We start from the raw sequence: 55,565 nt of genomic DNA on the forward strand, positions 1-55,565 counted from the left end.
CGCCTATTCGCCCTCCTCGTCCTGTTCACCGCGCTCTTCCACAGCGTGGCGCGCGGTGCGCCGGAGGATGCCAGGGCGCTGTTCGAGCGCGACTGGGAATGGCAGCTGCAGCACAACCCCGAATACGCCACCACGCTCGGCGACGCGCGCTTCAACGCGCGCCTGTCCGACACCACCCTGGCCGCCAGCAAGGCCGCCCTCGACCACGCCCGCAGCGCCCTGGGCGAAGCACGCGCCATCGACCGTAACGGCCTGGGCCCGCAGGACCGCCTCTCGCTCGACCTCTTCATCGCCGACAAGGAGCGCCAGCTCGCCCTGTTCGCCTTCCACCCCTTCGACCCGCAGCCGATCAGCGCCTGGGACGGCCTGCACGTGCGCCTGCCGCGCCTGGTCGCCCAGATGCCCTTCGCCACCGAGGAAGACTACCGCAACTACATCGCCCGCCTGGAAGCATTGCCGGCCCACGTCGACGGCCTGGTCGAGCAGCTGCGCGAAGGCATGCGCACAGGATGGACCGCGCCGAAGGCCAGCGTGCGCGCCCTGCCCGACATGCTGCGCAACATGCGCGATGGCTTGATGGACGGCGCCCTGGCTGCGCCGTTCAAACGCATCCCCGCCACCATCGACCCCGAAGTCCGGGAACAGCTGCTCGCGGCCGGCAATGCCGCCCTGAAGAACAGCGCCGCTCCCTCCCTGCGCAAGCTGGAAGACTTCGTCCGCAACGATTATTTGCCGGCCGCGCGCGAATCGCTGGGCGCCGCCAGCCTGCCGGGCGGTCCTGGCTACTATGCCTTCCTGGTGCGCCAGGCGGGCGGCACCGAGCTCACGCCCGCCGAGGTCCACGCGCTGGGCTTGAAGGAAGTCGCGCGCATCCGCGTCGCCATGCTCGAGGCCATCAAGCGCACCGGGTTCCAGGGCACGCTGCCGCAATTCCTGGCCTTTGCACGCAGCGACAAGCGCCTGTTCCCGGCCAGTGCCGACAGCCTGCTGGCGCGCTACCGGCGCACCATCGCCCGCGCCGAGGCGCGCCTGCCCGCGCTGTTCGGCGCCGTCCCGCAAGAGGGCATCGGCGTCAAGCCGCTGGGCCAGGCAGGCGCCGCCGGCCAGGTGGCGGCCTACTACGAGGCCGGCACGCCAGGCCGCAGCGCCGCGCTGGTAGTGAACACGGCGCGCCTGGACCGCCAGCCGCTGTGGGAAGTCGAGACGCTGGCCCTGCACGAAGCCCTGCCCGGCCACCACCTGCAGGTGGCGCGCGCCCAGGCGCTGGGCGGCTTGCCGGCGTTTCGCCGCCACCGCTGGGACGAAGCCTTCGGCGAAGGCTGGGCCACCTATGCCGAAAGCCTGGGACCGGAACTCGGCTTCTTCAAGGACGCCTTTTCCTGGTTCGGCTACCTGAACGACGACATGTTCCGCGCCGCGCGCCTGGTGGTCGACACCGGCATCCACGCCCAGGGCTGGACGCGCCAGCAGGCCATCGACTACCTGAACGCGAACACCGCGAACGCCGCCGCCGACAACGCCGTCGAGGTCGACCGCTACATCGCCCAGCCGGCCCAGGCCCTGGCCTACAAGATCGGCCAGCTGCGCATCAAGGCGCTGCGCGAGAAGGCGCAAACGGCGCTCGGGCCGCGCTTCGACCTGCGCCGCTTCCACGATGCGCTGCTCGGCCAGGGTTCGCTGCCGCTGCCGCTGCTGGAACACGAGATGGGGCAATGGCTGGCCGCCCAGCTGGCGCCGCCCGCCCCGGCGGCCGGACCGGGACCGATCCTGCTGCCGCCGCCGTCCACGCCGGGTCCGGCTGCCGCGCCGCCCGGACCCGGCCCCTTCCCGTTGACGCCGCCGGCCAGGGCCGCAGAAAAGCCGACCGAAAAGCCGACCGAAAAGCCGGCCGAAAAGCCGGCTGAAAAGCCTGCGGACAAGCCGGCCGACAAACCCGCCGACAAACCCGCCGACAAACCTGCTGGAAAACCGGCATCCGCGCCGGCCTCTCCCACCCCTGCCACGCCTCCCGTGCCTGTGGACAAGACTGTGAGCAAGACTGTGGGCAAGGGGTAGACAAGGCTGTGAACAGCCTGTAGACAGGCTGTCGATATGCTGTAGATACGCTGTATACAAGCTGTGCACAAGTCGTCGCCTGGCGGTTCGGAAATGCAGCGTCCGCCGACGCGCAGTCCGATTTTCGGTTACTCTCTGCACCAATTGATTAGGCAGTATTAGAAAGGAAACACTGTGTCGAACCAACTGACCCGCCGCCTGGCCCTGCTCGACGACGACGCGCACCGTGGCCTGCTCGGCCAGGGCCTGCGCGGCATCGAACGCGAAACCCTGCGCATCGATCGCCAGGGCCAGCTCGCGCGCACGCCTCATCCGGTCCAGCTCGGCTCGGCCCTGACCCATTCGCAGATCACGACCGACTACGCTGAGGCCCTGCTCGAGTTCATTACCCCGGCCGAGCACGACATCGGCCTGGCCCTGCACCGCCTCGACGCCATCCACCGCTTCGCCTACTCGAAACTGGGCGACGAGATGCTGTGGAGCGAATCGATGCCGGGCGAACTGCCCTCCGAAGAAGAGATCGAGATCGCCTGGTACGGCAAGTCGAACATCGGCATGCTCAAGCACGTGTACCGCCGCGGCCTGGCCCTGCGCTACGGCAAGGCCATGCAATGCATCGCCGGCATCCACTACAACTACTCGCTGCCCGAGGAATTGTGGGAACTGCTGCGCACGCACGAGGGCGTCGCGGAAGAACGCCGCAATGCCCTGCGCGACTTCCAATCGGAAAGCTACATCGCCACCATCCGCAACTTCCGCCGCTACAGCTGGCTGCTGATGTATCTGTTCGGCGCCTCGCCGACGCTGACCAAGAGCTTCCTGCGCGGGCGCGAGCACGGCCTCGAGGAACTGTCGCCGGACACCCTCTACCTGCCGCATGCCACCAGCCTGCGCATGAGCGACCTGGGTTACCAGAACGATGCCCAGTCCGGCCTGCGCCCGCACGAGAACAGCCTGGAAAGCTACGTCACCAGCCTGATGGACGCGGTGAACCGCCCGTATGCGCCTTACGAGGCGATCGGCACCAAGAAGGATGGCGAGTGGGTGCAGCTGTCGACCAACGTGCTGCAGATCGAGAACGAGTACTACTCGACCATCCGTCCGAAGCGCGTGATCCGTACCGGCGAGCGTCCGGTGCAGGCCCTGTGCAACCGCGGCGTGCAGTACATCGAGGTGCGCTGTCTCGACGTCGACCCGTTCGAACCGGTGGGCGTGAGCCTGGAGACCGGCCGCTTCCTCGACGCCTTTTTGCTGTTCTGCGCGCTCGACGAAAGCCCCCTGATCAGCGCCGCCGAAGGCCAGGTCCACGCGCGCAACTTCGCACGCACCGTGAAGGAAGGCCGCAAGCCGGGCCTGACGCTGACCCGCGACGGCGAGGAAGTGCCGCTGCTGGAATGGGCCGACGAACTGGTCGAGCGCATCCGCCCGCTGGCGCGCCTGCTGGACGCCGAGCACAACGAGCCGGGCGTGCACGAAGCCTCGCTCGAGCAGCAAAAGGCCAAGATCGCCGACCCGGGCAAGACGCCGTCGGCGCGCGTGCTGGAAGAAGTGCGCGCCCTCGGTTCGGCCGCCGCTTTCGGGCTGCGCCAGAGCCAGCTGCACGCGGCATACTTCCGCGAAAGCCCGCTGATGCCGGCCGAGGAAGCCGCTTTCCTCGAACAGGCCGCCGCTTCGCTGGCCGAGCAGGCCATCATCGAGCAGAGCGACACCGGCAGCTTCGACGACTTCGTGGCGGCGTACAACAGCAGTACACTGTGCGGTAACCATAGCTGACCGTCGATACCGGGGATGCCTTGCTCACCTTTTACAACGAACACCATGCGCAGCACCGCGGGTCGGATACCCGGCGCGGCGACATGGCGCTTCGTCGTGACACGCTCGAACGGGCCGGCCTGGTGCTGGCGGAACTGCAGCGGCGCGGGCTAGGCGAGATCGTCACGCCGCACCGGGTGCCGCTGGTGTCGCTGGAGCGGGTGCACAGCCCGCGCTACCTGCATTTCCTGCGCAGCGCCTGGAGCGAGTGGACCGCCCTCGACCCGGGCAATGCCGGCAAGGACGCCCTGCCTGCCAGCTGGCCGATCCGCACCATGCGCAGCGACATCGAGCCGGACAGCTTTGCCGGCCGCCTCGGCCTGTACTCGATGGACAGCGCCACGCCCCTGATGGGCGGCACCTGGAACGCGGTGAAGACCGGCGCCGACTGCGCCATCAATGCGGCGCATGCGCTGCGCCTGGGCGAGCGCGGCAGCTTTGCCCTGACCCGCCCGCCGGGCCACCATGCCGGCTTCGATTTCTTCGGCGGCGGCTGCTACCTGAACAACGCGGCCCTGGCCGCCCAGCACCTGCTCGACGATGGTCTCAAGAGGGTCGCGATCCTCGACCTCGACTACCACCACGGCAACGGCACCCAGGGCATCTTCTACAACCGCGGCGAGGTGCTGTGCGTATCGCTCCATGCCGACCCGCGCGCCGCCTATCCCTATTTCGTTGGCCATGCCGACGAAACCGGCGACGGCGGCGGGCATGGCCACAACATCAACCTGCCGCTGGCGCCAGGCAGCGATGCCCAGGAATGGATGGCGGCGCTGGAAACGGCCTGCATCAGGCTCGGCATGTTCGCGCCGGAAGCGCTGGTCGTCGCGCTTGGCGTGAATACCGCCGCGGCGGAACCGGGCGGCGGCTTCGGCCTGCAGGGCGCAGACTTCCTGCGCATCGGCGAGCGCATCGCCTGGCTCGGCCTGCCGGCCGTCTTCGTGCTCGAAGGCGGCCAGGCGGGCGACGTCGGCATCAACACGGTCAACGTGCTCGAAGGTTTCGAGACGGCCGCCTGAATTTTTTACTCTTGAATCGGAAGACACATGATCGAATGGCAGTGGTGTAGCTTCGCCGACCTGACTAACGCGCAGCTGTACGAAGTGCTGGCCCAGCGCCAGCAGGTATTCGTGCTGGAACAGACTTGCCTGTATCCGGACATCGACGGCTACGACCTCGACGCCCATCACCTGCTCGGCTGGCGCGACATCGGCGGCCGGCGCGTGCTGGTGGCCTACCTGCGCTGCCTGGCGCCGGGCGCGAAATACGACGAGATGTCGCTCGGACGCATCCTGACCACGAACGACGTGCGCGGCTCGGGCGTCGGCCGCGAGCTGGTGGCGCACGGCATCCAGTATGCGGAAACCCTGCATCCGGGCCACCGCATCCGCATCGGGGCCCAGCAGCGCCTGGAAAAGTTTTATCAGGACTTCGGCTTCGAGACCATCTCCGACGCTTACGACGAAGACGGGATCATGCACATCGACATGCTGCGCTGAAGCGCAGCATGTACCCCGGGCCTGCCTGCTTCGGCAGGCCGGCTTCAGCAGCTTACTTCAGCAGCCCCGACTTCTGCGGGTCCGGCATGCGCAGGGCGACGATGAAGGCCACGGCGCACATCGCGCTCACGTACCAGTAGAAGTTCGACTCCATCCCGGCCTGCTTGAACCACAGCGCCACGTATTCGGCCGAGCCGCCGAAGATCGCGTTCGCCACCGCGTACGAGAGGCCGACGCCGAGCGCGCGCACCTCGACCGGGAACATCTCGGCCTTGATCAGGCCGCCGATCGAGGTGTACAGGCTGACGATGGTCAGCGCGCAGACGATCAGCACGCCGGCCATCAGCGGGCTGTCGACGCTGCGCAGCGCCATCATGATCGGCACCGTGGCAATCGCCGCCAGGGCGCCGAACCAGATCATCGAGGTCTTGCGGCCGATGCGGTCGGACAGCGCGCCGAAAATCGGCTGCAGGCACATGTAGATGACGAGCACCCCGGTCATGACGGCGCTGGCGGTCTTGGCGTCCATGCCGGCCGTGTTGACCAGGTATTTCTGCATGTAGGTGGTGAAGGTGTAGAAGATCAGCGAGCCGCCGGCGGTGAAGCCGAGCACGGTGATGAAGGCCTTGCGGTGGTCGCGCAGCAGCGTGGCGACGCTGCCGGCTTCCTTGCGCTTGCGCTCGGAGGCATTCGTCGTCTCCGTGAGCGAACGGCGCAGGTAGAGCGAGACCAGGGCCGCGCAGGCGCCCAGCACGAAGGGAATGCGCCAGCCCCAGGCGCGCAGTTCGGCGTCGCTGAGCAGCTGTTGCAGGATCACCAGCACCAGCAGCGCCAGCAGCTGGCCGCCGATCAGGGTCACGTACTGGAAGGAAGCGAAGAAGCCGCGCTTGCCCGGTTCGGCCACCTCGCTCATGTAGGTGGCGCTGGTGCCGTACTCGCCGCCCACCGACAGGCCCTGGAACAGGCGCGCCAGCAGCAGCAGGACCGGCGCTGCGGTGCCGATCTGGGCATAGGTCGGCAGCACCGCGATCATCAGCGAGCCGCCGCACATCATCAGCACCGAGATCATCATCGCGTTCTTGCGGCCGTAGCGGTCGGCGATGCGGCCGAACATCCAGCCGCCCACCGGACGCATCAGGAAGCCGGCGGCAAAGATGCCGGCCGTGTTCAAGAGCTGGGTGGTCGGGTTACCGGACGGGAAAAAGGCGGCCGAAAAATACAGCGCGCAAAACGAGTAGATGTAGAAGTCGAACCATTCGACCAGGTTGCCGGACGAGGCGCCGACAATGGCGAAGATGCGTTGACGCGGGGTGAGTTCTTCGATTTCGTGAGGGGTAATGTGTTGCGACATGCGGCTGTGCTCCTGTTATTCGACATACGCGGGTTTCGTCTGGCGAAACCTTGCATATATCGTACACAAGGCAGGAGCGCGCACGGGACCGCGTAGGACGACGCGCCATGGCGCCCTGGCAGTCATCGATGGCGGCGCATGCGGCGCCGCAGGCCGCTCCAGGCGCCGCCGAGCACCAGCCCGGCCAGCATCAGGGCGCCCGGCCGAGGCTCGGGCACCGGCGGGATCGGATCGAGCCGCACCGCGCGGCAGTCGCCGAATTCGGTGCAGGCGGTGGCGGCGATCTGGCCGGCATCGTTGATGCCGTAGGCGTCGAGGATGGACCATACCCCCGGACGCTCGACAATCAGGTTCAGGTCGAACATGGCGCCGTCGCGGTAGACGAAGGCGCTGGAAAAATCGATGCCGGGGATATCGTCGGCATACGTGGAATAGCCGACCACCCAGCCGGCATCGTTCAGGCCGCGCGCCTCGGTAAAGGCGCCGCCAAAGGAACCGATATCCTGCAGCACGCCCCCGGTGTAGAGAAAGGCGTGCTGCGTTTCCTCGTCGATGAAGCTGGTGCCGGCGACTTGCCCGTTGTCGTTGATGCCGGCCGCCCAGCTCGACGGCCCGCCCAGCGTGCCGAGGCTGCGGATGACACCGTCGCGGTAGAGAAAGGCCTGGAAGGCGGTGAAATCGGCGAGGAAGGACGAGCCGACCACGTCGCCCGCTTCGTTGATGCCGGTGGCGCGTGCCGAATCGGCGCCGAGGTTGCCGATGTCGACCGCCACGCCTGCGCTGTAGAGGAAGGCGTGGTTTTCGCCTGCTGCGTCGACCCAGGTGCCGGCCACCTGGCCGGCGCTGTTGACAGCGGCGCCGCTGCTGGCCACGCCGAGCTGGCCGATGTCGCGGATGCCGCCATCGTAGAGGAAGCTGTGGCTGCTGCCGTCGGGACGGTCGGCGCCGCCGGTGATCAGGCCGTTATCGCTGATCCCGAACGCCGCGCTACTGCCGCCACCCAGCGTGCCGAGGTCGATGACGGCGCCGCCGTCCCACAAGAAGGCGCGTCCATCGACTTGCCCGACGATGCGCCCGGCATTGTCGATGGCGCCCGGACTGGAATTTTCGGGTCCGAAGACCAGCGCATATGCCGGCTGCGCAAGGGCGCCGGGCATCCAGGCGCAGGCAAGCAATGGCAGGAGTAGCCGCAGGCAGTAATGAAGCATCGTTTCCTCGTCGGTCGGGATGGGCCGTGTACAAACGGCCGGGCAGCCCGAGGATGGAGGAAAGCGCGTGCATGTCATCTGCGCCAGCGCAGGAGTGCGCGCTGGCGCGCAAGCCCGGATGCGCTTACTCGACCTTCAGCAGCTCGACGTCGAACACCAGGCCGGTATTCGGCGGAATCGGGCCGCGGCCGTTCTTGCCGTAGGCGAGGCTCGCCGGAATGTGCAGGGTGCGCTTGCCGCCGACCTTCATGCCGGGGATGCCCTGGGTCCAGCCGGCGATCACCGAATCGACGCCCAGCGTGAAGGTGAAGGTGCTGGTTTCGAACTGGTTGCCCTTGTTCTCGGCCGCCGTGGTGCTGTACAGCCAGCCGGTGTACTTGACGGTCAGCTTCTTGCCGTTCGCCGCTTCGGCGCCGGTGCCGACCACGGAGTCGATGGTCTTCAGGGCGGTGGGGGCGCTGACGGCTTCCGGCGCGGCATTGCTGCCGCTGCTACCGCCGCCGCCGCAGGCGGTAAGGCTGAAGACGGCTGCGCAGGCAGCGGCCATCAGCGGGAACTTGAATGTCATGGGTCTCTCCCGGATAAGTGTGCAGATGTTTAAAACAGGAAACGCTGCACCTTAACCGAGGGCGGACCGTCAGAGTGTCCGCTTTTTGTATCGCTTTTGTATGCGTTGGTCAGATCTCCACTTGCGTGCCGAGTTCGATCACCCGGTTGGCCGGGATCTGGTAATAGTCGGCGGCGGCGCGGGCATTGCGCGACATCGCCACGTACAGGTGTTCGCGCCACGGCGCCATGCCGCCGCCCGGCGCCGAGATCACGGTCTGGCGCGCGATGAAGTACGAGGTTTCCATGTTCTCGAACACCAGGCCAAGCGTGCCGCAATGGGCCATGATGGCCGGGATGTCCGGCTCGTCCTTGAAGCCGTAATGCACGTTCAGCTGGAAACAGTTGTGGCCCAGCTCGACGATCTGCACCTGCTCCAGCAGCGGCACGAAAGGTTCCTCGCGGATGTGCACGGTCAGGAACACCACGCGCTCGTGCAGCACCTTGTTGTGGGACAGGTTATGCAGCAGCGCATGCGGCACGCCGTCGCTTTCGCCGCGCAGGAAAATCGCCGTGCCCGGCACCCGGGTCGGCGGCGCCACGAACAGCGAATCGAGGAAGGCGTCGAGCGGAATCGCGTGCCGTTCCAGGTTCTCGAACACCAGCTCGCGCCCGCGCTTCCAGGTGAGCATCGCCGTCAGCAGCACCGCGCCCAGCAGCAGCGGGAACCAGCCGCCGTGCAGCAGTTTCAGGGTGCTGGCCGAGAACAGGGCGATGTCCATCAGCATAAAGAAGCCGGTCGCACCCAGGCATACCCACAGCGGCAGGTGCCAGCGGTAACGGGTAACGAAGAAGGTCAGCAGGGTCGTGGCCAGCATGGTGGCGGTGACTGCGATGCCGTAGGCGCCGGCCAGGCGGTCCGAGGAACCGAAACCGATCACGGCGATCAGCACGATGATCAGTTGCAGCCAGTTCACCGCCGGAATATAGATTTGGCCGATCTCGCTCTCCGAGGTGTGCAGGATGCGCATGCGCGGCAGCAGGCCGAGCATGATGGCCTGCTTGGTCATCGAATAGGTGCCGGAAATCGTGGCCTGCGAGGCGATCACGGCCGCCATGGTCGACAGGATCACCAGCGGATACACGCTCCAGGTGCCGAGCTGGTGGAAGAAGGGGTTTTCCACGGCGGTCGGATCGGTGATGAGCAGGCCGCCCTGGCCCAGATAATTCAGGACCAGCGCCGGGAACACGATCATGAACCAGGCCACGCGGATCGGCTTCTTGCCGAAGTGGCCCATGTCGGCGTACAGGGCTTCGGCGCCGGTGAGCGCCAGCACCACCGCGCCCAGGGCGACAAAGGCGATGAACTGGTTTTCCATGACGAAGCGCGCCGCATGCAGCGGGTTCAGCGCTTCCAGGATCACCGGGGCCTTGGCAATGTTGATCACGCCCATGATGGCCAGCGCGGCGAACCAGACGATCATCACCGGGCCGAACCAGCGCCCGATGCCGGCGGTGCCGTGGCGCTGCAGGCTGTACAGGCCGACCAGCACCACCACCGCCATCGGCACCACATAGTGCGACAGCGCCGGCGTGGCCACTTCCAGGCCCTCGATGGCGCCGAGCACGGAAATCGCGGGCGTGATCACGCTGTCGCCATAGAACATGGTAGCGCCGAACACGCCGATCACCATCAGCGGATAGTGCCAGCGCGAGGTGCGCGTGACGGAATTCAGGGCCAGGGCCATCAGCGCCATGATCCCACCCTCGCCGCGGTTGTCGGCGCGCAGCACGAGCGTAACGTATTTCAGCGAGACGATCAGAGTCAGCCCCCAGAAGATCAGGGAAATGATGCCGAGCAGGTTGGGGGTGTTCAGCGCGAGGCCGTGGGTGGGGTCGAAGATGGTCTTGAGGGTGTACAGCGGGCTGGTACCGATATCGCCGTAGACGATGCCAATGGCAGCCAGCGTCGTTGCCGCCAGGCTGCTTTTGTTATTTTGCGACGTCAAGATTGCACCATATTGTTGTTCTGGTGCGGCGCACCATAAAATAACGACAAGGAAATTGCAAGCAGAATCAAGCGGCTCGGCCTACCCTGGCGCGGAGTGTTGCAAGTTTGCCTGAAGCGACAGGGAATGGTCGCGCGTTAGCCTCGTATGGTGGCCAGTATGGTGGCCAAAACGGGGCGCCTCCGGCAAGCGTTCCGGACTTCGCCGATAATGCTGGACTGGCAACTCTTCTCCCCTATTCCATGCGTACCGGCGTCCTTTCTGCTGCCCTGGCCTTCCTGTGCTGGGGCCTGTTCCCTTTGTATTTCCATGCCGTGCGCGAAGTGCCGTCCATGCAGATCCTGGCGCACCGCATGCTGTGGTCGCTTGCCTTTTTGCTGGTGGTGCTGGCCCTGCGCCGGCAATGGGCCTGGCTGAACCAGGTGCGCCAGCCGCGCGTGTTCGGCAGTTTCGTTGCCTCGGCATTCTTGCTGAGCGCGAACTGGCTGCTGTATATCTGGGCCGTGAACAATGGCCACGTGATCGAAGCCAGCCTCGGCTACTTCATCAATCCGCTGGTGAACATCATGTTCGGCTACCTGCTCCTGAAGGAACGCCTGCGCCGCGTGCAGTGGATCGCGATCGGCATCGCCGCCCTGGGCGTGGCCTGGCTGACCTGGCAATCGGGTTCGGTGCCCTGGATCGCCCTGTGCCTGGCGGCCTCGTTCGGCGCCTACGGCCTGCTGCGCAAGACGGCGGCGCTCGGCGCGCTGGAAGGCTTGTCGTTCGAGACCATGGTGCTGTTCCCGATCGCGGCGATCTACGTCGGCTGGCTGACGCTGCATGGCGAGAATGCCTTCCTGACGACCACGTCCGACACCACGCGCTGGCTGCTGATCGCCTCGGGTCCGATCACGGCGATCCCGCTGCTGCTGTTCGCCAGCGGCGCGCGCCAGATTCCGCTGTCCATCCTCGGCCTGCTGCAATACCTGGCGCCGACCATCCAGTTCCTGCTCGGCGTGCTGCTGTTCAAGGAAGCGTTCACGGCCGACCGCCTGGTGGGCTTTGCCCTGATCTGGGCGGCGCTGGGGCTGTTCGCCGGCGAGGGATTGCTGCAACGTGGGCGAAGCGCGGCCCAGCCTGTGTCCGGCCCGGCAGCGGCGAAAGAATCGCGATAAAGGCTGTCTGTCGGACCGCTTCTATCGTATCCTGTGCACCTTGATTTCATAACAGTTACTAAAGATGGCAAATTACGTCTACACCATGAACCGCGTGGGCAAAATCGTCCCGCCGAAACGCCAAATCCTGAAAGACATTTCGCTGTCGTTCTTCCCAGGTGCGAAGATCGGCGTGCTGGGCCTGAACGGCTCCGGTAAATCGACCCTGCTGAAGATCATGGCCGGCATCGACACCGACATCCAGGGCGAAGCACGCCCGATGCCGGGCCTGAACATCGGCTACCTGCCGCAGGAACCCCAGCTCGATCCGGAAAAAACCGTGCGCCAGGAAGTCGAATCCGGCCTGGGTGAAGCCTTCGAGGCGCAAGCCAAGCTGGAAGCCGTGTACGCCGCCTATGCCGAGGAAGACGCCGACTTCGACGCCCTCGCCAAGGAACAGGAGCGCCTGGAGTCGATCATCGCCGCGGCCGACGGCGGCAACCTGAACCTGCAAATGGAAATGGCCGCCGACGCACTGCGCCTGCCGCCGTGGGACGCGAAGATCGGCGTGCTGTCGGGTGGCGAGAAGCGCCGCGTGGCGCTGTGCAAGCTGCTGCTGAGTAAGCCGGACATGCTGCTGCTCGACGAACCGACCAACCACCTGGACGCCGAATCGGTCGAGTGGCTGGAACAATTCCTGCTGCGCTTCCCGGGCACCGTGGTCGGCATCACCCACGACCGCTACTTCCTCGACAACGCCGCCGAATGGATCCTGGAACTGGACCGCGGTTCGGGCATTCCATGGAAGGGCAACTACTCGTCCTGGCTGGACCAGAAACAGGCGCGCCTGAAGCAGGAAGAAGCGACCGAATCGGCACGCCAGAAAGCCCTGCAGAAGGAACTCGAATGGTCGCGCCAGAATCCGAAGGCGCGCCAGGCCAAGTCGAAAGCCCGCCTGGCCCGCTTCAACGAGCTGAGCGAATACGAATACCAGAAGCGCAACGAGACCCAGGAGATCTTCATTCCTGTGGCCGAGCGCCTGGGCAACGAAGTCATCGAATTCAAGAACGTCTCGAAGGCCTTCGGCGACCGCCTGCTGCTCGACAACGTGTCGTTCACCGTGCCGCCGGGCGCGATCGTGGGCATCATCGGCCCGAACGGCGCCGGTAAGTCGACCCTGTTCAAGATGATCGCCGGCCGCGAACAGCCGGACAGCGGCGAAGTCGTGATCGGCAAGACCGCCAAGGTCTCGCTGGTCGACCAGCACCGCGACGACCTGGCCAACAACAAGACCGTGTTCGAAGACGTCACCGGCGGCGCCGACATGCTGAGCGTCGGCCGCTTCGAGATGCCGTCGCGCGCTTATCTCGGCCGCTTCAACTTCAAGGGTTCGGACCAGCAGAAAGTGGTCGGCAACCTGTCGGGTGGCGAACGCGGCCGCCTGCACCTGGCCAAGACCCTGCTGCAAGGCGGCAACGTCCTGCTGCTGGACGAACCGTCGAACGACCTGGACGTGGAAACCCTGCGCGCGCTGGAAGACGCCCTGCTGGAATTCGCCGGCAGCGTGATGGTCATTTCCCACGATCGCTGGTTCCTCGACCGTATCGCAACCCACATCCTGGCCTTCGAAGGCAATTCCCAGGTTACCTTCTTCGACGGTAACTACCAGGAATACGAAGCCGACAAGAAGAAACGCCTGGGTGAAGAAGGCGCCAAGCCGAAGCGGATTCGCTACAAGCCGCTGACGACCTGATCGTTCGTCGACATCGCCAGGAACCCCAGCCGCCGCGAGGCCGCTGGGGTTTTTTCATGTTCGCGCGTGCTTTTCTTTTACGCGCGGAAATGGATCGCGGTCGAAAAAATTCCGTGTGTAGAATCGCCCATTGATGAGGATTCTGGCCCCGCGCCATTTTGCGCCGATCGACCTGGCGACCACCTGCGATTGGCCTGCTTATTGGCTCCCTTATTGGCCCCCCTTATTGGCCCCCTATCCATGACAGACTACCGCGACAACCGGGTCCCCGGCGGGACCTTCTTCTTCACGGTTCGCCTGCTGGACCGTGGCAGCTCCCTGCTGACGGACCATATCTCGGCTTTCGGCGACGCCATCCGCCAGGCACGCGTGCGCAAACCCTTCCACGTCGACGCCTGGGTCGTGCTACCCGACCATGCGCATGCCATGTGGACCTTGCCGCCGGGCGACCACGACTGTTCGAGCCGCTGGCGAGCGGTGAAGATCGCGTTTTCGAAGGCGCTGCGCAAGTCGCTGGTAACAAACTCTCCCGATGGCGCGATCTGGGAACGCCAGTACCAGCAGTTCCGGGTGCAGGACGAGACCCAGTATGCGGCGCTGATCGACTACATGCACACCAATCCGATGCGCCATGGCCTGTGCGAAAAGGTAGCCGACTGGCCGTGGTCATCCCTGCACCGCTTCATGTCGTCCGGCTTCGCGGAGCCGGACCCGGCCGTGCTGCCGCCCTGGACGCGCAGTTTCGTGCATCCCGGCGCCGGTCCCTTGCAGTTCGGAGCGCCGGTTTAACAGACATGCGTAGGGTGGGCCGGGCCGCGCAAGGCACGCCTTACGGTTGAGACAACTGACCGGGTTCAACGCTCGGCATCAATAGAAAAGGGCCCCGCAGGGCCCTTTTACACACACTCTCGGAACAAGCAATCGTCAGCGATCGCTTAGAAGGTGTACTTCGCGCCGATGGTCACGACGTCCGGCTTCGGACCGAAGTCCTGTTTCTTGCCGAAGCGTTCGTATTCGGCGATCAGCGCGACCTGCTGGTTCACGTTGTACTGCATGCCCAGTGCACCGTAGGCGCCGTTGTCGCTGACTTTGCGGTTCAGGCCGGCGGTAGCCGATTCCATTTCAGCCTTGGTGTGGGTCACGCCCAGCTTGCCATAGACTGCGAACTTGTCGTTCAGGGCCTTGGTCGCCTTGCCGGCGATGTAGGCGTTGTAGCCATCGGCTTCCGTGCGGGCGTTCACGCCGTTGAACGTGTAGTTGGCGCCGGCCTTGCGGAAGTCGGTGTAGCCGGCTTCGACGCCGAAGTTCTCGGTCAGCTCGGCGCCGCCGAAGATCTTGCCCGAGAAGCGGTAGCCGTCGGTGTCGTTGATGGTGGCGCCTGGAACATAGTATTCACGGTCAGCACCCGACACGCCGACGCCGACGTAAGGGCGTGGGGTGATGGTGGTCTGGGCCTGGGCGGCGGTGATGGTAGCAGCGCCTGCGATCAGTGCAAAAATCAGCTTTTTCATTGCGAATCCTTTTCACATATTAGTCTGGTTCGCCATTCATCTTGAATCGCGATGAGTCCAAGATAGCACTGGTCAAAAGGATAAGGCAGTGTGAATCCCGTAAGAACTGTAATCAAATGTAACATAACTGACCAATGGTTCAGTTATTTTTGACGACAAAATGACGCCTGAAGCCGTCAAATTAAACGACGTACCTGAAGGTTAAATTCAGGCGCGCTCCTATGGTGCGTGCCGATTTATTGATGCCGTGGAGCCAGTTGCTCTGCAGCTTTCCACTCATCAATAACAGGCTGCCATCATGCAGGTCGAGCTTGACTGTCCGTTTGTTGCGTTTATGCCGCAAAACGAAGCTGCGTGTGGCGCCATAGCTGAGCGAAGCGATGGCCGGTTCCGGACCCAGTTCCGGTTCGTCGTCGCTGTGCATGCCCATGCTGTCGCGTTCGTTGCGGTAATAGTTCAGCAACACGCTGTTGAAGCGCACACCGCAGGCCGTTTCGACGGCTGCGCGGATTTCGGCCAGCAAAGGCGTCCAGGGCAGCGGGTCGAGGCGCAGGCCGGAATAGGTATAGCTGGCGTCGCCATACCAGGCAGTGAGGCGTGGTTGCAGGTGGCGCTTGCCGAACAGGACGATGCTGTCCTGGCGCCACGGGGTCTCGGCCAGCAGGCGCGACAGTATCTCGTCGTTGGAATACGGCAGCGGCAGGCGCGCCATCAGGGCCAGCGCGCCATCTTCGATGGGAATGGATGTGAGCGTACCGGGCGAGTCGAATAAATCCATGCAGCACTGTATCCGATCCTGACGCAGCTTGGTGGGTTCGAGCCGCACGCGGACCGACCCACCCTACATCAGCCGACCATACGTAGGGTGGGTTCTTGAACCCACCACAAAACAAGCTCAGGAATACGCCTCTGCCATCGTCATTACCCTGGGCGTGACGGCAATGCCGACATTCCCGAACAGGACATCGATGGCGGCCAGGTTGGCGCTGCACTCCTCGGCCTTCCAGCCCTTGAAGATGTCGGTGCCGTCTTTTTCGAAGTGCAGGTCGAGCACGTGCCCGCTGTCGCGGTGCGTATAGCGCTTCTGGTAGGTGCCCTTGAAGCCGAGCTCGGTCAATGCGGCCAGCACCGAATGTGGCGGATTGTCCGGATCGGTGGCCAGGAAGACGCCATAGGTCTTTCCCGGCGGCTTGGCGGCGATGTCGACTTCGTAGATCCCCGGTGCCCTGGTCGTTGCGGTACTCTTCAAGAACAACATGCTGCCTCCTGCGTCGAAGCCGGCCCGGGCGCGACGCGCACCAGTCACCGTGTATTGACGGAATCAGGCAGCAAGCTTATTGTCGTTTGACCGCTTTGTCGATGCATTGAAGCAATAAACTTGCCCTACTGCATCAATAACCCAACACTTGCACCGGCCACCAGGGCGCCGCAGGCGAGCATGCCGAGGATGAAGCCAAGTTCGCGCTTGGCCGGGTCGCGGTAGTAGCCGAGCGCATACAGCACGCGTGCGCAGCACCACAGCATGCCGCCTGCCGCCGCCCAGGTATCGCCCAGGTACCAGGCGCACAGCCACATCGGCACCAGCACCAGCGGCAACTGCTCGAGGGTATTCATTTGCACGCGCTGGCGGCTCTGGAAGGCTTCCGGCCCGTCCATCGAGGGCGCCGGCACCTTGTAGCGCACGCGCGCCGCGCCGGCCACCACGCCGGTCCAGAAATACACGCCCAACGCGGCCAGCGTGGCCCAGGCACTCAAATACATTCGTTTTCCTTGTGTTGATTCAGGGTTGGCCGCGCCGCTTGCGTTCGGCCAATGCGGTCGTGGCCTCGACCAGGGCGTCGTACAGGTGTCCGGTCGGGGCATCCCAGTTCGATACCGCCGCCTGCTGGCGCGCCACGGTGGCCAGGTCGCCGCGCGCCACCGGGCCGCTCAGGGCCACGGCCGGGCCGAGCCTGAAGACGTTGGCCAGGCTCTCGCTTGCCAGCGGCTGCGCCAGTTCGCGCGCCACCTGCTCCGGCACGCCGGCCGCCACGTAGGCACGCAGGGCGGCATCGAGCACCGTCACCAGGTAGTTCGAGGCGAACACGGAGGCGGCATGGTAGACGGTCTTGGCGGCGGCGTCGATCGGGACGAGGCGCGCGCCGATGGTTTCGAAAGCAGGCGTGAGCAGGGCCAGCGCCCCGGCATCGCCCTCGACGCCGCACCAGGTGCCGGCAAACGCACCCGCCACGCTTTCCGGATCGGCGAAGCTGCGCACCGGATGCACGCTGGCGACGAGTGCGCCGGCGTCGATGGCGGCCTGCAGTTCACCGGATGACTTGGCGCCGCTGCAGTGGAAGACCACGGCATCATTCAGCAGGCCGGCTTCGGCCAGCGCGGCGCAAGTGGGTGCGATCGCATCGTCGCCCACGGCCAGCATCCAGGCTCTGGCCGGACGCAGGTCAGCGAGGTCGGCCAGTGCACGGCCGGCGCCGATGAAGGCCACGGCTTCCTGCGCACTGTCCAGCGAGCGGGTCAGCACGTCCTGCACGTCAAAAGCGCCGCGCGCGGCGAACAGGCGGCCGAGCGTGCGCCCGACGTGGCCGGCGCCGACGATGTTCAGCGTTGCGGACATCAAAAACCGGCGCCGGGCTGGCCCAGGTACTGCAGTTCGTCGGGCGTGGAAGCGCGGCCGAGGATGGGATTGCGGTGCGGGAAGCGGCCGAAGCGCGCGATCACGCCGCGGTGGCGGTGCGCATAGTCGAGCATCTCGCCGAAGCCTTCGTGCTCGCCCGCCAGCTGGGTGAACAGATCGACCGCGCACTGCTGCATGCGCGCGTCCTCGGCATGCTCGAAGGGCATGTAGACGAAGGAACGTCCTTGCGGATCCAGCGTGCGGTCGGCGCCACTGTCGACCAGCTGGCGGGCGGCGGCCAGCGCCAGCGCATCGCCGGCAAAGGCGCCGGGGGTGTCGCGGTGGGCGTTGCGGGTGAACTGGTCGAGCACCAGGATGCGCGCCAGCGTGCCTTCGGCGCCGTGGTCGATGTCCCACTCGCGCAGGCCGCCGGCCACCGCCTGGGCGATCAGGGCGCCGAAGCGCTCGCGGATCTGGGTGTCGAAAGCGGCATCCTTGCGGAACCATTCCGGGCGCGCCTTGCCGTAGCCGGCGTCGCTGCGCGGCAGGAACCAGAAATCGAGTACGTCTTGATGGGTCATGTCGTGTATCCCGTGTGTTTTTATTATCAGTTACGTGCGTGCGAGAGCTGGAAGCCCTCCACGCCTTCGAAGGCGGCCAGTTCGGCCGCCAGTTCGGTGAGGGTGGCGCGGTTGTGGCTGGACAGGGCCAGCGCCACGAAGCGCCACTCCTGGCGGCCATTGCTACTGGCGATCGTCAGCGAGCTGCCGGCGATCTGGTAGCCGCGCTCGAGCGCCGCTTCGCGCAGTGCTTCTTCCTTCGGCAGGAAATGCTCGCGAAAGCGCAGCATCACCGCCACTGCGCGGCGCGAGGGCAGCACCGCTTCCACCCGGTTCAGGTAGATCATGATCATGGCCGAGAAAAAGGCCAGGCCCATCGCCGACAAATAAAAGCCGACGCCGACCAGGATGCCGATCACCGACGAACTCCAGATCGAGGCGGCGGTGGTCAGGCCGCTGATGGTAAAGCCTTCGCGCATGATCACGCCGGCGCCGAGGAAGCCGATGCCGGTGACCACGCCCTGCATCACGCGGGTCGGGTCGACCGGCGCAATCGCCCCGGTGCCGCCGCCGTACCAGAACTCCGGATAGCCGCTGACGATGGTCAGTGCCGCCGAGGCCATGCACACTAGGCCATAGGTGCGCATGCCGGCCGCGCGGCCGTGGTACGAACGCTCGTAGCCGACCAGCAGGCCGAGCAGCAGCGCGCCGGCCAGGTGCAGCAGGATCACGCCGTTCGTGGCGATCTCGGAAGGCGACCAGTAGGTCGCGATCAGTTCGGACGTCGTCATGACGGTCTTTCGCTAGGCTGCGCGGGGCAGCCTGGATTTCAGGGCTTCTTCCTGACCAGCTGCTTCTCGAAGGCGACGTCGTTCTTGGTCATGCGCTTGACCTCCTGCGGCCCCAGGCCGTTGACGAAGGCGACGAAGTCGTCGAGTTCCAGCGGCGCGCACAGCGGCGGCGCCCCAGGCGTTTCGGACAGGAAGAAGGAACCGTCGGCGGTGCGGGCCATCGAGTAGCCGGTGTGGCCGGTACGGCGTTTCAGGCGCTCGACGGCGGCGCTGGCGCGGGTGGAGCGGGCGGAGGCCATCAGATCGCCTCCGTGCGCAGTTCCAGCCACGCACGCGCGGCGCCATCCACATGTGGCAGCAGGCGCGCGCGCACTTCGGCGTGGTAGCCGTTCAGCCATTCCTTCTCGTGCGGTTGCAGCAGCGCCAGGTCGATGCAGCGGGTATCGATCGGGCACAGGGTCAGGGTTTCGAAGCGCAGGAACTCGCCGAACTCGCCGCTGGCGGCCGGCACGGCCAGCACCAGGTTCTCGATGCGGATGCCCCAGCGGCCCGGCTTGTAGATGCCCGGTTCGTTCGAGGTGATCATGCCCGGCTCGATGGCGGTGTGTGGGTCCGGCGGCGCGCTTGGCGAGATCACCTGCGGGCCTTCGTGCACGTTCATGAAGTAGCCGACGCCGTGGCCGGTGCCGTGGCCGTAATCCACGCCGGCGGCCCAGATCGGCGCACGCGCGATGGCATCGAGCATCGGGCCGCGGGTGCCGCGCGGGAAGTGGACCATCGACAGCGCCATCATCCCTTTCAGGACCAGCGTGAAGTCGCGCTTGTGGTCCGCCGTGATGTTCCCGACCGGGACCACGCGCGTGATGTCGGTGGTGCCGCCCAGGTACTGGCCGCCCGAATCGATCAGCAGCAGGCCGTCGCCTTCGATGGTGGCGTGCGAAGCCGGGGTGGCGCGGTAGTGCATGATGGCGCCGTTGGCGTTGAAGCCGGCGATCGTGCCGAAGCTCGGGCTGACAAAATGCGGTCGGCGCGCACGCGCGGCCGTGATCTGCTCGTCGATGGTGAGTTCCGTGATCGGTGCGCGGCCGGCATCGCCCAGGGTCGCTTCCAGCCAGGAGAAGAATTCGCACAGGGCAGCGCCGTCCTGCTCCATGGTGGCGCGCACGTGGGCGGCTTCTGCTTCGGTCTTGCGCGATTTGGCAAAGGTGGTCGGGTTGATGGCCTCGACCACGCGCACCGAAGCCGGCACGGCGGCGCGCATGCCGGCGGTGACGCGGCGCGGGTCGACCAGCAAGGTGCTGTTTTCCGGCAGCGCAGCCAGGGCGGCGGCGGCTTCGTCGTAGGCGGCCAGGCGCACGCCGTCTTCCAGCAGGCGCGCGCGCAGCGCATCGGATGCCTTGCCTTCGGCCACGAACAGGGTCGCGCCCTCGCGTTCGACCAGCGCGTGCGCCACGAACACCGGGTTGAAGCTCACATCCGAGCCGCGCAAATTGAACAGGTAGCCGATGTCGTCCAGGGTCGAGAGGAAGTGGCGCTCGGCGCCCAGCTTGTCCATCTCGGCGCGGGTGGCGGCCAGCTTGTCGGCGCGCGACACCGTGGCATGCGGAGCCGCGTGTTCGTACAGCGCGTCAGCAGGCAGGCCAGGACGGTCGCTCCAGATCTCGTCCAGCAAATCGATGTCGGTGCGCAGCGTGACGCCGCGCGCCTTCAGGGCGTCGCCGAGCAGGCGCGCCACGGCCAGGCCGAGCACCCGCGCGTCCACCGCCACCGTCTGGCCAGGCTGCATGTTGGCGGCTAGCCAATCGATGTGCAGCAGGCTCGCGCCCGACGGGATCTTCATCAGCCTGATCTCGCTGCCGGCCAGTTCGGTCTCGGCTTGCGTGTAATAGCGGCCATCGGTCCAGACGCCGGAGAAGTCCGCGGTGGCGATGAAGGTGCCGACCGAGCCGGTAAAGCTGGACAGCCATTCACGACCCTGCCAGCGGCGCGGCAGGTATTCGGACAGGTGGGGATCGCTCGACGGCACGATGCAGGCGTCGATACCGTGGCGCGCCATGGCGGCGCGCAGCTGTGCCAGGCGTGCGTCGCGCTGGACCTTGAAGTCAGAGGTGGACATGGCTTGCTGGGATGTTATTCAAGCCACGTATGATACGCCGCAAACAAGGACAATGGCGCAGACGAATCTTGCGCTGAAACATCAAAACGATCCGGCCCGTTCTCCACCGCGCTAAACTGGGCGGATAAACCGATAACAGGGAGACGAAGACATGGATTTCGAAGCCGCCAAGGCGCTCTGCCGCAGCTTTCCCGGCGCCACCGAAGACATCAAATGGGGCGAGGACCTGGTGTTCTCGGTCGGCGAAAAAATGTTTGCCGTGACGGGCAACGCGGCGCCGGCCCAGGCAATGAGCTTCAAGGCCGAGGACGAGCGCTTCCTGGAACTGACCGACCGCCCCGGCATCATCCCGGCGCCCTATCTGGCGCGCGCGAAATGGGTGCGGGTGGATGCCAGCGCCGACCTCGGCGACGAGGAAGCGGCCCAGCTGCTGCGCCGTGCCTACGAACTCGTATTTGCAAAGCTGACCAAGAAACTGCAGCGCGAAATCACCGAGGCAGCGGCATCCTGACCGCCGCGCCAACCGAACTTCGCCGGCGCGGCAATTGCCGCATAATGCCTTGGTAAATATTGAGTAAATTAATCACCGGAACGACCATGCAAGACTATCACCACGCCCGTGCCCGCGCCCTGCTTGCCAATGCGCGCCAGATCGTCAGTCCCGAAGAAGTGCAAGCCGCCGTGCGGCAAGTGGCCGACGTGCTCAACGCGCGCTTCGGCGCACCGGACAGCAGCAGTTTCCCCTTGGTGCTCGGCGTGATGGGCGGCGCCGTCGTCTTCACCGGCACCCTGCTGCCCCAGCTCGACTTCCCGCTCGAATTCGACTACATCCACGTCAGCCGCTATGGCGACGACGACCGTGGCGGCCAGGTGGTGTGGAAGGTGATTCCGCGCCAGGACGTGGCGGGCAAGACCATCGTCGTGGTCGATGACATCCTCGATGAGGGAGAGACCCTGGCGCACGTGAAGCAGCGCCTGCTCGACATGGGCGCGGCGGAGGTCATCGTGGCTGTCTTCGCGGACAAGAACATCGGCCGTGCGAAGCCGATCCAGGCGGATATCGTCGGCCTGACGCTGCCCAACGAATTCGTGGTCGGCTTCGGCATGGACGTGTACGGCTACTGGCGCAACCTGCCGGGACTGTGGTCGATCAACGTGGCCGATTTGAGCGTGGAACCGGAACCGGCGTTTCCGGTGCCGGATGCGAAGCCTACCGCTTGATCACTTAGCGGACGTAACTGTACGGTGGGGTGTTTGAGGCTGGGGGCCTCAAACACGAAGTGCCCACGCGGAAGGTGATGCTGTGTTGGCTCTGTTTGGATGTTGCGGCATGCCTGGGCACACGGTATCGAGATGCATGCCACGCGACTCTAACAGCGCCAACATGACGCCAATGTTCGCGTGGGCACAGAGTGCCCACCGTACGTAACACTGCCAACGCAAAGAATTGAACTGTGGCCTGTTAGCGCAGGCTGAGGCGCGCACGCGCCGCTTCGTACTCGCGCTTGAGGCGCTCGACCATCTCAGCGGTGGTCGGCACGTCGTCCATCAGGCCCACGCCCTGCCCCGCGCCCCAGATGTCGCGCCAGGCCTTGGCCTTCGAGCTGCCGTCGCCAAAGCTCATCTTGCTCTTGTCCGATTCCGGCAGCGCGTCCGGATCGAGGCCCGCGTTCACGATCGATTTCTTCAGGTAGTTGCCGTGCACGCCGGTGAACAGGTTGGTGTAGACCACGTCGGCCGCGCTCGATTCGACGATGGCATCGCGGTAGTCGTCGCTGACGTTCGATTCCTGGGTCGCCAGCCAGCGCGAGCCGATGTAGGCGAAGTCGGCGCCCATGGCCTGGGCCGCGAGGATGGCGTCGCCGGTGGCGATCGAGCCGGACAGCGCGATCGGGCCGTTGAAGAACTTGCGCACTTCACCGACCAGCGCGAACGGCGACAGCGCGCCGGCATGGCCGCCGGCGCCGGCCGCCACCAGGATCAGGCCGTCGACGCCCGCTTCCAGCGCCTTGTGCGCGTGGCGGATCGAGACCACGTCGTGCAGCACGATGCCGCCGTAGCTGTGGACCGCGTCGAGCATCTCCTTCGGCGGCGCGCGCAGCGAGGAAATGATGATCGGCACCTGGTGCTTGACGCAGACTTCGACGTCGTGCTCGAGGCGCGCGTTTGAGGCGTGCACGATCTGGTTTACCGCGATCGGGCCGACGATGGCGTCGGGATTGGCTGCCTTGTACTCGGCCAGCTCGCGCTGCAGGTCGGTCAGCCAGGTGTCGAGCAGTTCGGCCGGACGCGCGTTCAGCGCCGGGAAGGAACCGACGATGCCGGCCTTGCACTGGGCGGCGACCAGGGCCGGACCGCTGGCAATGAACATCGGCGAGGCGATAACGGGAAGGGACAGGTTTTGCAGTACGGTAGGCAGCGACATGGGCAGCTCTCGGCTAAGTTGATCGGACCAGCTGGTCGATTATAGTGTGATAAAAGCACGGTCGTGCTAGATCGATGGTTCTAAATTTTGGCTCCACCTGTCAGGCGTCGAGGAGCCAGGGGCCGTCGATGCGGGCGGCGTGGGCGCGGACCAGAGAAGTGGTGGCCCAGGTGGCGAGGGCGTGATAGGGATCGTGCTCGACGTCCACGCGTCCAATCAGCTTCAGCGCAGACGCGACAACGGGTATCGACGCCAGCAGCGCAGGCAAGTCCGCCAACGCAATCCGCTGCCGCTCCAGCAGCAGGAACTTTACCAGCACCTTCACCGCATTCTCGGCATTGCGCCGCGGATCGGAAGACAAATAATCGAGCCGCGAATACGCCCGCGCCAGCGCGCCGGGCACGTCATCGAACACCCACCCATGCCCCGGCACCACCACGCGCGCATCCAGCGTGGCGATCAGGTCCAGCGTCGCTCGCGTCTCGTCGAATCCGGGTTCGCCCGCCAGTTCCGGAAAGATCACGCCGAAGCCGTTCTCCCACAGCGCATCCCCCGCGATCAGCACGCCCTCGTCCGCGCAAAACAGCAATAAGGCATGCGGATCGTGCCCCGGCGCGCCCAGCACCTGCCAGCGCAGGCCGCCCAGTTCCAGTTCATCACCGGGAGTCAGCACCGCATCGAAACCGAAACGCGGACATTGCTGTCCGGTTGCGCGGTAGCTCAGCGCCTCCTCGTCCCAGGCCGCGACCCTGGCGCTTTCCGCCGCCGGAATCGCGGTGCTGCAGCCATACGCCGCCTGCAGCGCCGCGTTGCCGCCACAGTGGTCCGAATGCAGGTGGGTATTGATCAGGCGGTCCAGCGCACGCCCGCCGAGCGCATGGCGGACCAGCGCCAGCGTCTGCGGTGCGTGCGTAACGTAGCCGCTATCGACCAGCGCCGTTTCTTCGCCAGTGAACAGGATATTGTTGGCCGACAGCCAGCCGCGCTCGAAAACCTGCATGGAGTCGGGCAGGCGCGCGATCATTCAGCCGAAGTCCAGTTCCGACTCGCGGCGGCGGATTTCCTTCCACACGGCGCGCTTGTAGTCGTCGTCGGCCTTGCTCCAGGCGATGATCTCGTCGATGGTACGCATGCAGCCCTGGCACAGGCCGGTCTGCTTGTCCATCTGGCACAGGCTGATGCAGGGCGACGGCACCGGCGTCTGCAGCTCGGGTGGCAACAGGCCGCTCATGCGGACGCTCCGGCGATCTTGCGCGCTACCCGGGCATTGAAGCGTTGCGGATCGATCACACAGCGTTCGTGCGTGCCTTCGCAGATGCGTTCGACATCGTCCCAGGCCTCGACCCTGAAGCGCACGCGCTGGCCCTCGACCTCGAGGACTTCGCCACGGATGGTGAGGGTCATGCCGGGCGGCGTCGGCGCCAGGTGCCGGAAATTCACCATCGTGCCCAGGCTCTGCTCGTTCGGCCAGTCGAGGTAGGGCAGCATGCCGTTCACACAGGCGAGCTCCATCATGCCGACCATGTAGCCGGTGGCCAGCACGTCGGGCATGTCGCGGCAAAAGGCGGTGTCGTGGTAGAGCGCGGGCACGGTGGCGCGCGGCGGGACGGTATAGCGCCATTCGAAGCGCAGGCCGGGTTGCAATTCTGGACTCATGGCGGAAGAGATTACCCGATTCAATCGGATTGTGCTTGACCTTCGAGTCGATCGGCGTAGACTTCCCATCCAATCACCATCCAATTGGATGGCAATCAGATGGTATTCGATACAAGCAGTGAAAGGCAGGTGTAAGGATGCGCAGCGACATTGTCCGCAATGAAGCGTTGAAAAACGAGCTGAAAAACGAGCCGAAGCCGAAGATTGCGGACTCGGAAAAGATCACGATCAACCTGGGCATGATCGACCTGGGCCAGATCGATTTGCTGGTCAGCGAAGGCTTCTACAGCAACCGCACCGACCTGATCCGCACCGCGATCCGGAACCAGCTCGCCACACATGCCGACGTGGTTCGGCAGACCGTGGCGCGCCGCAGCCTGGTGCTGGGCATGCACCACTATTCGCGCGCCGACCTGGAAGCGGCGCAGGCGGCGGGCGTCCGCCTGCAGATCCAGGTGCTGGGCATGGCCAGCATCGCCAGCGACGTGCCGGTGGAACTGGCGCTGGCCACCATCGAATCGATTTCGGTACTTGGGGCACTCCACGCAAGCAACACATTGAAAGCCGCACTGGCGGAGCGTATCCGCTAACGTGAACCGGGATATCGAGAAACCGTAGCGAGCGGAAGGCATGTTGGCAGAGAAGCGCAGCTGTACGGTTGTACAGCGAGCATCGCAAGCCAACAGGACGACGCGCAGTAGGTTTATCGAGATCCCCGAAAGGAAGCCACATGAAACTGAACAACAAACTTTTTGCGCAAATGCGCGCAGCGACCCGAAAGATGATGCACAAGCATCCGGTCGACACGGGCAAGGTCATCGAGGACGCGCTGAAAAATGCATCGGCCATGACTCAGGCGGCCCAGCAGCAGATGCGCAACCTGTCGCAGCTGCAGCCCGGCGCCGGATTGCCGGGTGCGGGCAAGACCGGCATGCACGACATGCTCGCCGAACTGAGCCGCGGCCTGGGAACGGGTATGGGTGCGGGCATGGGCGCCGCCAACGAAGCGGCCCCTGCCCTGCCCGGCAGCTTCAGCGAAGGCAGCCACACGAATGCGGCCGGCACCCGCAGCTACAAGCTGTACGTGCCGAGTACCTACACCGGCGCGCCGGCGCCGCTGGTGGTGATGCTGCACGGCTGCACCCAGGACCCCGACGACTTCGCGCGCGGCACGCGCATGAACGTATTGGCCGAGGAAACCGGCTGCCTGGTCGTGTACCCGGCGCAGTCGCGCCAGGCCAATCCCTCGCGCTGCTGGAACTGGTTCAACAACGTCGACCAGCAGCGCGGCCAGGGCGAACCTTCGATCATCGCCGGCATCACGCGCCAGGTGATGCAGGAATACGCGGTCGATTCAAGCCAGGTGTATGTGGCCGGGCTGTCGGCCGGCGGCGCGATGGCCACCATCATGGGCACGCTGTATCCCGAGCTGTATGCGGCGGTGGGCGTGCATTCGGGCCTGCCCTTCGCCTCGGCGCACGATCTGCCGTCGGCGCTGGCGGCGATGAAAGGCGACTTCCAGCGCCGCCACCAGGCCGGCAAGCCGATCCCGATCATCGTCTTCCACGGCGACCAGGACAAGACCGTGCACCCGGCGAACGGCGACCAGCTGATGGTGCATGCGCGCGACAACACCGATGCGATGGCGGTCGAACCCGGTCACGTGCCGGATGGGCACGCGTTCACCCGCACCACGCACAAGCGCGCCGACGGCAAGGTGCATGCGGAACACTGGGTGATCCATGGGGCCGGCCACGCCTGGTCGGGCGGCAGCGCGCATGGCAGCTATACCGATGGCAAGGGGCCGGATGCGAGCCGGGAGATGTTGCGGTTCTTTGCGACGCAGCGGTGACGCGCGGCGGAGCGGACATTTCTACTTTGCCGGATGCCGGTGAGCGGACATTCTTGCGGTTTTGTAGGGTGGACTCCCGAGTCCACGCGGTACGTCGGATGAAAGTCGATAAGCCAGCACGTGATGCAAGCGCATGCTTTTCGAGTGTCAACCGTAGCACCGCGTGGACTCGGGAGTCCACCCTACAACGGCAACCCCATCAATCGGTGTGCCCGGTGCGCGAGCGTTCGTCGATATGCGCCTTCAGGCAGGCGGGGCACCAGCACGCCGTCTCGGCGGCCACGCCTGTGCCGCTCGCGGGCACAGCGGCCGTCGCCACGTTCGGCACAGGCACCACTGGCGGCAATTGCGTGCACCAGCACGGGCCGTCGCCGCCATCGGCCATGGCGCAGCCGAAGGCGGCGCCGCAGCGGCAGCAGAGGCTCATCGCGCTGCCTCGCGACAGGGTTCCTGTGTCATGTGTAATATCGTCCAAGCATTCATCGGCGGCCATCCTCGGTGGGTCACACAATAAAATACAACAAGATCGCCATATAATGCCTGCAGGGGTGGGCGTGTTGCCTGTAAAATCTCCGCCACTTTTATTCCGGACTCTCCATGAACGCTCAGTTGACCAGCCTGAAGACCGAGGACCAATCGAGTGACCTGACTGCGGTCTCGCCGCAGATCAAGGCACAGATCCTGGCCGAGGCCCTTCCTTACATCCGCAATTTCCACGGCAAGACCATCGTCATCAAATACGGCGGCAACGCGATGACCGACGAGCGCCTGAAGCACGGCTTCGCGCGCGACGTCATCCTGCTGAAACTGGTGGGCATGAACCCGGTCGTGGTGCACGGCGGCGGTCCGCAGATCGACAACGCGCTGAAGAAAATCGGCAAGCAGGGCACCTTCGTGCAAGGCATGCGCATCACCGACGAAGAAACCATGGAAGTGGTCGAGTGGGTGCTGGGCGGCGAAGTCCAGCAGGACATCGTCATGCTGATCAACCACTACGGCGGCCAGGCAGTCGGCCTGACCGGCAAGGACGGCGGCCTGATCCGCGCACGGCGCATGGCCATGCCCGACAAGGAAAAACCGGGCGAATTCCTCGACATCGGTTTCGTCGGCGAGATCGAAGCCATCAACCCGGCAGTCGTGAAAGCGCTGCAGGACGACGCCTTCATCCCGATCATTTCGCCGATCGGTTTCGGCCAGGACGGCCAGGCCTACAACATCAATGCCGACGTCGTCGCCGGCAAGATCGCGGAAATCCTGAAAGCCGAAAAGCTGATCATGATGACCAACATCGCCGGCGTGCAGGACAAGTCGGGCAACCTGGTCACCGACCTGTCGGCGCGCGAGATCGACGAGATGTTCGCGGACGGTACGATTTCGGGCGGCATGCTGCCGAAAATCTCGTCGGCGCTGGACGCGGCCAAGTCGGGCGTGAACACCGTGCACATCATCGATGGCCGTATCGAACACTCTTTGTTGCTGGAAGTCTTGACCGAACAGGCTTTTGGCACTATGATCCGGTCGCACTAAGAGATTCGGCGCTTGGAATTCATTCCCGGCCGTTTCGTCAAGGCGGGCTTGCCCGCCGTGACTGCACTGCCAGTGCACTCGCAGTACTTCTACCAGCCCTTGTAGCTCAGTGGTAGAGCACTCCCTTGGTAAGGGAGAGGCCACGTGTTCAATCCACGTCAAGGGCACCACCTCCCGGCAGCACCCTCCCCTGTAATTCTTAGTACACCCGCTCCACCTTCATCCCGCGTTCGCGCAGCAGCTCCGGCACGCCACGCTTGCCCAGCAAATGCAGCAGGCCCACCGCCGCCACCGCATTGTTCTCGCGCTGGATCATCGCCGCCAGCTTGTCGGCCATCGGCCCGTTGCGCTCGTCGAGCACTACTTCGCGCGTAAACTTGGCGACCAGGCTGTCGTCGGTCTCGATGCGTTTGGCGATGCGGTCCAGCGCCGCCTGGTCGGCACGCTCGTAGGCATCGAACAGTTCGCGCGCCTCGCGCAGCTGCTGGCCCGAGGCCATGTGCTCCAGCGTTTCTTCCAGCATCTTCCATTGCATGTCGATCGGCAGGCGGTCCAGCAGCGCCGCCTGGAACTGCAGCGTTTCCAGTTCCACGATCGGGGTCCTGCCGCGCACCTGGCCGGCCAGGTGGGCGTCCACGCCAAGCGCCGGGTCGACGCCGAGCTTGGCCAGGTCGGTGATCGCCAGCAGCGTGGTCAGCATCCAGGGTTTCAGCTGCACCACCGCGGCCGGATCGATGCCCTGCGCCTTCAGCGCGGTTTCGATGCGGGCGCGGCGTTCCGGCGCCAGGGCGCCATAACCGGGGCTGCCGGCCGCGAACAGGCCGTGCTGCATGAAGGCGGCCGCCGCTGCCTGCGGATCGCGCGTCGCATCGACTTCCAGCGCCAGCGTGGGCGCGGCCGCCACGGCGTCGCGGATGCGCGGCTCGAGCGGGTAATAGGCGGGTTTGCCGGCGTGGATGGTGCCGTACAGGTAAAGCGTGTGCTCCTTGTCGCTGACCTTGAACAGCGCACCGCGCTCGGCGGCCATCGCCTGGAACGCCAGCAGGAATAAGCCTAGAAACGGGCCCAGGAACAGGCTGCGGAACACCACTATAATCGGACCTTGCATTCTTTATCTCCTTGTTAAAAATCTTGCCAAATATTAAGCCTTCTTCGCTCGTCTGGCTGTTTGATCTTGACAACACCCTGCATGACGCTTCGCATGCCATCTTCCCGGCGATCAGCGCCAACATGAACCTGTACATCGCGCGCGTGCTGAGCAACGGTGGCGTGAACGAGGTCACGCAGGCCCAGGTCGATGCCGCCCGCCTCGGCTATTGGAAGCGCTACGGCGCCACCCTGCTCGGCATGATGCGCCACCACGACGTGCGCGCCGCCGACTTCCTGCGCGAGACCCACGACATCGGCGACCTGCGCGCGATGATGCGCGCCGAGACCGGCCTCGGGCGCCTGCTGCAGCGCCTGCCGGGCCGCAAGATCCTGCTCACGAACGCGCCGCTCGACTATTCGACCCAGGTGATGCGCCACCTGAACCTGGGCCGCCACTTCGCCCGCCACATCGCCATCGAACAGATGCACGTGCACCGCCAGCTGCGCCCCAAGCCCTCGAAGCTGATGCTGCAGCGGGTCTTGCGGCGCCACGGCGTGGCCGCGCGCGACTGCGTGCTGGTCGAGGACACGCTGGCCAACCTGAAAAGCGCGAAGCAGCTCGGCCTGCGCACGGTATGGGTCACCGGCTACCTGCGCCGCATCGAACGCAGCACGCTGGCCAATGCCAGGCCGCGGCGGCTGATTCGCCCCACGTACGTCGATGTCAAAGTAAAATCCGTGCGCCAGCTGCCGAAGCGCCTGGACCAACTGCGCCAGCCACGCCGGCCGCGCTGATTCATCCACCTCTACCCTGGGAACCAATGGCAAGTACCAAGCCGGGCCAGCGCAAGCTGCAAATCCTCCAGGCCCTGGCCGCGATGCTCGAGCATCCCAAGGGCGAGAAGATCACCACCGCCGCACTGGCGGCGCGCCTGTCCGTATCGGAAGCGGCGCTGTACCGGCACTTCGCCAGCAAGGCCCAGATGTTCGAGGGCCTGATCGACTTCATCGAGACCAGCGTGTTCGGCGTCATCAACCAGATCGTCGAGAACGAAGAGCGCGGCGTCGACCAGGCCCATGCGATCCTGCAGATGCTGCTGTCGTTCGCTGCGAACAATCCCGGCATGACGCGCGTGCTGATCGGCGACGCCCTGGTGAACGAGGACGAGCGCCTGCAACTGCGCATGAACGCCTTCTACGACCGCGTCGAACTGGCCTGCAAGGGCGCGCTGCGCCTGGCCGTCACGCAGGGCCATGGCAGCGAGCCTGAAGTGGCCGCGCGCGCCAGCCTGCTGGTGAGCTACGTCACCGGGCGCTGGCACCGCTATGCCAAGAGCGGCTTCCGCCAGCACCCGTCGGAGGGCAGCGGCGTACAATTGTCGCTCCTGCTGGCAGCCTGACGCGCGACGATGTCTTCTCCGACAGTCTTTGCCCTGCTCGACGATGCGAGCCCGGACGGGCAGGCGCATGCCCTGTCGCGCCTGTACACGGGTCACATGGGCACCCTCGCCTGCCATGACGCCGCCGGCTTCGGCGCGCTGCTGGCGCAGCTGGAAGCGGCGCTGGCGCGCGGCCTGCACGCGGTGCCGGTGCTCAGCTACGAACTCGGCGCCCACCTGCTCGGCATCCCCGCCAAGCCCCTGGAAACGCCGCTGGCCCAGGTGCTGCTGTTCGAACGCTGCGAGCGCATGACGGCGCAGCAGGCGGCCAGCTGGGTCGCCACGCGCGCACTGGACACCGCCCCGGCCGGCATCGCCGCCATCGAAGCGAATGTCGACGAGGCGCAGTTCGTCGACGCCATCGGGCGCATCCGCGCCTACATCGCCGCCGGCGACACCTACCAGGTGAACTACACCTACCGCTTGCGCTTCGATGCCTTCGGCTCGGTCTTCGCGCTCTACCAGCGCCTGCGCGCGCGCCAGCCGGTGCCGTATGGCGCCCTGATTGGCCTGCCCGACGGCGGCGCCCTGCTCTCCTTCTCGCCCGAACTCTTCGTGCGCCACCAGGCCGGCACCTTGCTGGCGCGGCCGATGAAGGGCACGGCGCCGGCCAGTGGCGACTCCGACACCGATGCCCGGCGCGCCGCCGGCCTGGCGCTCGACACCAAGAACCGCGCCGAGAACCTGATGATCGTCGATTTGCTGCGCAACGATCTCGGTCGCGTGGCGCAGACCGGGACGGTGGCCGTGCCCAAGCTGTTCGAGGTCACGCGCTTCGGCGCCGTGCTGCAGATGACGTCCACGGTGCAGGCGCAGCTGCGCCAGGACGCGACGCTGGCCGAGGTGTTCGCCGCGCTCTACCCCTGCGGCTCGATCACCGGCGCGCCGAAGCGCCGCACCATGGAAATCATCGACGAGCTGGAACCGGACCCGCGCGGCGTCTACACCGGCGCCATCGGCTGGTTCGATCCTCCCGGGAGCGAGTCCACCAGCGGCCAGGCCTTTGGCGACTTCTGCCTCTCGGTGCCGATCCGCACCCTGGCCCTCGGTCCCGGCGAAGGCGTACGGCGCGGCGAACTGGGCGTGGGCGCCGGCATCGTGCACGACAGCGACCCGCAGGCCGAATTCGCCGAGTGCCAGCTGAAGGCGCGTTTTCTAACCGGCTTGACGAACGACGTCGAAATCTTCGAGACCATCAAGGCCTCGTGGGAAGACGGCCCGCGCCACCTGGACGAACATCTGGCGCGCATCGCCGGCTCCTGCGCGTATTTCGGCCGCGCCTTTAACCGCGACGCCGCACGGACGATGGTGGTTGATGCCTGCCTGGCCCTGCCGCAGGAAGGCGTGTTCCGCCTGCGCCTGGCCAGCGGCGCCGACGGCAGGCTCGCCCTCACTTCCGCGCCGCTGGCGCCGCTGCACGAGCCGGTGCGCGTGATCCTGGCCGATACGGCGGTGGACTCGAACGACGTCTTCCTGCGCCACAAGACCTCGGTACGCGCGCGCTACGACGCCGCCTGGCGTGCAGCCGAAGCGCAGGGCGCCTTCGACGCCCTGTTCTTCAACGAGCGCGGGGAACTGACGGAAGGGGGACGCAGCAATGTGTTCGTGCGGGTTGGCGGGCAGTGGATCACGCCGCCGCTGTCGTGCGGTTTGCTGCCGGGCGTGACGCGCGCCGTGATCCTGCAGGCGCCGGCCTGGCAGGCCGTCGAGGGCATCGTCACGCGCGCGATGCTCGAAGAGGCCGAGGGCATCATGGTCTGCAATGCCCTGCGCGGCCCGATGCTGGCGGTGCTGGATGCACCGCGCAGCGACGCCTGAAGCCTAGAAGCGGTAGCCGACGCCAATACCGAACAGCACCGGGTCGACCTTGACCTTGCTGGCGCGCGCGCCGCTGACGTAGACGTCGCTGCGGATCTGCACCTTTTTCACGTCGACGTTCAGCGACCAGTTGCGGTCGAGCTTGACGTCGAAGCCGGCCTGCAGCGCGCCGCCCCAGCTATCGTTTTCCAGGTCGCCGGCGCCGTCCAGCAGGCGCACCTTCGAGATGCGCGTATAGTTCAGGCCCGCGCCCACGTAGGGGCTGAAGGTCTGCGCCGGCGCGAAGTGGTATTGCAGCGTCAGCGTTGGCGGCAGGTGCTTGAAGCTGCCGATCTTCGCGCCATCCAGGGTGACGTCGTGCTTCTGCGGATAGGTGAGGATGAGTTCGGCCGCGATATTCGGAGTCAGGAAGTAGCTGACGTCGAGTTCGGGAATGGTCTTGCTCTCGACGCGAATCAGGTTCGCGGCGCCGACACCGCCTACCGGGTCGGATTTGTTGGCGGTATCGATGTGCACCGCACGTGCGCGCACCAGCCAGGGAGATTCCTGCGCCATGACGGCGCCGCTTGCCAGACCCAGGGCAACTGCCAGCAGTTTGATACTCAACTTCTTCATTTTTCTTACCTCATCGTGTGTCGTTGTGCGATGAGGTAAGTCTATTGATGCGTCGCAACAAAATCGTTGATGCAGATCAAAAGCGATATTGTTGGGCTGTGGCCTGCCGCTGGTGGCTCATGGCTCAGGGCCTGCGGCCTCGACCGTACGGTGGGCACCCCGTGCCCACGCGGTTACGTGCTCGTGATTGCACCGCTGGCCGTAACGACTCGCTCGGGAACGTCAAACCCGGACACGGCATTGTCCGCCGCATGCGTTTCGAGCGACACCTTGCGGCAGCGGACTGGCGGAACCGTGCGTACCGCGTGGGCACGGAGTGCCCACCCTACCGAACCGGCGCGACGATGCGATCATCAAAGCGCCGCTTCGATCTTGCTCACCAGCGCAGGATCTTCCGGCGCCACCTTGCTCGGGAAGTGCTCGATCACCTTGCCGTCGCGCCCGATCAGGTACTTGGTGAAGTTCCACTTCGGTTCCTTGCCGGTCTGCTTCGCCAGGCTGGCGTGCAGCGGATTGGCGTTCGGCCCCGACACCACGGTCGTCGAGAACATCGGGAACTTGACGCCGTAGGTGTTGTAGCAGAGGTCGGCGATTTCCTTGGCGTTCGCCGATTCCTGCTTGAAGTCGTTCGACGGGAAGCCCAGCACCACCAGCCCGCGCGGGCCGTATTTCGCATTCAGCTTTTCCAGCCCTTCGTACTGCTTGGTGTAGCCGCAGTAGCTGGCGGTGTTCACCACCAGCACCACCTTGCCGGCGTACTGGCACAGGTCCTGCGGCGCTTCGTCCTGCAGGCGCTTGAAGTTCTGGTGCAGCAGGGCCGGGCAGGATGCCGGCGCGGCGGCAGCGGATGCGGCCGGGGCGCCGGCGCGGGCCGGGGCCGCCGGGGTTTGCGCCATGGCGGACAGGGAAGCGGCGGCGAGGCCGAGGAGCAGGAGGGAAGATTTCAGCATGGCGTGGGGTGAGGTGAGGTTCAGGCGCTGAGCGCGCGGTGTTCGATTTTCAGGCAGTGGTTCATCACCACGTCGAGGCCGGCGGCGCGCGCGAGGTCGGCGGCGGCCTGGTTCTCGATCTCGAGCTGCATCCACAGGCAGCCGGCGCGGATCGCAATCGCATCGCGCGCCAGCGGCGGAATGTCTTCGGACTTGCGAAAGCAGTCGACGATGTCGATGCGCGTGCCGCTCGTCGCCAGCGCATCGGCGGCGGCCTGCAAATCGGCGTACACGCGCTCGCCGAGGATGTCCTGGCCCTCGTAGGCCGGGTTCACGGGAATGATGCGGTAGCCCTGCTGCTGCAGGTACTCGGCAACGCCGAAACTGGCGCGCTCGGGCTTGTTCGACAGGCCGACGATGGCGATCGTCTTGCTGTCCTTGAGGATCTGGGCAATGGTTCTCATGAGTGGGATCGGTATGGATGTCGCGTCTAGCTTAACAGGAAAGCATTACTCGTTGCGAGCACGCTTGCACGGCCATTGCACAAGGCAGGCAGCCTGTGGAAAGATGGCGTGTTTTCCACAGCGAGCCCATCCATGACCTTCCGCCTGCACGCCAAACGCACCCTCGCCCTGCTTGCCATCGCCCTGGCCTGCGCCAGCTGCGCCGTGAAACCGCCCGCCCCTGCCGCACCGCAGATCGTCCCGGTGGCGCAATGGGGCGGCACCCCGGCCGACGCCACCCGCGCGCGCCGGCACACCATCACCCACATCACCCTGCACCACCAGGGCGAGACCTTCAAGCCCGGCACCGACGTGCACAAGTACCTGCGCAACCTGCAGGCCTGGTCGCGCAACACCAAGGGCTGGCTCGACATCCCCTACCACTACGTGATCGACCTCGAAGGCCATACCTACGCCGCACGCGACATCGCTTATGCCGGCGACACCAACACCGAATACGACCCCAAGGGCCATGCCCTGATCGAAGTGGTCGGCAACTTCGAAGAGGTCGAGCCGAACCAGCAGCAGCTCGACGCCGTGGTGGCGCTGATGGCGAGCCTGGCCGCGCAGTACGGTGTACCGGTCGAGAACATTGCCAGCCACCGCGACCACTCCGATAAAACCGTCTGCCCCGGCGCCAACCTGTACCGCTACGTCCAGAGCGGCTACTTCCGCGAACAGGTGGCGGCGAAGCTGGGCTCTAAGAACCTATCCCAGTAGGGAGGAGGAAGCTGGCGGCGATGCATGGCAAGCGCGGGCAAGGCGCGAGGAGGCCGCATGGCTAGCCACGGGTTTGCCAACTGCGCGACGAGCAACGCCGCCCCCGCTTGTCAGGCGCGCCGAAAGCGACTCATCCCTGCTGGGATAGGTTCTAAGTGATTACAGGCGCGGCGCCCTGATCTGCTGCCCGTTCTGGTGCAGCACCAGGTAGCTGCTGTCGCCGCCGTCGAAACGCACCTCGGCCTCGATGGCGCGCGCGAAGAACACGTTCTCGTCCTGGGCAAAGATCTCGAGCTTGCCCTGGCCGGTGGCCTGGGCGTAGTAACGGTCGCCGTCGCGCGTGAGCTCCAAAATAAAACCCGGCGCCAGCTGGTAGCGGCCGACGCGCTTGTCGTAGACGGCGCTGGCGATCTTCACGGCGCTGCGTTCGGCCGGCGCGTCGCCGATGCGCGGCTGCTTCATTTCCCTGCCGTCGGCGTACTGGGTCACGCTGCCGGCCTTGCCCTTGCCGTCGAGGGCGAATTCGAACCAGTCGAAGCCCTCCGGCAGGTAGAAGCCGTTCTGCGAAAAGGCTTTCAGGCGCATCGGCGGCCGGCTGCTCCGCTGCATGACCAGCACCCCGCCCTCGCGCTTGAAGGTGCGCGTGACGCCCTTCTCGACTTCGTAGACGCCGACATAGCGGTCGAGCGTGGCCGCGTCCAGCGCGATTTCCTTGAACTCGCGGAAGGGCTTGCCGATGGCGAGGGCAGCCGCCTTGCTGGCCACCACGCCGGGGTTGGCCAGGCCGCCGTCGGCATTGCTCAATACCGCGACGAACACCTTCTGCTCGGGCAGGCGCAGCGCATAGGTACTGAAGCCGTTGATGCCGCCGCCGTGCGAAACCGTCGGCACGCCCTGCAGCTGCCCTACCTGCCAGCCATAGCCATAGCCGCTCGGCTTGCCGTCGGCCAGCGTGTAGGAGGTGAAGGCACGCTGCCAGCTGGCCGGTTTCAAGAGCTTGCCCTGGGTGATGGCGGCATCCCAGCGCGCCAGGTCGTCCACGGTCGAGACCAGGGCGCCGGCCGCATACGGCTGGCTCATGCTGAGCGGCGTGGCATGCCCGAAGCCGCCGGGCTCGGGCGTGTGCCCGGCCGCATGCGCCGTGCGGCTGCGCTCGAAGCCTTCATACGCTGTGTCTTTCATCCCCAGCGGAACGAAGATGCGCTGCTCCACGAATTTCGCGTACGGCATGCCCGAGAGTTTTTCGATGATGGCGCCGAGCAGGAAGTAGCCGGAATTGCTGTAGCGGTAAACCGTGCCCGGTTCGAATTCGAGCGGATCGTTCCTGAAGGTGTCGATCATCTGCGCCAGCGTCCGGTCGCTGCCCATGAGCAGCAGGTAGTCCGGGCGGCTGGTGTAGTTGACGATGCCCGAGGTATGGGTCAGCAGGTGCTCGACCGTGATCTTCTTGCCGCGCGTCGGATAATCGGGGAAGAAGCGCGTGAGGTCGTCGGTGAGTGACAGCTTGCCTTCTTCCGCCAGCATCAGGATTGCCACCGCCGTGAACTGCTTGGTGATCGAGCCGAGGCGCAGCACCATGCCGGGGTCCATCGGCTTCATGCCGCTGGTATCGGCGATGCCGTAGCCCTTGCGCAGCAGCGTCTTGCCGTCCTTGACCACGATGACGGTGGCGCCAGGCTCGGTGGGCTTGTAGCTGGCGGAGACCAGGGCGTCGAGGCGCGCTTCCACGGCTTGCGCCGATTGCGCGGCCCTGGCGGCGCCTGGGGCCTCCTGCGCATGAACGGCGGGGGCGCCCAGCAAGGCGAACACGGCAACGCAAACGGCGGACAGCTTCGGCATGACAGGCACCTTTGGAGGAGAGTGAGAGTGCGGAAACTCTAACCCAGCCTGGTACGCCTGTGTTTACGAATGCGACGGACCGCCGATGGGCGCGATGAACGTGGAAATCCGCTGAGCGAAAACGAAAAAAGGCAGCCCGTAGGCTGCCTCTTGTTTGCCACAACTGAAAGGCTTAACGGCCCTTCGAGCGCAGCTTGTGGATCGCCGCCAGCTGCGCGATCGCCGCGGCGAGTTCCGCCTGGGCTTTCGCGTAGTCGATCTGCGAGTCCTGGTTCTGCATCAGTTCTTCCGCCTGGCGCTTGGCTTCCTGGGCTTTTGCTTCATCCAGGTCGCCGCCGCGGATCGCGGTGTCGGCCAGCACGGTCACGCCGTTCGGCTGCACCTCGAGGATGCCGCCGGCGACGAAGACGAACTCTTCATTGCCCGCGGTCGTCTGGATGCGCACGGCGCCCGGACGGATCCGCGTGATCAGCGGGGTGTGCTTCGGGTAGATACCCAGCTCGCCCGCTTCACCCGGCAACGCGACGAAAGTCGCTTCGCCGGAGAAGATCTGCTCTTCGGCCGAGACCACGTCAACGTGAAAAATGTTTGCCATGTGTGTCCTTCAGGTTGAAGAAACCGATTAGGAAGCCAGTTTCTTGGCTTTTTCGATTGCTTCTTCGATGGTGCCGACCATGTAGAACGCCTGCTCCGGCATGTGGTCCAGTTCGCCCGATGCGATCATCTTGAAGCCCTTGATCGTGTCTTTCAGCGAAACGTACTTGCCCGGTGCGCCGGTGAACACTTCAGCGACGTGGAATGGCTGCGACAGGAAACGCTGCATCTTGCGAGCGCGTGCCACGGTCAGCTTGTCTTCCGGTGCCAGTTCGTCCATGCCCAGAATCGCGATGATGTCGCGCAGTTCCTTGTAACGCTGCAGGGTGCCCTGGACAGCGCGCGCGGTCTCGTAGTGTTCCTGGCCGACGACGAGCGGGTCCAGCTGGCGCGAGGTCGAGTCGAGCGGGTCGACCGCAGGGTAGATACCCAGCGAAGCGATGTCACGCGACAGAACGACGGTCGAGTCCAAGTGGGCGAAGGTGGTCGCTGGCGATGGGTCGGTCAAGTCATCCGCAGGGACGTAGACGGCCTGGATCGAGGTGATCGAACCGGTCTTGGTCGAGGTGATGCGCTCTTGCAGACGGCCCATTTCTTCGGCCAGGGTAGGCTGGTAGCCCACCGCCGACGGCATACGGCCCAGCAGTGCCGAGACTTCGGTACCGGCCAGGGTGTAGCGGTAGATGTTGTCGACGAAGAACAGCACGTCCTTGCCTTCGTCACGGAAGGCTTCGGCCATGGTCAGGCCGGTCAGCGCGACGCGCAGACGGTTGCCTGGCGGTTCGTTCATCTGGCCGTAGACCATCGCGACCTTCGAGTTTTCCGGGTTTTCCAGGTCGACGACTTTTGCATCCGCCATCTCGTGGTAGAAGTCGTTGCCTTCACGGGTACGCTCGCCAACACCGGCGAAAACGGACAGACCCGAGTGCGCTTTAGCGATGTTGTTGATCAGTTCCATCATGTTGACGGTCTTGCCGACGCCGGCGCCGCCGAACAGGCCGACTTTACCGCCTTTGGCGAACGGGCAGACCAGGTCGATAACCTTGATGCCGGTTTCCAGCAGGTCGGTCGATGGCGACAGTTCGTCGTACACCGGCGCCGAGCGGTGGATCGATGCCATGCGCTCGTTGCTGACCGGGCCGCATTCGTCGATCGGGTTGCCCAGCACGTCCATGATACGGCCCAGGGTGGCGACGCCAACTGGAACCATGATCGGGTTGCCGGTGTTCTGGATGGTCATGCCGCGACGCAGGCCTTCCGAGGAGCCCAGCGCAATGGTACGGACGATGCCGTCACCCAGCTGCTGCTGCACTTCCAGGGTCAGTGCGGAGCCTTCCATTTTCAGTGCGTCGAAAACCTTCGGCATCGCGTTACGCGGGAATTCCACGTCGACCACTGCGCCGATACACTGAACGATTTTGCCATCAGCCATGTTCGTTCCTTCAGATATAGTTAAATTCGTTTTTTAGACCGCTGCCGCGCCGGCGACGATCTCGGAGAGTTCTTTGGTAATCGCTGCCTGGCGGGTCTTGTTGTAGACCAGCTTCAGTTCGCCGATGACGCTGCCTGCGTTGTCGCTTGCGGCCTTCATCGCCACCATGCGTGCCGATTGCTCGGACGCCAGGTTTTCGGCGACAGCCTGGTAGACCAGGGCCTCGACATAACGCACCAGCAGTTCGTCGATCACGACCTGCGCTTCCGGCTCGTAGATGTAATCCCACGAGATGGCGCTCTTTTCCTGTTCCAGGTGCTTGGACGGCAACGGGAGCAGCTGCTCGACGACCGGTTCCTGCTTCATCGTGTTGATGAACTTGGTGTAGCACAGGTAAACCGCGTCCAGCTGGCCGTCCTGGTATGCGTCGAGCATGACCTTGATCGGGCCGATCAGCTTTTCCAGGTGCGGCGTGTCGCCGATCTGGGTCGCCGACGACACCAGCTTGACGCCCACGCGGTTCAGGAAGCCCAGGCCCTTGTTGCCGATGGCAACTGCCTCGATGCGGTTGCCCGCCGCTTCCATTTCGCGCGACTTCTGCGTCACCTGGCGCAGGATGTTGGTGTTCATGCCGCCGCACAGACCTTTATCGGTCGTGACGACGATGAAGCCGACAGCTTTTGCCTGCACGTGCTTGGCTTGCGCCATGAACACGTGGGTGTACTCCGGATTTGCGCCGGCCAGATTGGCGGTGATGTTCCGAACTTTCTCACTGTAGGGACGGGCGGCGCGCATACGGTCCTGCGCCTTGCGCATTTTCGATGCGGCGACCATTTCCATCGCCTTGGTGATCTTCTTCGTATTCTCTACGCTCTTGATCTTGCCACGAATCTCTTTGCCTACTGCCATGAGTCCTTACTCCTTCCGGTCACCGGCAGCGCTTTCTGCAAGCGCTGCCGGATCCTTCATTTCAATTAGAATGCGCCGGACTTTTTGAAATCAGCAATGGCGGCCGCGAGTGCTGCGTCGGCGTCCTTGTCCAGTTGCTTGGTTTCTTCGATCTTCGACAGGAGCGCTGGCTGCTTGGTCTTCAGGTAGCCATGCAGGCCGCTCTCGAATGCCAGCACTTGCTTGACTTCGATGTCGTCGAAATAGCCCTTGTTGACGGCGTACAGCGAAGCGGCCATCAGCGACACCGGCAGCGGCGAGAACTGCGGCTGCTTCAGCAGTTCGGTCACGCGTGCACCGCGGTCCAGCTGCTTGCGGGTCGATTCGTCCAGGTCCGATGCGAACTGCGCGAACGCAGCCAGTTCACGGTACTGGGCCAGGTCGGTACGGATACCGCCCGACAGGTTCTTGATGACCTTGGTCTGTGCCGCACCACCGACGCGCGAGACCGAGATACCGGCGTTGATCGCAGGACGGATACCGGCGTTGAACAGCGAGGTCTCCAGGAAGATCTGGCCGTCGGTAATCGAGATCACGTTGGTCGGCACGAAGGCCGAAACGTCGCCTGCTTGCGTTTCGATGATCGGCAGTGCGGTCAGCGAGCCGGTCTTGCCGGTCACGGCGCCGTCGGTGAACTTCGACACGTAGTCGGCGTTCACGCGTGCTGCGCGCTCGAGCAGACGGCTGTGCAGGTAGAACACGTCGCCTGGGTAGGCTTCGCGGCCTGGTGGGCGGCGCAGCAGCAGGGAAATCTGGCGGTAGGCAACGGCTTGCTTCGACAGGTCGTCGTACACGATCAGCGCGTCTTCGCCGCGGTCGCGGAAGTATTCGCCCATCGCGCAGCCCGAGTAGGCGGAGATGTACTGCATGGCAGCCGATTCCGACGCCGATGCTGCAACGACGATGGTGTACTCCATCGCGCCGTGCTGTTCCAGCGAACGCACGATGTTCTTGATGGTCGATGCCTTCTGGCCGATTGCAACGTACACGCAGGTGACGTTCTGGCCTTTCTGGTTGATGATCGCGTCGACAGCGACAGCCGATTTACCGGTCTGGCGGTCGCCAATGATCAGCTCACGCTGGCCACGGCCGATCGGCACCATCGCGTCGATCGACTTGATGCCGGTCTGCATAGGCTGCGACACCGACTCACGGGCGATCACGCCAGGAGCGATCTTTTCGATCGGGGCGGTCAGTTTCGCATCGATCGGACCTTTGCCGTCGATCGGCTGGCCGAGTGCGTTGACCACGCGGCCACGCAGTTCAGGACCGATCGGCACTTCCAGGATGCGGCCGGTGGTCTTGACGGTGTCGCCTTCCGAGATGTGCTCGTACGAGCCCAGGATGACCGAGCCGACCGAGTCGCGCTCGAGGTTCATCGCCAGACCGAAGGTGTTGCCCGGGAATTCCAGCATCTCGCCCTGCATCACGTCCGACAGACCATGGATGCGGCAGATACCGTCGGCGACGGAGATCACCGTGCCTTGATTGCGAACGTCAGCCGAACCTTCGAGGCCCTGGATGCGGCTCTTGATCAGTTCGCTGATTTCAGATGAATTAAGTTGCATGAGTGCTAACTCCTAATAGTTTCTTGATGCGTAGGGCAAGGACGTGAATGCGGGGATGCGTGCGAAGTTCGCTTACGACACCAGCGCAACATGCATCTGTTGCAGCTTGGCGCGTACCGAGGTATCGAGCACTTCATCACCGACCACCACGCGCACACCACCGATCAGCGACGGGTCGACGGTCACCGTTGGGTTGAGCTTGCGGCCGAATTTCTTTTCCAGCGTACCGACCAGTTGCGCGGTTTGCGCGTCGGTCAGGTCGAAGGCGCTGAAGATGATCGCGTCGGCAGCACCTGCCTGGGCGTTCTTCAGTTCCTGGAACTGCGCGCCGATCTGCGGCAGCAGGCTGATGCGGCCGTTTTCGGCCAGCATCGCCAGGAAGTTCGACGCCTCCGGGGTCACCGGCGACTTCACCAGCGAGGTCAGCGTAGCGACCAGGTCGGTTGCGGTCAGTTTCGGATTGGCGGCAAACGCCTGCACATCAGGGTTGGCGCCGATCTGGGCCAGCTCGGACACCAGGTCGGACCAGGCTGCCATGTTGCCCTGTTGGGCAACGCGGAACAGCGCTTCGGCGTAGGGACGGGCGACGGTTGCGAGTTCAGCCATGATTACAGCTCGGCCGACAGTTGCGACAGCAGGGCGGCGTGCGCTTCTGCGTTCACTTCACGCTTCAGGATCTGCTCGGCGCCTTGCACTGCCAGCGCGGCAACCTGGCCACGCAGTTCTTCGCGCACGCGCGTGACTTGCTGCTCGGCGTCGGCTTTTGCGTTGGCAACGATACGGGCGGCTTCTTCAGCAGCGGTCTTCTTGGCTTCGTCGATGATCAGCGCGGCGCGCTTTTCGGCGTCGGCGATACGCTTCTGGCCTTCGTCACGGGCGCCGGCCAGTTCGGCCTGCACACGCTTTTCGGCGGCGGCCAGGTCGGCCTTGCCGCGGTCTGCAGCGGCCAGGCCGTTGGCGATCCGCTCGGCGCGCTCGTCGAGTGCCTTCATCAGCGGCGGCCACACGAACTTCATCGTGAACAGCGCCAGGACGAAGAAGACGGCGAACTGGGCAAACAGGGTTGCGTTAAGGTTCACTGTATTTTCCTTCTCACAAAAACGGATGCCGAACCGCGATGGTTCGGCCATTCAAAACCCGAGATGCTTTGTTGCTTAGCCGCTGAACGGATTGGCGTAAGCGAACAGCATGGCGATACCAACGCCGATCAGGAATGCCGCGTCGATCAGGCCGGCCAGCAGGAACATCTTGGTTTGCAGGGTGTTCATCAGTTCTGGCTGACGTGCCGAGGCTTCCAGGTATTTACCGCCCATGATAGCGATACCGATACATGCGCCGATAGCGCCGAGGCCGATGATTAAACCGCAAGCCAGTGCAACAAAAGATGCGTCAGTCATGATTACTCCAAAAAGTTAAATGAAAACTAAATTAAAAACTACTACTTCGGTACTACTACGATCTGTTCGATGCTTGCGGCGCCGATCAGTGGCCTTCGTGGGCCTGACCGAGGTACACCAGCGTCAGCATCATGAAGATGAATGCCTGCAGGAAAACGATCAGGATGTGGAAGATTGCCCAGATCGAACCGGCGATGACCTGACCTGCGAAGCCGAAGACGGTAGCGGTCGAGCCCAGCAAGGCGATCAAGAGGAACAGCAGCTCGCCGGCAAACATGTTGCCGAACAGTCGCATACCGAGCGACACCATTTTTGCTGCGTATTCGATGATGTTCAGGAGCAGGTTGAACGGCGCCAGCCAGATGCCGAACGGCGCTGCGAACAACTCGTGGAGCCAGCCGCCCAGGCCCTTGATCTTGATGCCGTAGTACAGCATCAGGACCAGCACGCCCAGCGAGATACCGACGGTACCGTTCAGGTCGGCGGTTGGCACGACGCGGTGGTAAGGGAACAGGTGCTCGACGCCGAACCAGCCGAAGGCTGCCGAGAACAAATCGACCGGCAGGAAGTCCAGCGAGTTCATCAGGGCGACCCAGACGAACACGGTCAGCGCGGCCGGGGCGATGAAGCTGCGGTCGCCATGGATGATGGTCTTGGCCTGGTTGTCGACCATTTCGAACAGGATTTCGACGGCAGCCTGGAAGCGGCCCGGCACGCCCGAGGTGGCGCGGCGCGCGGCAGCCCACATCAGCAGGCAGCCGATCGCGCCCATCAGGATCGACCAGAACATGGTGTCGTAGTGGAAGACCGAAAAGTCGACCGGGCCATTCTGGTGCGTGTTCGACAGGTGCGCCAGGTGGTGCTTGATGTACTCGCCTGCGGTGGGCGCGTGGTGTGCTGCGCCTTCTACGGTTGTCGTCATATCAGTGCCTAAATAATAAGAATATGTAACTTTTCAGCGCCACGATGAACCCGGCGAGGAGCGCCAGCCAGTTCAGGTCACGGTACAGCCACGCAGTTGCCGCCAGCAGGGCAAGCGTTAACGCAATCTTTATAAATTCCCAGATGAAAAACGTGAACGGGTTGGTCCCGCCCGGCTGGTGTGCGGCGGCGAACAAGCGCAGCGCCATGATGCCGTTGGGCACAACACAACAGATTCCACCGAGTACCGCCGAAAACATCGCAGGCCATCCCCCCAGCAGTGCGGCGACGAGGCCGGCGACAGCTGTTGCGATCAATTGCAGGGAGACCAGGCGCAACATTTTTTTTCTTCTGCCTTGGCCGTTTGAACCGAGTTACGGTGTGGTAATTACATGAATCAGCGGGATTATATGTTCGTTAGTGCATCTGAGTCAAACGATTCCAGCTGTGCGGTAGTAGCGTGCAAGGGCTTGAAATGTCACATAAATCTTGATAGATCGGCAGGTTTTACGTGCAGTTCGCGGGGCGGAATACAGATGCCGGATGGGGCCGTTCGAAGGGGATTTACCCGGGGAGAATGGGGTGGTGCGGAGGTTTGGAAATCGGATGCGGCGTTGGCCAGTTGGTCTGACGCGCAGGGTGGACGGCTTATGATTCAAGCCCCCAGCTTGAATCACTCCACGCGTTCAACTATTGTTGGGTGAATACGACAGTTGTTTAAGCCTCAGGCTTGGGTTGGACGCGTGGAGTGGTGCAAGCCGGGGGCTTGCACCACGAGCCGTCCGCCCTCCTCTTATGCGCGCAGACGGGCCAGCACACCTTCGAGCACATCGAGGTTCGAGAAGTCGATGATCATCTGCCCCTTCCCTTTCGGCCCCATCTTGAACGCGACCGGCGTCGCCAGCTTGTCGGACAGCTCTTCTTCCAGCCGCACGATGTCGCCCGACTTTTCCTTCTGTCTTGCCGCCGCTGCCGGTGCATCGAGCTCCTCGATCGCACGCGCCACCAGCTTCTCGGTCTCGCGCACCGACAGGCGCTTGGCCACCACCTGCGTGGCCAGGGCGATCTGGCTGGCGTTATCCACAGACAGCAGCGCCCGGGCATGGCCCATGTCGATATCCCCCGCCATCAGCATGGTCTGCACCGGCGCGGCCAGGTTCACCAGGCGCAGCAGGTTCGACACCGCGCTGCGCGAACGGCCGACCGCGCCCGCCGCCTGCTCATGCGTGAAATTGAAATCCGAGATCAGGCGCGCGATGCCCTGCGCTTCTTCCAGCGGATTCAGGTCCTCGCGCTGCATGTTCTCGATCAGGGCCATCGCCGCGGCGGCCTGGTCGTCCACTTCGCGCACCAGGACCGGGATCTCGTCCAGGCCGGCCAGCTGCGCCGCGCGGAAGCGGCGTTCGCCGGCGATGATCTCGTAGCGGCCGCCGTCGACCGGACGTACCAGCACCGGCTGCATTACCCCCTGGGTCTTGATCGACGCGGCCAGCTCCTGCAAGGCCCCCTCGTCCATCCGGGTACGCGGCTGGTATTTGCCCGCCTGCAGCTGCGCGATGGCGAGCGACGATGGTGCGTGTGCCGGGGCCGGCACCGCATCGAGGTCGCCGCCCAATAAAGCATCAAGACCGCGGCCGAGGCCTTTGAATTTCTTTGTAGCCATTTATAAATGTCTCCGCTGCTCGTTTCGCTGATTACATGGTCTTGATGCGCTCGACCATTTCGGCCCCGAACGCGATATACGCCTGCGCCCCTTTGGACGAAGGGTCGAAGGTCACGCCCGGAATGCCGTAGGACGGCGCTTCGGCCAGGCGCACGTTGCGCGGGATGATGGTTTTAAAAACCTTGCCGCCGAAGTGCTGCTCCAGCTGCGCCGACACCTGCTGCGACAGCGTCATGCGCGGATCGAACATCACGCGCAGCAGGCCGATGATCTTCAAGTCCGTATTCAGGTTGGCGTGCACCTTCTTGATGGTGTTGACGAGGTCGGACAAGCCTTCCAGCGCGTAGTACTCGCACTGCATCGGGATGATGACGCCATGCGCGGCGCACAGGCCGTTCAGGGTCAGCATCGACAGGGCCGGCGGGCAGTCGACCAGGATGAAGTCGTACTCGGCGTCGACCTTGGCCAATGCGTTCTTCAGGCGGCGCTCGCGGCTGTCGAGCTCCACCATCTCTACTTCGGCGCCGGCCAGGTCGCGGTTCGCGGGCAGCACGTCGAAGCGCCCTGCTTCCGAGCGCACGCGCGCTTCAGTGACGTCGGCTTCGCCCAGCAGCACGTGGTAGGTCGACGCTTCCAGCGTGGCCTTGTTGATCCCCGCGCCCATGGTGGCATTGCCCTGCGGGTCGAGGTCGACCAGCAGCACGCGCTGCTCGAGCTTGGCCAGGCCTGCGGCCAGGTTGACGCTGGTGGTCGTCTTGCCGACGCCGCCCTTCTGGTTTGCTACGCAAAATATCTTTGCCATCTATTTGATCCGGATGCTGCCGATTTCAGTTATATCGTTCATTTCGTTTAAACCGTATAAACGGTTTATTCTGTTTAAACGATATAAACCGTTTACTCGGTTAGCTCTGTTATTGATTGGTTGAATCGTCCTGCTTCGATTTTTCGATGAAAACCAGGTGACGCTCTGCTTCCACTTTTGGCACCTTGATCGGCCTCAATTCCCTTACCTTCCATTCGCCTGGCAGCCGTTCCTGTTCGTCCGCCGGCGCCGTGCCTTTCAGGGCGATGAACCGGCCGCCCTCTTGCAGCAGGTGTCCGGACCAGTTGACGAAATCCGACAGGTCGGCAAAAGCACGCGAGGTGATCACGTCGAACGGGCCTGCCTTCAGGTCTTGCACCTTCATCGTGTACACGGTCACGTTTTTCAGGCCCAGTTCCGCCTTCACCTGGGTCAGGAAGGCGGTTTTCTTGTGCACGGTGTCGATCAGCGATACCTGCATGTCGGGCCGGGCAATGGCCAGCACGATGCCCGGCAAGCCGCCCCCTGCCCCGACGTCGAGCACGTTTTTCACGCCTTCGAAGGCCGACACTGCCGCCAGCGAATCGAGCAGGTGGTGGGTCACCATCTGCATCGGATCGCGCAGCGAGGTCAGGTTGTAGACGCCATTCCACTTGGCCATCAGCGCCAAGTAATCCATGAGCTGCTCGCGCTGGGCGGCCCAGAGCGGCAAATCCATGGCGTCGATGCCGTCGTTTAGCACCGCGGTCAGTTTTTCTCGATCAAAACCCCTCACTGTGCAGCCTCCTCGCTGGCAGCCGGCACGCTAGTAAAGCCTTTGGCGCCGCGTTTTTTCAGGTGGACCAGCAGCAGGGAAATCGCTGCCGGGGTCACGCCAGAGATGCGCGAGGCCTGGCCCAGGGTTTCCGGACGCTGTTTATCGAGCTTCTGGCGCACTTCGATCGACAGTGCCGCGATTTCCAGATAGTCCAGGTTGTCCGGCAATTTCAGGTTTTCGTAATAGTCGTGACGCTCGACTTCGCGTGCTTGGCGGTCGATGTAGCCCGAGTATTTCAGCTGGATTTCCACCTGTTCCTTGACCGCAGGATCTTCTACACCAGGGCCAGCCAGGGCCTGGCCTTCGACGCCGTTCATGCTCATCAGCGTGTCGTATTCGACGCCCGGACGGCGCAGCAGATCGGCCAGGTTGTACTCGCGCTCGATCGCCTGCCCCACCACGCGCTCGGATTCGGCGGCTGCCAGGATGCGCGGATTCACCCAGGTCGAACGCAGGCGTTCCAGCTCGCGCGCCACGGATTCGCGCTTGGTTTCAAACGCTTGCCACTGCGCATCACCGACCACGCCGAGCTTGCGGCCGACCTCGGTCAGGCGCATGTCGGCATTGTCTTCGCGCAGCGACAAGCGGTATTCCGCGCGGCTGGTGAACATGCGGTAAGGCTCGGCCACGCCCTGGGTCGTGAGGTCGTCGACCAGCACGCCGAGGTAGGCTTCGGAGCGGCCCGGGGTCCAGGACTCTTCACCTTTGGTTTGCAGGGCGGCGTTCAGGCCAGCCAGCAAACCTTGGGCCGCCGCTTCTTCGTAGCCGGTGGTGCCGTTGATCTGGCCGGCAAAGAACAGGCCCTTGATGGCGCGGGTTTCCAGCGTCGATTTCAGGCCGCGCGGGTCGAAATAATCGTATTCGATGGCATAGCCGGGTCTCAGGATAAAGGCGTTTTCCATGCCCTTCATCGAGCGCACCAGGGCCAGCTGCACGTCGAACGGCAGGCTGGTCGAGATCCCGTTCGGGTAGAACTCGTTCGTCGTCAAGCCTTCCGGTTCCAGGAAGATCTGGTGCGATTCCTTCGAGGCGAAGCGGTGGATCTTGTCTTCGATTGACGGGCAATAACGCGGACCGACGCCTTCGATGACGCCGGTGTACATCGGGCTGCGGTCGAGGCCGTTGCGGATGATGTCGTGGGTCTGGGCATTCGTGTGCGTGACCCAGCACGGCACCTGGCGCGGGTGCATGGCGGCATTGCCCATGTACGAGAAGACCGGCACCGGATCGAGGTCGCCCGGCTGTTCCGCCAGCTGCGAAAAGTCGATGCTGCGGCCGTCGATGCGCGGCGGCGTGCCGGTTTTCAGGCGACCTTGCGGCAGCTTGAGTTCCTTCAGACGCGCTGACAAAGAGAGCGCAGGCGGGTCACCGGCGCGGCCAGCCGAGTAGTTCTGCAGGCCGACGTGGATCTTCCCGTCCAGGAAAGTACCGGCCGTCAGCACGACGGCACGGGCGCGGAACTGCAGGCCGATCTGGGTCACGGCGCCGACCACGCGGTCGCCTTCGACCATCAGGTCATCCACGGCCTGCTGGAACAGCCACAGGTTCGGCTGGTTTTCCAGGCGCGAACGGATCGCCGCCTTGTACAGGATGCGGTCGGCCTGGGCGCGCGTAGCACGCACAGCCGGGCCTTTCGAGGAGTTCAGGATGCGGAACTGGATGCCGGACTCGTCGGTGGCAATCGCCATCGCGCCGCCCAGGGCATCGACTTCCTTGACCAGATGGCCCTTACCGATGCCGCCGATCGAAGGGTTGCAGGACATCTGACCCAAGGTCTCGATGTTGTGGGTAAGGAGCAGCGTCTTCTGCCCCGTGCGCGCGGAAGCGAGCGCTGCCTCGGTGCCGGCATGGCCGCCGCCGACGACGATCACGTCGAATTCAGTTGGAAATAGCATGATGGGATGTGTGAAGCAAAGGACTAAGTTGCGCTTAGACGCGGAGTATAGAAGCGGATTATAGGAGCTTTTCTCGACGCAGACTCAGATCGACGGAAAAACACAGCCGTTTTTGTTTCACGTGGAACACAGCTTTAGAAGTTGATAACGACGTTCCACGTGAAACAATCGGGCTATTGCGACGTAAAAAAAGCCGGCTGGGCCGGCTTTTGTTCCACGTGAAACAGCGCAGTTAGCCTCAGCTGAACCACCTGACAATGGCATCGAAACCTGTCTTGACGATCAGCACCGAGACCACGACCAGGAACAGCTTGCGTACGAAAGCACTGCCGTGCTGGATCGCCAGCCTGGTGCCGACCAAAGAACCCGCTATCTGGCACACCGCCATCAGCAAGCCCAACTGCCACAAGATGTGTCCGCTGTAACCGAACCACATCAGGGCCGACAAATTGCAGGCGACATTCACGATCTTCGCCGCCGCCGAGGCGCTGAGGAAATCGAAGCCGAAAAAGCGCACGTACAGGAAGATCAGGAAGCTGCCCGTACCCGGCCCAAAGAAACCATCGTAGAACCCGATGGCCGCCCCCATGCCGATTGCCCACCAGCGTTCGGCCGATCCACTGTGCACCGGTGCATGCACCGAGCCCAGGTCTTTCTTGCGGAAGGTATAGATGGCGACCGCCAGCAGGATCAGCGGCAGCAGGCTGCGCACGAAGTCGCCCGGCACACGGGTCACGGTCCAGGCGCCGACAAAGGACAGGGCAAACGCCGCCAGTGCCGCCGGCGCCGCCGCGCTCCATGCCACCCTTACACGCTGGGCATATTTCAGCGCCGCCGCGCTCGTGCCGAAAATGCTGGCCAGCTTGTTGGTGCCGAGCAGGGTCGCCGGTACTTCCTTCGGCAACACGGAAAAGATCGCCGGCACCTGGATCAGCCCGCCACCGCCGACCACCGCGTCCACCAGCCCCGCCAGGAAAGCTGCGCCGCCCAGCCATACAAAGTCAATCATCAACTGCTTTCAAAACTTGGAAAGGTGAAATTGTACGCATGATCTTGCCAGGCAGTGCAGTGCGGCCCTGGCCGCCTGCCCATCGTCGCAGCCCGGCCATTCTGGTGTAAGCTAAGCCGATAACAACACCCGGAACGAGACCATGACCGACTTTGCCTTCAGCACCGTTGCCAGCATCCTTTCCGAGACCGGGGCCGCTGCCCGCCTCGGCGAGATCGTCCGCGAACGCTTCCCCGGCGCGCGCCGCGCCCTGGTCGTCACCGACGCCGGATTCCTGCGCACCGGCCTGGCCGAACTCCCCTGCCTGGATTTGCAGCGCCACGGTTTTACCGTCACCCTTTACTCCGGCGTGGTGGCCGACCCGCCCGAAAATGTGGTCAACGATGCGGTGCGCTTCGCCCAGGAAAACGACACCGACCTGGTCATCGGCCTCGGTGGCGGCAGCTCGATGGACGTCGCCAAGCTGATCGCTATTCTGGCCACCGGCGAACAACAGCTCGCCGACATCTACGGCATCGGCAAGGTCAGCGGATCGCGCCTGCCGCTGGTGCAGGTGCCGACCACCGCCGGCACCGGTTCGGAAGTGACCAACATCGCCATCGTGACGACCGGCGCCACCACCAAGATGGGCGTGGTCGCGCCCCAGCTCTACGCCGACATCGCCATCCTGGATGCGACGCTGACCCTGGGCCTGCCGCCGATGGTGACCGCCGCCACCGGCATCGATGCCATGGTCCACGCGATCGAAGCCTATACCAGCAAGCACAAGAAGAATCCGATGTCGGACACCTTGGCGCGCCAGGCACTCGAGCTGCTGTCGAAAAACCTGATCCCCGCCTGCGAAAACGGCAGCCGCCTGCCGGCACGCCAAGCGATGCTGCTCGGCGCCTGCCTGGCCGGCCAGGCATTCTCAAACGCGCCGGTGGCGGCGGTGCATGCGCTGGCCTATCCGGTGGGTGGCATCTTCCACGTGCCGCATGGCCTGTCGAACTCGCTGGTGCTGCCGCATGTGCTGCGCTTCAATGCGCCGGAAGCGGCGCCGCTGTATGCGGAGCTGGCGGCGATTGCGGTGCCGCAGGCCAGCGGCAGCGAGGAAGCGCGCACCGAAGCACTGGTCGCGGCGATGCAGCAGACGGCCCGCATCACCGGCATCCAGACTACGCTGCAACAAGTGGGAATCCATGAAAGCGACCTGGACCGGCTGGCGGACGACGCCATGCTCCAGACCCGCCTGCTGGGAAATAATCCGCGCACCCTGACGCGCGCAGATGCGCGGGCGATCTACGCCGCCGCGCTGTAGCGCATCACAAGGTAAAAATCACACCTCAGCCGCTGCCGCGCGGGACTGCGGCACGGCCGCAAAGAAGTCGAGCAGCAAGGCATTCAGGCGATCGGCGGCCGTCAGTTGCAGCCAGTGGTCGGCGCCGTCGATGCGCTCGTAGCGGAAACCGGCGCTTGCAAACTGCGCCGAGTCGCGCATCTGCTCTTCGGTCAGCGCCACATCGCGGCTGCTCCACACACCCATGACCGGCACCGAGACCGGATCGGCCTTTCCGCCGGGCAGCATCATGCGCGGTACATTCGCGCGGTAATAGTTCAAGGCTGCCGTCAGGCGGCCCGGCTCGCGCAGGTTGCGGCGCCAGACATCGTATTGCGTCGGTTCCTTGGTAAAGTTGCGCATCGCATGAAAGTCGTTAAAGCTCAGCGATTGCTCAGGCAGGAAAGGCACCATGAACCACAGCATGTAGCTGCTGCGCAGGCGTTGCATGATGCCGGCGCGCGCAAATGCGGCCGGGTGTCCGACCGACAGCGCCACGTATTGCTCGAAGCGCTCCGGCGCACGCATGCACAGCAGCCAGCCGATCAGCGCGCCCCAGTCATGGCCGACCAGGCGTGCCTTCTGGATGCCGAGCTGGTCGAGCAGCGCCAGCATGTCGTCGCAGATGTAACGGGTGCGGTACGCCGAGACCGCCGTCGGCGCATCGGTCTGGCCATAGCCGCGCATGTCGGGCACGATCACGCGGTAGCCGGCGTTCACCAGCGGACCGACCTGCTTGCGCCAGACCAGGTGGGTATCGGGGAAGCCGTGCATCAGCAGCACGGCCGGCCCCTCCCCCGCAGTCATCACATGCATGCGCAAGCCGTTCACGCTCAGAATCTGCGAGGTTTCCTTCATACGATTTCTCCTATGCGATTTCCCTGTCGGCATTCACGACACTCGGCTTGATTGTGCCCGGCTTCTTGCGAGCACGGCGCTCGAACAGCGCGCCGATCTCGCCGACGATGCCGCGGCGGAACAGCAGCACGCAGACGATGAAGATCAGGCCGGTCACCATGCCCACCGATTCGCCCAGCGACGAGAACCATTCGATGCCCGTGGTCTCGGCCAGCGCGGTGCCGACTTCGCCCAGCTTGTTTTCCAGCGCCACGATGATAAAGGCGCCGATGATCGGCCCGGCCATGGTGCCCATGCCGCCGACCAGGGTCATCAGCACGACCAGGCCGGACATGGTCCAGTGCACGTCGGTCAGCGTCTCGAAGCCCAGCACCAGGGTCTTGGTGGCGCCGGCCAGGCCGGTCAGCGCGGCCGACAGCACAAAGGCGAGCAGCTTGTAGCGGTCGGCGTCGTAGCCGAGCGAAATGGCGCGCGGCTCGTTTTCCTTGATGGCTTTCAGCACCTGGCCGAAGGGCGAGTGCACGGTGCGCACGATCAGGGCGAAGCCGAGCACGAAGATAGCCAGCACCACATAGTAGAGGGTGAGGTCGCTCGACAAATCGACCAGGCCCAGCAGCTTGCCGCGCGGCACACCCTGCAAGCCATCCTCGCCATGGGTATAGGGGCTGCGCAGCGCGGCGAAGTACACCATCTGCGCCAGCGCCAGGGTGATCATGGAAAAATAGATGCCCTGGCGGCGGATCGCCAGCGAACCGATCACCAGCCCCAGCACGGCGCTGGCCGCCACGCCAGCCAGGATGCCGAGCTCGGGCGACAGGCCGACATTCGCCAGCAAATGGCCGGTCACGTAACCCGCGCTGCCGAAGAAGGCGGCATGACCGAAAGAGAGCAGCCCGGTGAAGCCGATCAGCAGATTGAAGGCACAGGCGAACAGCGCGAAGCACAGCAGCTTCATCAGGAATACCGGGTAGCCGAAGAACGGCGCCGCCAGTGCGATGGCCAGTGCAATGGCGTACAGGATTTTCTTGTTCATGCTTACTTCTCCTTCCCGAACAGGCCGGCCGGGCGCAGCAGCAGCACGATGACCATCACCACGAACACCACCACCTCGGAACCTTCCGGATAGAACACGCGCGTCAGGCCTTCGATCACGCCCAGCATCAGGCCGGTGACGATGGAGCCGAGGATGGAACCCATGCCGCCGATGACGACCACGGCGAAGACGACGATGATCAGGTTCGAGCCCATCAGCGGCGTGACGTTGATCACCGGTGCGGCCAGCACCCCGGCCAGGCCGGCCAGCGCGACGCCGAAGCCGTAGGTCAGCGTAACCATGCGCGGCACGTTGATGCCGAAGGCCTCGACCAGTTTCGGGTTCTCGGTGCCGGCGCGCAGGTAGGCGCCGAGGCGGGTCTTTTCGATCACGAACCAGGTGCCCAGGCAGACCACCAGCGAGGCGGCGACCACCCAGGCGCGGTAGTTCGGCAGGATCATGAAGCCGAGGTCGGTGGCGCCGGCCAATTGCTCCGGCACATCGAGGGTCTGGCCCGAGACGCCGAAGAAGGAGCGGAACACGCCTTCCAGCAGCAGCGTGATGCCGAAGGTGAGCAGCAGGCCGTACAAATGGTCGAGTTTATAAAGCCAGCGCAGCATGGTCTTTTCGACCGCGATGCCGAAGGCGCCGACGACGAGCGGCGCGAGTACCAGCATCATCCAGTAGTTCAGCTCGTAGTTGTTGACACCGATGAAGGCAATGAAGGCGCCCATCATGTACAGGGCGCCGTGGGAAAAGTTGATGACGTTCAGCAGGCCGAAGATGACGGCCAGGCCGAGCGAGAGCATCGCGTAGAAGGAGCCGTTGACCAGGCCCAACAGGAGCTGGGACATCAGGGCTTGCAGGGGGACTCCGAAGATTTCCATAGGCACCAGGAAGTAGGGTGGACGGGTTTCCCGTCCACGCGTTCAAATCACGCCAGCATTACGGCAGTACCGGTTTGCCGCAGTGATGCGAAATATCGTTGGACGCGTGGAGTGATTCAGGCTGGGGGCCTGAATCACGAGCCGTCCACGCGTTCAAATCATGCTTGCGTTAATGCGACATCCAATCGAATAACGATCACTTCCACGCCGCGCACTTGGTCTCGGCCTTGGTCGTATACGCCTGGTCACCCGGAATCGTCGACACGACCTTGTAGTAATCCCACGGCCCTTTCGATTCCTTCGGCGTCTTCACCTGCATCAGGTACATGTCGTAGACCATGCGGCCATCCGGACGGATCACGCCGTTCTTGGCGAACATGTCGTTGATCTTGGTCGCCTTCAGGTGTTCCATGATCTTGGTCGAATCGTCGGTGCCCGTCGCCTTCACCGCGTTCAGGTAGTTGGTGGTCGCCGAGTAGTCGGCCGCCTGCAGCATCGACGGCTGCTTCTTCATCTTGGCAAAATAACGCTTCGACCAGGCGCGGGTATCGGCGTTCTGGTCCCAGTACCACCCGTCGGTCAGGTACATGCCCTGCGTGGTTTTCAGGCCCAGGGTGTGGACGTCGTTGATGAACACCAGCAGGCCGGCGATCTTCATCTTCGAGGTCAGGCCGAACTCGTTGGCGGCCTTGATTGAGTTGATGGTGTCGCCGCCGGCGTTAGCCAGGCCCAGCACCTGCGCCTTCGAGGATTGCGCCTGCAACAGGAAGGACGAGAAGTCCGAGGCCGACAGCGGATGCTTCACGCTGCCCAGCACCGTGCCGCCGTTCTTTTTCACGACAGCCGTGGTGTCGCCTTCAAGCGACTGGCCGAAGGCGTAGTCGGCGGTCAGGAAGTACCAGCTCTTGCCGCCCTGCTTCAGCACGGCCGAACCGGTGCCGCGCGCCAGCGCCACGGTGTCGTAGGCGTAGTGCACGGTGTAGGGCGAGCACTGTTCGTTGGTCAGCTGCGCGGTGCCGGCGCCGATCGAGATGAAGACCTTTTTCTTTT

The 55,565-nt window shown here is 64.4% G+C and carries 58 protein-coding genes and 1 tRNA gene (2 of these 59 running past the window's edge); 18 read left to right on the forward strand and 41 right to left on the reverse strand.

All coding sequences use genetic code 11. The annotated features are described in order from the left end of the window. The 4 genes from LK540_RS06140 to LK540_RS06160 form a co-directional block, all read left to right on the forward strand. A protein-coding gene (locus LK540_RS06140; RefSeq protein ID WP_267498690.1) for a DUF885 family protein crosses the window boundary here: on the forward strand, positions 1–2,055 show its 3' portion. The gene continues 6 nt to the left of window position 1, outside the view; only the last 2,055 of its 2,061 coding nucleotides appear in the window; its start codon lies beyond the left edge, outside the window; its stop codon occupies positions 2,053–2,055. A 174-nt stretch (positions 2,056–2,229) separates the two neighbouring features. After that, on the forward strand, positions 2,230–3,828 hold the full coding sequence (gshA, locus tag LK540_RS06150; RefSeq protein ID WP_229436168.1) for a glutamate--cysteine ligase: 1,599 nt from the start codon (positions 2,230–2,232) through the stop codon (positions 3,826–3,828). Positions 3,829–3,848: 20 nt separating this feature from the next. Further along, positions 3,849–4,886, forward strand: a complete 1,038-nt coding sequence (locus LK540_RS06155; protein ID WP_229436169.1) for a histone deacetylase family protein — start codon at positions 3,849–3,851, stop codon at positions 4,884–4,886. A 27-nt stretch (positions 4,887–4,913) separates the two neighbouring features. Further along, positions 4,914–5,366 carry a GNAT family N-acetyltransferase gene (locus LK540_RS06160; protein WP_229436170.1) on the forward strand — a complete coding sequence of 151 codons (453 nt, stop codon included), beginning with the start codon at positions 4,914–4,916 and terminating at the stop codon, positions 5,364–5,366. Positions 5,367–5,418: 52 nt separating this feature from the next. Here LK540_RS06160 and LK540_RS06165 read toward each other — a convergent pair whose 3' ends face one another. The 4 genes from LK540_RS06165 to LK540_RS06180 form a co-directional block, all read right to left on the reverse strand. After that, positions 5,419–6,717 carry an MFS family transporter gene (locus LK540_RS06165; RefSeq protein WP_229436171.1) on the reverse strand — a complete coding sequence of 433 codons (1,299 nt, stop codon included), beginning with the start codon at positions 6,715–6,717 and terminating at the stop codon, positions 5,419–5,421. A 122-nt stretch (positions 6,718–6,839) separates the two neighbouring features. After that, positions 6,840–7,925 carry a hypothetical protein gene (locus LK540_RS06170; RefSeq protein ID WP_229436173.1) on the reverse strand — a complete coding sequence of 362 codons (1,086 nt, stop codon included), beginning with the start codon at positions 7,923–7,925 and terminating at the stop codon, positions 6,840–6,842. Positions 7,926–8,049: 124 nt separating this feature from the next. Continuing rightward, entirely contained in the window at positions 8,050–8,493 is a 444-nt protein-coding gene (locus tag LK540_RS06175; RefSeq protein WP_229436175.1) for an FKBP-type peptidyl-prolyl cis-trans isomerase, read from the reverse strand. 109 nt (positions 8,494–8,602) lie between these two features. Continuing rightward, positions 8,603–10,480, reverse strand: coding sequence for a potassium transporter Kup (locus LK540_RS06180; RefSeq protein ID WP_229436177.1), 1,878 nt, complete (start codon positions 10,478–10,480; stop codon positions 8,603–8,605). A gap of 242 nt (positions 10,481–10,722) precedes the next feature. Between LK540_RS06180 and rarD the strand changes: the two genes are divergently transcribed. The 3 genes from rarD (at position 10,723) to LK540_RS06195 (ending at position 14,158) form a co-directional block, all read left to right on the forward strand. Next, on the forward strand, positions 10,723–11,637 hold the full coding sequence (rarD, locus tag LK540_RS06185; protein ID WP_229436179.1) for an EamA family transporter RarD: 915 nt from the start codon (positions 10,723–10,725) through the stop codon (positions 11,635–11,637). 64 nt (positions 11,638–11,701) lie between these two features. Further along, complete coding sequence (gene ettA, locus LK540_RS06190; protein WP_229436181.1) at positions 11,702–13,369, forward strand: energy-dependent translational throttle protein EttA; 1,668 nt, start codon at positions 11,702–11,704, stop codon at positions 13,367–13,369. Between the two features lie 240 nt (positions 13,370–13,609). Next, a complete protein-coding gene (locus LK540_RS06195) occupies positions 13,610–14,158 on the forward strand; it encodes a transposase (RefSeq protein WP_229436183.1) in 549 nt (182 codons plus the stop codon). Between the two features lie 146 nt (positions 14,159–14,304). On the opposite strand, the gene LK540_RS06200 is transcribed toward LK540_RS06195, so the two are convergent. The 9 genes from LK540_RS06200 to LK540_RS06240 all read right to left on the reverse strand — a co-directional run bounded on the left by LK540_RS06200 (position 14,305) and on the right by LK540_RS06240 (position 20,961). Beyond that, complete coding sequence (locus tag LK540_RS06200) at positions 14,305–14,880, reverse strand: porin family protein (RefSeq protein ID WP_229436185.1); 576 nt, start codon at positions 14,878–14,880, stop codon at positions 14,305–14,307. A 181-nt stretch (positions 14,881–15,061) separates the two neighbouring features. Then, on the reverse strand, positions 15,062–15,658 hold the full coding sequence (locus LK540_RS06205; RefSeq protein ID WP_229436186.1) for an alpha-ketoglutarate-dependent dioxygenase AlkB: 597 nt from the start codon (positions 15,656–15,658) through the stop codon (positions 15,062–15,064). 117 nt (positions 15,659–15,775) lie between these two features. Further along, positions 15,776–16,138: a hypothetical protein gene (locus LK540_RS06210; protein ID WP_229436187.1), complete on the reverse strand. Its 363-nt coding sequence runs from the start codon at positions 16,136–16,138 to the stop codon at positions 15,776–15,778. A gap of 125 nt (positions 16,139–16,263) precedes the next feature. Continuing rightward, positions 16,264–16,641: an MAPEG family protein gene (locus LK540_RS06215; protein ID WP_229436188.1), complete on the reverse strand. Its 378-nt coding sequence runs from the start codon at positions 16,639–16,641 to the stop codon at positions 16,264–16,266. A gap of 19 nt (positions 16,642–16,660) precedes the next feature. Continuing rightward, entirely contained in the window at positions 16,661–17,494 is an 834-nt protein-coding gene (locus LK540_RS06220; protein ID WP_229436189.1) for a Rossmann-like and DUF2520 domain-containing protein, read from the reverse strand. Continuing rightward, complete coding sequence (locus tag LK540_RS06225; protein WP_229436190.1) at positions 17,494–18,075, reverse strand: DUF924 family protein; 582 nt, start codon at positions 18,073–18,075, stop codon at positions 17,494–17,496. Before LK540_RS06225 ends, LK540_RS06220 begins: the two co-directional genes overlap by 1 nt. Positions 18,076–18,101: 26 nt before the next feature. Beyond that, complete coding sequence (locus LK540_RS06230; RefSeq protein WP_229436191.1) at positions 18,102–18,845, reverse strand: MgtC/SapB family protein; 744 nt, start codon at positions 18,843–18,845, stop codon at positions 18,102–18,104. A 38-nt stretch (positions 18,846–18,883) separates the two neighbouring features. Continuing rightward, positions 18,884–19,144, reverse strand: a complete 261-nt coding sequence (locus LK540_RS06235) for a hypothetical protein (RefSeq protein ID WP_229436193.1) — start codon at positions 19,142–19,144, stop codon at positions 18,884–18,886. After that, positions 19,144–20,961: an aminopeptidase P family protein gene (locus tag LK540_RS06240; protein WP_229436194.1), complete on the reverse strand. Its 1,818-nt coding sequence runs from the start codon at positions 20,959–20,961 to the stop codon at positions 19,144–19,146. Before LK540_RS06240 ends, LK540_RS06235 begins: the two co-directional genes overlap by 1 nt. 151 nt (positions 20,962–21,112) lie before the next feature. Here LK540_RS06240 and LK540_RS06245 point away from each other — a divergent pair, with 151 nt between their 5' ends. Together LK540_RS06245 and LK540_RS06250 are read left to right on the forward strand one after the other, a co-directional pair. After that, entirely contained in the window at positions 21,113–21,472 is a 360-nt protein-coding gene (locus LK540_RS06245) for an MmcQ/YjbR family DNA-binding protein (RefSeq protein WP_229436195.1), read from the forward strand. An 86-nt stretch (positions 21,473–21,558) separates the two neighbouring features. After that, complete coding sequence (locus LK540_RS06250; protein ID WP_229436196.1) at positions 21,559–22,182, forward strand: hypoxanthine-guanine phosphoribosyltransferase; 624 nt, start codon at positions 21,559–21,561, stop codon at positions 22,180–22,182. A gap of 241 nt (positions 22,183–22,423) precedes the next feature. Here the strand turns inward: LK540_RS06250 and LK540_RS06255 are convergent, their stop codons facing one another. The 4 genes from LK540_RS06255 to LK540_RS06270 form a co-directional block, all read right to left on the reverse strand. After that, entirely contained in the window at positions 22,424–23,386 is a 963-nt protein-coding gene (locus tag LK540_RS06255) for a nitronate monooxygenase family protein (RefSeq protein ID WP_229436197.1), read from the reverse strand. A gap of 100 nt (positions 23,387–23,486) precedes the next feature. Continuing rightward, complete coding sequence (locus tag LK540_RS06260; RefSeq protein WP_229436198.1) at positions 23,487–24,410, reverse strand: MBL fold metallo-hydrolase; 924 nt, start codon at positions 24,408–24,410, stop codon at positions 23,487–23,489. Further along, positions 24,411–24,617, reverse strand: coding sequence for a DUF1289 domain-containing protein (locus LK540_RS06265; RefSeq protein ID WP_229436199.1), 207 nt, complete (start codon positions 24,615–24,617; stop codon positions 24,411–24,413). Further along, on the reverse strand, positions 24,614–25,042 hold the full coding sequence (locus tag LK540_RS06270) for a thioesterase family protein (protein WP_229436200.1): 429 nt from the start codon (positions 25,040–25,042) through the stop codon (positions 24,614–24,616). Before LK540_RS06270 ends, LK540_RS06265 begins: the two co-directional genes overlap by 4 nt. A 137-nt stretch (positions 25,043–25,179) precedes the next feature. Here LK540_RS06270 and LK540_RS06275 point away from each other — a divergent pair, with 137 nt between their 5' ends. Further along, complete coding sequence (locus LK540_RS06275; RefSeq protein ID WP_267498691.1) at positions 25,180–25,632, forward strand: CopG family transcriptional regulator; 453 nt, start codon at positions 25,180–25,182, stop codon at positions 25,630–25,632. A 140-nt stretch (positions 25,633–25,772) separates the two neighbouring features. Further along, positions 25,773–26,894, forward strand: coding sequence for a PHB depolymerase family esterase (locus LK540_RS06280; protein WP_229436201.1), 1,122 nt, complete (start codon positions 25,773–25,775; stop codon positions 26,892–26,894). A 199-nt stretch (positions 26,895–27,093) separates the two neighbouring features. On the opposite strand, the gene LK540_RS06285 is transcribed toward LK540_RS06280, so the two are convergent. After that, positions 27,094–27,321 (reverse strand): cysteine-rich CWC family protein, encoded by a 228-nt coding sequence (locus LK540_RS06285; RefSeq protein ID WP_229436203.1) that lies wholly within the window; start codon positions 27,319–27,321, stop codon positions 27,094–27,096. A 170-nt stretch (positions 27,322–27,491) separates the two neighbouring features. On the opposite strand from LK540_RS06285, the gene argB reads away from it, so the two are divergent. Next, complete coding sequence (argB, locus tag LK540_RS06290) at positions 27,492–28,421, forward strand: acetylglutamate kinase (RefSeq protein WP_229436204.1); 930 nt, start codon at positions 27,492–27,494, stop codon at positions 28,419–28,421. Positions 28,422–28,516: 95 nt separating this feature from the next. Continuing rightward, positions 28,517–28,591: transfer RNA gene (locus tag LK540_RS06295), tRNA-Thr, on the forward strand. 29 nt (positions 28,592–28,620) lie between these two features. Here the strand turns inward: LK540_RS06295 and LK540_RS06300 are convergent. After that, on the reverse strand, positions 28,621–29,529 hold the full coding sequence (locus tag LK540_RS06300; protein WP_229436206.1) for a TraB/GumN family protein: 909 nt from the start codon (positions 29,527–29,529) through the stop codon (positions 28,621–28,623). A 23-nt stretch (positions 29,530–29,552) separates the two neighbouring features. On the opposite strand from LK540_RS06300, the gene LK540_RS06305 reads away from it, so the two are divergent. From LK540_RS06305 to pabB, 3 genes are read left to right on the forward strand one after another with little or no spacing between them, the layout of a single operon-like run. Then, entirely contained in the window at positions 29,553–30,305 is a 753-nt protein-coding gene (locus LK540_RS06305; RefSeq protein WP_229436207.1) for a pyrimidine 5'-nucleotidase, read from the forward strand. A gap of 26 nt (positions 30,306–30,331) precedes the next feature. Then, a complete protein-coding gene (slmA, locus tag LK540_RS06310; RefSeq protein ID WP_229436209.1) occupies positions 30,332–30,910 on the forward strand; it encodes a nucleoid occlusion factor SlmA in 579 nt (192 codons plus the stop codon). A gap of 9 nt (positions 30,911–30,919) precedes the next feature. After that, positions 30,920–32,767 carry an aminodeoxychorismate synthase component I gene (gene pabB, locus LK540_RS06315; RefSeq protein ID WP_229436211.1) on the forward strand — a complete coding sequence of 616 codons (1,848 nt, stop codon included), beginning with the start codon at positions 30,920–30,922 and terminating at the stop codon, positions 32,765–32,767. Positions 32,768–32,770: 3 nt separating this feature from the next. Here pabB and LK540_RS06320 read toward each other — a convergent pair whose 3' ends face one another. The 3 genes from LK540_RS06320 to LK540_RS06330 form a co-directional block, all read right to left on the reverse strand. Beyond that, on the reverse strand, positions 32,771–33,382 hold the full coding sequence (locus tag LK540_RS06320) for an OmpW family protein (RefSeq protein ID WP_229436213.1): 612 nt from the start codon (positions 33,380–33,382) through the stop codon (positions 32,771–32,773). 353 nt (positions 33,383–33,735) lie between these two features. Then, positions 33,736–34,332, reverse strand: coding sequence for a glutathione peroxidase (locus LK540_RS06325; RefSeq protein WP_229436214.1), 597 nt, complete (start codon positions 34,330–34,332; stop codon positions 33,736–33,738). A 20-nt stretch (positions 34,333–34,352) separates the two neighbouring features. After that, positions 34,353–34,775, reverse strand: a complete 423-nt coding sequence (locus tag LK540_RS06330; protein ID WP_229436215.1) for a CoA-binding protein — start codon at positions 34,773–34,775, stop codon at positions 34,353–34,355. Positions 34,776–34,907: 132 nt separating this feature from the next. Between LK540_RS06330 and LK540_RS06335 the strand changes: the two genes are divergently transcribed. Next, entirely contained in the window at positions 34,908–35,534 is a 627-nt protein-coding gene (locus tag LK540_RS06335) for a peptidoglycan recognition family protein (protein ID WP_229436216.1), read from the forward strand. Positions 35,535–35,693: 159 nt separating this feature from the next. Here LK540_RS06335 and LK540_RS06340 read toward each other — a convergent pair whose 3' ends face one another. The 15 genes from LK540_RS06340 to LK540_RS06410 all read right to left on the reverse strand — a co-directional run bounded on the left by LK540_RS06340 (position 35,694) and on the right by LK540_RS06410 (position 50,419). Continuing rightward, a complete protein-coding gene (locus LK540_RS06340; protein WP_229436217.1) occupies positions 35,694–37,373 on the reverse strand; it encodes a serine hydrolase in 1,680 nt (559 codons plus the stop codon). Between the two features lie 172 nt (positions 37,374–37,545). Then, complete coding sequence (locus tag LK540_RS06345) at positions 37,546–37,968, reverse strand: F0F1 ATP synthase subunit epsilon (RefSeq protein ID WP_229436218.1); 423 nt, start codon at positions 37,966–37,968, stop codon at positions 37,546–37,548. Between the two features lie 27 nt (positions 37,969–37,995). Beyond that, positions 37,996–39,399, reverse strand: a complete 1,404-nt coding sequence (gene atpD, locus LK540_RS06350) for a F0F1 ATP synthase subunit beta (protein ID WP_229436219.1) — start codon at positions 39,397–39,399, stop codon at positions 37,996–37,998. Between the two features lie 33 nt (positions 39,400–39,432). Further along, a complete protein-coding gene (atpG, locus tag LK540_RS06355; protein WP_229436220.1) occupies positions 39,433–40,308 on the reverse strand; it encodes a F0F1 ATP synthase subunit gamma in 876 nt (291 codons plus the stop codon). 65 nt (positions 40,309–40,373) lie between these two features. Continuing rightward, a complete protein-coding gene (gene atpA, locus LK540_RS06360; RefSeq protein ID WP_229436222.1) occupies positions 40,374–41,915 on the reverse strand; it encodes a F0F1 ATP synthase subunit alpha in 1,542 nt (513 codons plus the stop codon). A gap of 72 nt (positions 41,916–41,987) precedes the next feature. Beyond that, the gene (locus LK540_RS06365; protein WP_229436223.1) at positions 41,988–42,521 is read right to left on the reverse strand and encodes a F0F1 ATP synthase subunit delta; all 534 of its coding nucleotides are present in this window, start codon (positions 42,519–42,521) and stop codon (positions 41,988–41,990) included. 2 nt (positions 42,522–42,523) lie between these two features. Continuing rightward, a complete protein-coding gene (locus LK540_RS06370) occupies positions 42,524–42,994 on the reverse strand; it encodes a F0F1 ATP synthase subunit B (protein WP_229436225.1) in 471 nt (156 codons plus the stop codon). 75 nt (positions 42,995–43,069) lie between these two features. Next, entirely contained in the window at positions 43,070–43,312 is a 243-nt protein-coding gene (gene atpE, locus LK540_RS06375; protein WP_229436226.1) for a F0F1 ATP synthase subunit C, read from the reverse strand. Between the two features lie 85 nt (positions 43,313–43,397). Further along, entirely contained in the window at positions 43,398–44,234 is an 837-nt protein-coding gene (atpB, locus tag LK540_RS06380) for a F0F1 ATP synthase subunit A (protein ID WP_229436228.1), read from the reverse strand. 1 nt (position 44,235) lies between these two features. Beyond that, a complete protein-coding gene (locus tag LK540_RS06385; protein WP_229436230.1) occupies positions 44,236–44,574 on the reverse strand; it encodes an ATP synthase subunit I in 339 nt (112 codons plus the stop codon). A 452-nt stretch (positions 44,575–45,026) separates the two neighbouring features. Next, on the reverse strand, positions 45,027–45,896 hold the full coding sequence (locus LK540_RS06390) for a ParB/RepB/Spo0J family partition protein (RefSeq protein ID WP_229436232.1): 870 nt from the start codon (positions 45,894–45,896) through the stop codon (positions 45,027–45,029). A gap of 31 nt (positions 45,897–45,927) precedes the next feature. Next, the gene (locus tag LK540_RS06395) at positions 45,928–46,698 is read right to left on the reverse strand and encodes a ParA family protein (protein WP_229436233.1); all 771 of its coding nucleotides are present in this window, start codon (positions 46,696–46,698) and stop codon (positions 45,928–45,930) included. Between the two features lie 109 nt (positions 46,699–46,807). Then, entirely contained in the window at positions 46,808–47,473 is a 666-nt protein-coding gene (rsmG, locus tag LK540_RS06400) for a 16S rRNA (guanine(527)-N(7))-methyltransferase RsmG (protein WP_229436235.1), read from the reverse strand. Then, the gene (gene mnmG / locus LK540_RS06405; RefSeq protein ID WP_229436236.1) at positions 47,470–49,410 is read right to left on the reverse strand and encodes a tRNA uridine-5-carboxymethylaminomethyl(34) synthesis enzyme MnmG; all 1,941 of its coding nucleotides are present in this window, start codon (positions 49,408–49,410) and stop codon (positions 47,470–47,472) included. Before mnmG ends, rsmG begins: the two co-directional genes overlap by 4 nt. Positions 49,411–49,648: 238 nt before the next feature. Further along, positions 49,649–50,419: a TSUP family transporter gene (locus LK540_RS06410; protein ID WP_229436238.1), complete on the reverse strand. Its 771-nt coding sequence runs from the start codon at positions 50,417–50,419 to the stop codon at positions 49,649–49,651. Between the two features lie 142 nt (positions 50,420–50,561). Between LK540_RS06410 and LK540_RS06415 the strand changes: the two genes are divergently transcribed. Beyond that, a complete protein-coding gene (locus LK540_RS06415) occupies positions 50,562–51,719 on the forward strand; it encodes an iron-containing alcohol dehydrogenase (protein ID WP_229436239.1) in 1,158 nt (385 codons plus the stop codon). Between the two features lie 18 nt (positions 51,720–51,737). Here the strand turns inward: LK540_RS06415 and LK540_RS06420 are convergent, their stop codons facing one another. From LK540_RS06420 to LK540_RS06435, 4 genes are all read right to left on the reverse strand, one after another. Further along, positions 51,738–52,595 (reverse strand): alpha/beta fold hydrolase, encoded by an 858-nt coding sequence (locus tag LK540_RS06420; protein WP_229436241.1) that lies wholly within the window; start codon positions 52,593–52,595, stop codon positions 51,738–51,740. 10 nt (positions 52,596–52,605) lie between these two features. Continuing rightward, positions 52,606–53,628, reverse strand: coding sequence for a branched-chain amino acid ABC transporter permease (locus LK540_RS06425; RefSeq protein ID WP_229436242.1), 1,023 nt, complete (start codon positions 53,626–53,628; stop codon positions 52,606–52,608). Between the two features lie 2 nt (positions 53,629–53,630). Further along, complete coding sequence (locus LK540_RS06430) at positions 53,631–54,515, reverse strand: branched-chain amino acid ABC transporter permease (RefSeq protein ID WP_229436243.1); 885 nt, start codon at positions 54,513–54,515, stop codon at positions 53,631–53,633. Positions 54,516–54,711: 196 nt separating this feature from the next. Beyond that, positions 54,712–55,565: the 3' portion of an ABC transporter substrate-binding protein gene (locus LK540_RS06435; RefSeq protein WP_229436244.1), read on the reverse strand. 358 nt of this gene lie beyond the right edge of the window; the window shows 854 of its 1,212 coding nt (coding positions 359–1,212); its start codon lies off the right edge, out of view; the stop codon is at positions 54,712–54,714.

Source organism: Massilia sp. IC2-278 (genome assembly GCF_020708045.1).
Taxonomy (GTDB): Bacteria; Pseudomonadota; Gammaproteobacteria; order Burkholderiales; family Burkholderiaceae_D; genus Telluria.

Bases quoted from the DNA above. Each gene is read 5' to 3' on its own strand.
- LK540_RS06160 (WP_229436170.1), top strand. From the start codon at position 4,914: ATGATCGAATGGCAGTGGTGTAGCTTCGCCGACCTGACTAACGCGCAG.
- LK540_RS06165 (WP_229436171.1), bottom strand. From the start codon at position 6,717: ATGTCGCAACACATTACCCCTCACGAAATCGAAGAACTCACCCCGCGT.
- LK540_RS06170 (WP_229436173.1), bottom strand. From the start codon at position 7,925: ATGCTTCATTACTGCCTGCGGCTACTCCTGCCATTGCTTGCCTGCGCC.
- LK540_RS06175 (WP_229436175.1), bottom strand. From the start codon at position 8,493: ATGACATTCAAGTTCCCGCTGATGGCCGCTGCCTGCGCAGCCGTCTTC.
- rarD (WP_229436179.1), top strand. From the start codon at position 10,723: ATGCGTACCGGCGTCCTTTCTGCTGCCCTGGCCTTCCTGTGCTGGGGC.
- ettA (WP_229436181.1), top strand. From the start codon at position 11,702: ATGGCAAATTACGTCTACACCATGAACCGCGTGGGCAAAATCGTCCCG.
- LK540_RS06195 (WP_229436183.1), top strand. From the start codon at position 13,610: ATGACAGACTACCGCGACAACCGGGTCCCCGGCGGGACCTTCTTCTTC.
- LK540_RS06200 (WP_229436185.1), bottom strand. From the start codon at position 14,880: ATGAAAAAGCTGATTTTTGCACTGATCGCAGGCGCTGCTACCATCACC.
- LK540_RS06205 (WP_229436186.1), bottom strand. From the start codon at position 15,658: ATGGATTTATTCGACTCGCCCGGTACGCTCACATCCATTCCCATCGAA.
- LK540_RS06210 (WP_229436187.1), bottom strand. From the start codon at position 16,138: ATGTTGTTCTTGAAGAGTACCGCAACGACCAGGGCACCGGGGATCTAC.
- LK540_RS06215 (WP_229436188.1), bottom strand. From the start codon at position 16,641: ATGTATTTGAGTGCCTGGGCCACGCTGGCCGCGTTGGGCGTGTATTTC.
- LK540_RS06220 (WP_229436189.1), bottom strand. From the start codon at position 17,494: ATGTCCGCAACGCTGAACATCGTCGGCGCCGGCCACGTCGGGCGCACG.
- LK540_RS06225 (WP_229436190.1), bottom strand. From the start codon at position 18,075: ATGACCCATCAAGACGTACTCGATTTCTGGTTCCTGCCGCGCAGCGAC.
- LK540_RS06230 (WP_229436191.1), bottom strand. From the start codon at position 18,845: ATGACGACGTCCGAACTGATCGCGACCTACTGGTCGCCTTCCGAGATC.
- LK540_RS06235 (WP_229436193.1), bottom strand. From the start codon at position 19,144: ATGGCCTCCGCCCGCTCCACCCGCGCCAGCGCCGCCGTCGAGCGCCTG.
- LK540_RS06240 (WP_229436194.1), bottom strand. From the start codon at position 20,961: ATGTCCACCTCTGACTTCAAGGTCCAGCGCGACGCACGCCTGGCACAG.
- LK540_RS06245 (WP_229436195.1), top strand. From the start codon at position 21,113: ATGGATTTCGAAGCCGCCAAGGCGCTCTGCCGCAGCTTTCCCGGCGCC.
- LK540_RS06250 (WP_229436196.1), top strand. From the start codon at position 21,559: ATGCAAGACTATCACCACGCCCGTGCCCGCGCCCTGCTTGCCAATGCG.
- LK540_RS06255 (WP_229436197.1), bottom strand. From the start codon at position 23,386: ATGTCGCTGCCTACCGTACTGCAAAACCTGTCCCTTCCCGTTATCGCC.
- LK540_RS06260 (WP_229436198.1), bottom strand. From the start codon at position 24,410: ATGATCGCGCGCCTGCCCGACTCCATGCAGGTTTTCGAGCGCGGCTGG.
- LK540_RS06265 (WP_229436199.1), bottom strand. From the start codon at position 24,617: ATGAGCGGCCTGTTGCCACCCGAGCTGCAGACGCCGGTGCCGTCGCCC.
- LK540_RS06270 (WP_229436200.1), bottom strand. From the start codon at position 25,042: ATGAGTCCAGAATTGCAACCCGGCCTGCGCTTCGAATGGCGCTATACC.
- LK540_RS06275 (WP_267498691.1), top strand. From the start codon at position 25,180: ATGCGCAGCGACATTGTCCGCAATGAAGCGTTGAAAAACGAGCTGAAA.
- LK540_RS06280 (WP_229436201.1), top strand. From the start codon at position 25,773: ATGAAACTGAACAACAAACTTTTTGCGCAAATGCGCGCAGCGACCCGA.
- LK540_RS06285 (WP_229436203.1), bottom strand. From the start codon at position 27,321: ATGAGCCTCTGCTGCCGCTGCGGCGCCGCCTTCGGCTGCGCCATGGCC.
- argB (WP_229436204.1), top strand. From the start codon at position 27,492: ATGAACGCTCAGTTGACCAGCCTGAAGACCGAGGACCAATCGAGTGAC.
- LK540_RS06300 (WP_229436206.1), bottom strand. From the start codon at position 29,529: ATGCAAGGTCCGATTATAGTGGTGTTCCGCAGCCTGTTCCTGGGCCCG.
- slmA (WP_229436209.1), top strand. From the start codon at position 30,332: ATGGCAAGTACCAAGCCGGGCCAGCGCAAGCTGCAAATCCTCCAGGCC.
- pabB (WP_229436211.1), top strand. From the start codon at position 30,920: ATGTCTTCTCCGACAGTCTTTGCCCTGCTCGACGATGCGAGCCCGGAC.
- LK540_RS06320 (WP_229436213.1), bottom strand. From the start codon at position 33,382: ATGAAGAAGTTGAGTATCAAACTGCTGGCAGTTGCCCTGGGTCTGGCA.
- LK540_RS06325 (WP_229436214.1), bottom strand. From the start codon at position 34,332: ATGCTGAAATCTTCCCTCCTGCTCCTCGGCCTCGCCGCCGCTTCCCTG.
- LK540_RS06330 (WP_229436215.1), bottom strand. From the start codon at position 34,775: ATGAGAACCATTGCCCAGATCCTCAAGGACAGCAAGACGATCGCCATC.
- LK540_RS06335 (WP_229436216.1), top strand. From the start codon at position 34,908: ATGACCTTCCGCCTGCACGCCAAACGCACCCTCGCCCTGCTTGCCATC.
- LK540_RS06340 (WP_229436217.1), bottom strand. From the start codon at position 37,373: ATGCCGAAGCTGTCCGCCGTTTGCGTTGCCGTGTTCGCCTTGCTGGGC.
- LK540_RS06345 (WP_229436218.1), bottom strand. From the start codon at position 37,968: ATGGCAAACATTTTTCACGTTGACGTGGTCTCGGCCGAAGAGCAGATC.
- atpD (WP_229436219.1), bottom strand. From the start codon at position 39,399: ATGGCTGATGGCAAAATCGTTCAGTGTATCGGCGCAGTGGTCGACGTG.
- atpG (WP_229436220.1), bottom strand. From the start codon at position 40,308: ATGGCAGTAGGCAAAGAGATTCGTGGCAAGATCAAGAGCGTAGAGAAT.
- atpA (WP_229436222.1), bottom strand. From the start codon at position 41,915: ATGCAACTTAATTCATCTGAAATCAGCGAACTGATCAAGAGCCGCATC.
- LK540_RS06365 (WP_229436223.1), bottom strand. From the start codon at position 42,521: ATGGCTGAACTCGCAACCGTCGCCCGTCCCTACGCCGAAGCGCTGTTC.
- atpE (WP_229436226.1), bottom strand. From the start codon at position 43,312: ATGACTGACGCATCTTTTGTTGCACTGGCTTGCGGTTTAATCATCGGC.
- atpB (WP_229436228.1), bottom strand. From the start codon at position 44,234: ATGACGACAACCGTAGAAGGCGCAGCACACCACGCGCCCACCGCAGGC.
- LK540_RS06385 (WP_229436230.1), bottom strand. From the start codon at position 44,574: ATGTTGCGCCTGGTCTCCCTGCAATTGATCGCAACAGCTGTCGCCGGC.
- LK540_RS06390 (WP_229436232.1), bottom strand. From the start codon at position 45,896: ATGGCTACAAAGAAATTCAAAGGCCTCGGCCGCGGTCTTGATGCTTTA.
- LK540_RS06395 (WP_229436233.1), bottom strand. From the start codon at position 46,698: ATGGCAAAGATATTTTGCGTAGCAAACCAGAAGGGCGGCGTCGGCAAG.
- mnmG (WP_229436236.1), bottom strand. From the start codon at position 49,410: ATGCTATTTCCAACTGAATTCGACGTGATCGTCGTCGGCGGCGGCCAT.
- LK540_RS06410 (WP_229436238.1), bottom strand. From the start codon at position 50,419: ATGATTGACTTTGTATGGCTGGGCGGCGCAGCTTTCCTGGCGGGGCTG.
- LK540_RS06415 (WP_229436239.1), top strand. From the start codon at position 50,562: ATGACCGACTTTGCCTTCAGCACCGTTGCCAGCATCCTTTCCGAGACC.
- LK540_RS06420 (WP_229436241.1), bottom strand. From the start codon at position 52,595: ATGAAGGAAACCTCGCAGATTCTGAGCGTGAACGGCTTGCGCATGCAT.
- LK540_RS06425 (WP_229436242.1), bottom strand. From the start codon at position 53,628: ATGAACAAGAAAATCCTGTACGCCATTGCACTGGCCATCGCACTGGCG.
- LK540_RS06430 (WP_229436243.1), bottom strand. From the start codon at position 54,515: ATGGAAATCTTCGGAGTCCCCCTGCAAGCCCTGATGTCCCAGCTCCTG.